Genomic DNA, 53621 nt, shown 5'->3' with positions numbered 1-53621 from the left:
CAGCAGCCTCGGCTACCGCACACCCGTCGAATACGAAGCCGCACTCGCGGCCTGACCACCACAACGACGGTGTCCGTCAAATCGGATCAAGCTCACCACAGTTCTGGGAACGCTTGGGCGGCCGCGGGCGCTGGGATGTTCACGAGTCCTGGAAACACCCGCGGCTGGCGGGCGACGTGGAGACAGGACGGGGGCGTGGCTGCGATGTCGGGGCATCGCCCTTCGGCCTGCAGTGACCCGAAGGGCCAGGGGGTGGGCACGGCTGTCGTCGGCGAGGTGGGCACGAGACGCTCGGTCACGCTGGCGCGGACAATCCGATCGCGGTGAGCTTGGCCGGGTCGATGACGATGTGGATGCGGGCGATCCGATCTCCGTGGACGCCGAAGGCGATGACGGACAACGGGGTTCCGTCGGTGCGCCAGGACATGTGGCCGGGGAGGTCGTTCACCCGTACGGCGACGACGCGCGCGGCCTTCCCGGAGAACATGCGGGCGCCGGCGGCGACCTTGGTGGCGCCGAGGGTGACGACCACACCGCCGGGGGTGTCGACCGTCAGTTTCACGTTCGGGTCCAGCACACGCAGCAGCCCCTCGAAGTCACCACCCAGCGCGGCATCGCTGAACGCCTGGATGACCTCACGGTGTTCGCGGCCCGAGCCGGTCGGCCGGTCCGTGCCGCGGACCTTCCGGCGGGCACGGCTCGCGGTCATCTTCGTGGCGTCCGCGGACTTGCCCAGGATCTGCCCGATCTCCTGGAACGAGACCCCGAACATGTCGTGCAGGACCAACGCGACCCGCTCGCCCGGGGTCAGAGAGTCGAGCACGACGAGCAGGGCGACGCCGACCGAGTCGGCCAGCGCCACCCGCTCCTCCGGCGTGGGCTCGCCGTCGGGCGTGACCACGAGGTTCGCGAACTCGTGCTCGTATGCGGTTTCGGGGTGGGCCCGCCTGGAGCGGAGGAGGTCCAGGCTGAGGCGGCCGACCACGGTGGTCAGCCACCCCGCCAGGTTGTCGATGGCCGCCTGATCCTGGCGGACGAGGCGCAGCCACGCCTCCTGGACCACGTCCTCGGCGTCCGCGTGCGATCCGAGCACGCGGTAGGCAACCGCCCGCAGCCGGTCGCGCTGGCCCTCGAACACCTCGGCCACCAGGCTGGACGGGTCGGCGGTCACGGCTGCTTGGGCTGACGCAGCGAGATCCGGTTGCCGTCCGGGTCCACCGCCTCGGCGCGGACACCGAACGGGTAGTCCACGGGCTCCGCGTCCTCGAAGGGGACACCGCGTCGACGCATGGCATCGAAGTCCGTGCGCAGGTCGTCGGATTCGAGGATCAGCGGCCCGGGCACGCCGTCCTCGCCCGGCTGTCCTGCAACGGCCGCGTTCGACCACAGGAGTATCTGCACCGGGCTGTTCGGGACGCCGACGGTGAGGAAGCGTCCCTCCGGCCCCGGGAAGTCGAGCCGCTTCTCCAGACCGAGGCCCTCGGTGTAGAACTTCAGCGCGCGGTCCTGATCGGTGACGTACACCGTCACGTACATGATGGTGCTCAGCATCCTGTCCTCGATTCACTCATGGGTGCGACGGCCACTCGTCATCGGCCGTCGCACATATGACGGACGCGGATGCGAGAAGGTAACAAGACCAGTTCGGCGCGGCTCGGCGGCACCATCAGGGCGCGAGCCCTCCGGTGGCCCGGACCTTTCCGCGGCGGCCCGGGGCTTCGCCGTGTCTCTGAAAGTCATGAACATGGGCCTCGGCGCACATCGGGGTGCACCAGAATCCGCCTCGCACCGTTGCTGGTTGTCGTGAACAAAACCACGCGTCGCGCGGCGTGGGCTCCTGCCTCCGGTCGGAGGCAGGAGCCCCACGCGGTTCCGCGCGCGCCGGTGTGCGGCGGTGGTGCGGGTTATGCGTTTTCGGGCTGTGCGGTGGTGAGGGGTACGGCGCGGCCGTTGAGGGTGATGTCGGTGGGGATGACCGGTCCGGCGTTGGAGGTCAGGCGGAAGGCGAGGGTGTCGCCGGCGGCGAGGGGCGGTCGCCGGTGATGGTCACCTCGGCGGTGTGGTCGGCGGTGCCGGTGGTCAGGCGCAGGTTCCCGTCGGCGCCGGTCAAGTCCGGCCACGGCGCGGTGGAGGATCCGGCGGATGTTCTGCGGGGTCATCCTGCGGTGCTCGCCCCCGCGGGGGTACTGGAACAGCCACGGCATCGGCGGCAGCCAGACCTTCTCGTGGGTGTCGTAGGCAGGCACCGCGGGCACCGCTCCGTCGACGTCGCGGACCCGGGCGACGATCCGGCTGAGCACGTCGGCGAGTTCCGGGATGACCAGCAGCAGGCGCTCCTCTGATCAGTCCGGTCCATACGCTCTGCGGCATCGCTGCCCCCTCGGGTGCGCGTGCCCCGAGGCCTCCATCGTCGCGCGACTCGACCGGCGCACAACCCGCCCGGTGAACGTCTGGCAAGGAGGACCGCTCAGCACCAGGTCATGTTCGATCCGAAGAGAGAGTCACCGATTTGATGGACCCCCGCCGCGCTGCTGCTCGGCCCCCGTTCGAGCACGCGACCACCCTGCGACCACCAAAGGGCGCAGCCAGAGGAGTCGGGGCGGCTGATCTCACCTTGTTCGACGGAGAGTTCCTGAACGGGGCTCAGCGGCCGGCGCCGGAATGCGACCACCCTGCGACCACCAAGCCCCCAGACACCGAAAAGGCCGTCCCCTCCGTATGGAGAGAACGGCCTCCGACCTGCGTAAACGCTGGTCGGGACGACAGGATTTGAACCTGCGACCCCTTGACCCCCAGTCAAGAACGTTTGGTATCAAGGCAGTTCTGAAACTTGCAGCCTCACGCACCGACGTTCGCTTGCATGCATTTCGCCCTAGTGTGCGCACACCGTGTGGTCCCGCCGTGGTCCCCAAGGCCAGTGACATACCGTCACATCGACTGCGCATCAGTCTGCATGGGAACCCACGGCGCGAGGCGCAATCGCCTACTGATCCAGGCTACGCGCGCCTCCCGCCGAGGTCTTCTCGTGGCGCCGGCCAGGCTGCGTCAGGTTGAGGCCACCACGCCGCGTGACAACGAGGAGGCCGCTCCCTCACAGAGAAGGTGGCCTCCAATCTGTGCGGCCCCGGTCGGGCGCGCAGGATTACCACCCGCGATCCGTCCGCGCCGGGCTGACCTTGGGTCGGACCCCGTCGACCCGGAACTCGACGAGGTCGTTGAGGACGGCGTTGACCACCGGCCAGCACATGTCCAGCGTGTCTCGGTCTGGTACGTGGGCCTCGCGGATCTCGGCACGCGGATGGACGAAGTTGCGATACTTGCGCAACTCGTGGCAAAAGCGCTCGACATCGGCCCCGATCCAGCCCGCGTCATGGCTCACCTTGATCAGCACATCCAGGGAGACCTTGTCAGGACTCGCTTTGCCCACCAGCAGTGACGGGTCGCGTTCCTGGACCACGTGGACCAGGACGCCTTCCAAGAGGCTGCCGAGCATGATGATGGCCGCAACGTGTGCTCCGTTCACGTAGCACGTGCGCGCCTCGTCCAAACGATGCTGGAGAAGTCTGGCCATTCCTGCTTCGCTGATGAGGTCTGTCATGGCTGCTCTGAGTTCGACCGGCCCGTGGCTGCCCGGATGGGTGAGGCAAGGGTCACATGGCACGAGGCGGGGGCGGCCTGCGGGATTCTCCAGGCGTACTCCCTCGTGGACGAGGAAGGCGTTGACCGCGGAGGTCACGACCGGCAACAGCTCGGGCTCGTCCAGGTATTCGCGCGCGTCAGCGAGGCGGAGTAGGACCTTCTCCAACTCCATGGCATCCTCGCGGCGCTCGGTGAGCCGCTCGAGCGTCCATTCCCTGCGGTATTCGCCGTCGTACTCCGGGACTCGCTGCCAGCCGGCGCGTTCGAAGAAGCGGGCGATCTCGAAGCCTCTGCGGTAGTAAAGGTGGTCATCGCCGCAGATGACGCGAGCGATCTCCTCAAGGGTGTTGACGTCCAGAACGCTGAGCGGGGATTGCGCGCTCATGCCGAGCCTTTCGCGCTGTCGGTGTGGTCGTCGAGACATGCGTCGGTTGCGCTGATCGCGTCGGTCGCTGCCAGGTCATCCGGGGATTCCTCCGGATCCTCGGGCGCGCCGTCATCGACTGAAAGGTCTAGTGGGGTCCACTGCGCGTCAGGCGTGGAAGAAGCCGAGGCATGCGGGCTACCGGTGGACTCGAATGTCGCCGGCTGGATTTCCAGGCGGTCGAGTTCATCCCACAGGCCGACCAAAGCCTCGTCGGGGTCGAATCGGAAGTCGCTCTCGCGAATGCGCCAGAACGTCCATCCCACCCGTTGGAGTTCGCGGTCGCGCTGCTGGTCGTACCGGATCTGGTCCAGAGTTGAGTGGAACCGGTGCCCGTCGCATTCCACCGCCAAGCGCCGACGTGCTCCGACAACCACGAGGTCGATGCGTTTGCCGCCGGCCGGGTGCTGCGGGACGACGTGATACCCGCGCTCCTTCAAGCGCAGGTAGACCCGTTGCTCGAAGAGCGATTCGAAGGGGGCTTGGAGGACGTCACTCGCCACCGCCCCCAGGTCGTCCGCAGTGGCCAACGCGGCGGGCGGGTTCTGCATGTAGCCGAGCAGGTTCTGCCGCAGGTCGTCTGTCTTGAGTCGGTCCGGCGGGACGGAGTAAAACAGCCACATCTGATCCTGGGCACGTGACGCGGCGACATTGTACGACCGCCGTTCGCTCAGGGCGCCTCCCATAATGCGCGGCGGGTCTGTGACTACCATCGACAGCAGGATCACGTGCCGTTCGTCGCCCTGGAACGACGCCGGGTTGCCCACTTGGATCTGGTGGTGTTCACGCACCGGAGCGGGAATGCGTTCGTTGATGAGTCGTTCCAGTAACTTGACCTGTCCGACCGGGCCTTGGAGAGCGATGACACCGATGGTCTTGTCCTTGTACGCCGGATCCTCGACCAGCCTGGCCACGCAGTCGACGATCGCTTCTGCCTCCCTCGGGTTGTGCAAGCGGCTGTCCCGCCCCTTGGTGACTGCTCCTTCGACGAAGCGCGTCACCAGCGGGTCGAGGCGCTCGCCGCCGTACTGGCGCAGTGGCTGCAGCCTCTTGTTGTAGAAGGTCTGGGACGACCAGCCGATGATCTCGGGCATGCAGCGAAAGTGCTCCTCCAGTCGGATCACCTTCGGGAAGAAGGTCGAGAGCAACCCGTAGAGGTTGGTGGCTGGGGTGTAGAGCTGACGAAGCATGGGAGGCATATCCGGCATATGCGAGATCAAGCGATCTTGGATCGCCTGAACGCGGCCCATACCGCTGAGCGGGGGTGCGCATTGCTTGTCGTCCCCGACGACGATCACGCGAGGAGCGAGCCACAACAGAAACAGCGCGTCCATGCCGGCCTGGCTGGCTTCATCGATGATGACCACGTCGAACGCATCGCGCCTCGGCTGCACCATTTCAGCGACTTGCGCAATGGGCATGACCCAAGCAGGCACCGCTCCTTGCGCCATCCTCATGGCGTCGTGTGCCGCGGCCCGGTAGCGGCCTGCATTACGGCCTTTGCCTTTGCCGTACGAGGCCATGTGCTCCCGGTACGCCTGAAGCGCCGAGCGCTGCTCCTGAGTCATCCGCGACAGGCAGTGCAATCGTCCGCATGTGGCCGCGAGTTCGCCGGTCACAGTTTCGAGATTCCTCTCACACTCGGCCAGCTCGCCTTCGAGTTGTCGCTCGCGCCCTGGCGCGCGCCGACCACGTACGAATGCCGAAGCCGTCGCCCAAGCCCATGCTTCGGCCAGTGAGCCCAAGCGCTCCTCCCACGCCGGGTCGCCGACGTGGAGTGTCAATTGGTCGGCGAACAGGGGGTGGGCGCGGCGTACGTTGTCCAGGAGTGCGGCGCATCGGCGCCGACGCTGCTCGCTGTAGTGGGCCGTGCGCACCCGCTCGAGTTCCTTGGCGTAGCGGTCGACGTCCTGGTCACGGATCGCCTGTGCTGCGGCCAGCGCTTCGCCTGTGCTGCGGCCAGCGCTTCGCCTGTGCTGCGGCCAGCGCTTCGCCTGTGCTGTGGGGTCCATCGACAGGTGTGCGCAGCTGTAGCTCCCAGCCAGCCAGGCGAGCCATGGCCTCGTCCGCCGCTCGCCGTTCCGAGAGGGCTGCCAGTGCGCTCGTGAAGTTCTGCCAGGCCCGCCGAGAAGTGAGGGTGACGTGCAAACCATGGTGCACAAGGCATGCGTCGATGCGCTCGCGGGCTTCGCCGAACGCATCCACGTGCTTGAGACGTGCGTACGCCTCGGCCAAGGCCGCCAGGCGAAGTTCTACCGGTCCCTCAGGTATGGGAGCACCAGCCTGATCCCACCGCTTCGCGACTGCGGCGACGACCGAGTGGGCTCGCAAGCAGACGAGGACAGTATCGAGATCTTCGATCGTGGCGGGCCTATGACCGCTCACCGTGCAGGTGTCCAGCACCTCCCGGGCGGCTTTCTGCGCCTTGGCCGCCAGGAAGCCGCCACGCGACCGCAGCTTGCCACCGGAGGCGAGATGCTCGCGCAGGGCAGAGGCGGTGTGGAGCATCGTGTCGGCATGCTCAGCGGACAGGTCTTCGGGCAGGATGACGCGCTTCGTCCCGAGGTCATCCATCTGACGGAACGCGGCGGCGAGTTGACCTTCCACCTCGGAGACACGACGCCACAGCATGCGGTTGTCACGGGCAAGACGGTCCGACAAAGCCTTGGCAGTCCACCCACCCTCATCCGCTCCCTGGTTGGGTGACAGCGCCAAGCCGATGTGATGTAGGGCTGTGTGGCCGGCAGCCGCGAGCGCAGTCAGCTCTTGGGTGACGCGCGCATCAAGCCTCGCGAGCTCGTCACGGAGACTTACAGCTTCAACAGACAGACCGGTGTCATTGACGCGGCTCGAGGCGCACGTCCGAGCCAGGTCATCCGGAGAAGGGAGGGTCTCCGGCGGTGGCACGACGCCGCCCAGCCGCGGCTCCCCTGCACCGTCCCGCAGCAGACTCAACAGTTCCATCGCTTGCGCGGGAGCCAGCGGAGGACGAGTGGACGCTTCCCCCAAATCAGGGACCATGCCAATCCACGCATGGCGTTCCTCGAGGTCGCGGACACGTTGCACAATTTCGGCGAGTGTGCCGCTGTAGCCCGGGGCGATCTCCGGGTGACGATAGACCTCCGCCTCGCGGAGCGCGATCACCTGTTCGGTGAGTGTGTTGATCCTCCCCCGGACCTCGTCGCGGCGCGCGGACAGCCGACGGATCTCGTCCCGAAGCTGCTCAGGGTCGCTCGCGGCGACCTGGTCGGTCAGGGCGCTAATCGTGCGCTCCAATTCGCTCGCCCCGTCCCGACGTGCGGAGCTCAGCAGGAGAACGCACAGGTCTCGCACGGCTGGGGGCAGTTTGTCGCGCAGCACGGTCAGGGCTTGATCACGTGCGCTCGTCACGAGGACCCGCTGGCCTTGCGCGAGTAGAGCAGAGACCAGGTTCGCGATGGTGTGCGTCTTACCGGTACCAGGTGGCCCCTGCACCACGACACCTGAATCGTTTTCCAGACGCCGCAGCACGCTGCGTTGCCGTTCATTGGTCTTACCGGGAAAGAGCGGGTCATCCCCGAAGAGGGGCGGCATGTCGCAAGGAGCCCAGTTCGCCCTCTCCTCAGCGCTCAACGGCAAAACCAGTTGGGCGAGCCCGAGAGGCGCGTAGGCCTCAGAGGCAACGGTGTCGGCGATCTTGTCGTAGACGCCCAGCAGAGCGTTGCGGTCACGCGGACGCAGCACGAACGCCGGCGCGTAGGTGAGACGTGCGCCGACCTCCGGCATTCGAGGTGGCTGCCACTCGGCGCTGAAGGCCACGGGCCGTTGAAGGACCCGCTCCTGCCATTGGGCAAGCTGGTCTAGTGCCTCCGTACCGAGCGGATGCAGCGACAACGCCGTGATCTCTTCGGAGAGTGCCGCCGAACGCTCGGGAGCCCAGCCATCGTCGGTGTCGAGGAAGGCCTGGTCCTCCAACCGAACCGCACCTTCGGCCGTGAGTCGGACCGTGAGCCGGGCGGTCTTGCGCTCCACCGAGGTTTCGACCCTATGGGTGAGCAGGTGGCGGTGGACGGTGTCACCGCGCGGGTCGGACCACGTCAAGAGACCAACGGCCAGTACAAGTTCGAGTTGATCGTCCTGCTGCGTCAGTTTCTGATGCCAGTGATAGACCTGCTCGTACAGCGCCCGAAGCGCCCGCTCCGCCCGCTCCCGCGCTGCCCAACGACGCCACCGCTCAAGCCACGGGCCGTAGGCCCGCAGCACTTCGGCTGCGTCTTCGCGGCGAACAGTCCCGTCCGCCGCCTCCTCCCATTGCTCACGACCGTCTGATGCCTGCAGGAGCTCGCGCCTTGGCCCCAAACTGGCCAAGGGCGGATCGCCGCCGTCGGCATCCTGGCACCGCTCCGCGGTCACCCAGCCGTCCAGCAGTTCCGGCAACGGCGGCGGCGCAGTTTGCGGAACGTGGTCGAGCACGAGCAACACACCGTCTACGCGGCCCGTTGGCTGCCGCACAGCGCCGGGCAGGTCAGCCAGCCACACCCGTTCTCGGGCCTTGCGATCATCACGCAGACGTTGATGGCTGCTCTTCACGACTTCCTTCAGGAAGCCGATAAGGCCGGCTGTCTGCCCGATGACCTCGGGATCGCTCGCGGCACGATGCGCCACAGTCACCTTCTTCCCTCGGTTGGTGACGAACGCTCCAGGATGAGGGTGGGAAGGAATCGCAGCAACGGCCTCACCGAGAATGACGAAAACTGCATGGTTTCCGACTGAATCAACGCGGTGTTTGGTCAGGTGCGCCAGACTAGGACCGACTCACCCCAGTGGAACTCGGTCCTCGACAACCTGGCCGCGACTACATGTGCCGCGGCTCCCGAGAACGCCTTTGCCCCCGGCAGGTCGGCACGCGCAGCTCGCAGCTCTGGTCATCGACACGTCCGCTTCTCTGCAGCGGAGTACGCGATGCGCTTCGGGCGGCAAAGCCTCTGCCTGGGTCCGCTCACCCTGTTCCACCGTGCAGCCATCGTCGACCAACCTGAGGTCACCGCCTATGCCATGGACACCGGAAGGACGTCGACCTTCCCCTGCGACTCCGGCCGGCTGGCGGCGGCTTCTTCTGCGCGGTGCTGCCCGACAAGGTCGCCGCCCCCCATCGACCGCTCACCTCGCCCCTGGGACTCCCCGGATACAGTCACTAGGACGCGGCACCCGCACCAGTCGTGTTCGCCGCTTGCTTCGTCACCGCACACGTCACTCGGCACCCCTGTTCGGTCTGTTCCAGACTCCCTGGTAGATGTGGACGTCTTCGTCGGTGAGTTCCAGGTCTCCGGTGGACGCCGCCCTCGACGAGTCCGAAGCGCAGCCAAGGTCCCGGCAGATCTCGCGGACGCCCCAAACAGATAACTTGGCCGACCGCACCCTGAACCGGCCGCAACGCAACACCCCGCTCCGACCGGCGCTGCCGCTGACAGGGCATCGTCCGCACACCGACGTCGCGGCCGACAAAATCCGCTCCTCCTCCTTGACGGCCGGGCTGCGACCGTCCTTGATCATCAGCAACAATGGTCTACTCGCGCACAGTTCGGGGGAGATCCAACAGGTGATGGCGCAGGCGGACCAGTCCAACGGGCGGCACTTCTTCATCAGCGTGACGGTTGATCGATACCGCCATCTTTCGGATGCCGACCAGCTGCAGCACGCCCGTCGCGACGGCGCAAGCATCGGCTCGCTGATGCAGGACTTTGGATACGAGTTGGCGCTCCCGGGCGCCGGCGACTATGCCTCGGCCGAGAACATCCGCACAAAACTTAGCTACTGGTCTCGCGACGTCGGCCTCGGCGAGCGGGACGTCGTCGTCTTCTACTTCGCCGGCCATGGCATGACCGAAGAACGCGACCGCCATTACTTGTTGTGCTACGACACCGACGAGGATGACCTCGCCGCCACAGCCCTCGCCACCGAGGACGTCGCCCGCATCCTCCTCGGGACAAAGCTGCAGAATCTCTTGTTGATTCTCGACACCTGCCACGGCGGAGTCGGTGCCGCCGACGCCGCCGGCTACGCGCTACGGCAGGCCACGCGCCGCCTGAGCAGCGCAAAGTCCGGCACGGGCTTGTGGTGCCTTTCCTCGTGTCGCGCCAAACAAGAAGCGGTGGACGGGACGTTCGCCGAGGTGCTGCCCCAGGCCCTCGCCGCAGTCTCGGCACGAGCCAGCCAGCGGCAGCAGTTCCTGGACCTCACGGACGTCGTCGACGTCGTCAACCAGCTCTTCCGCGCGCGACAGGCTTCGCAGACCGCCGAATTGACGGGTGGGCTGGTCACCGGCCTGGCTCCCTTCCTCCCCAACCCCCAGCACCGGAGGGTGCTCCCGCCTCAAGGGACTGACCTCGAACTCCAGCACCGGCTCGCCGAGTCCGTGCCGTACGAGAGGGACCTCTACGACCATTTCGGGCCCCGATCCCGAGGCGTGGAGTTCGAATCCGAGCAGGGGATGTACTTCAGTGGTCGGACGAACGTCCTCACGGAGCTTGTGCGGTGGATGACCGCCCCGGACGGGGACGGGCGCGGTCGTATCGTTACCGGCGGCCCCGGCTCGGGGAAGTCCGCAGTCCTGGGCAGGATCGTGGCACAGGCAAGTGGCAGCTATCGCTCCGGGCACGACGCGCAGTCCCCGCCGTCGACCATCCCTCCTGAAGGATCCGTGCACGCCGCCGTGCATGCCCGGCACAAGCGCCTCGAAGAGGTCGTCGACCGTCTGGCGCATTGTTTGGGCCACCAAGTGGAGAGCGCCGCTGGGCTGCTGCGCGAGATCAGTAGTCGCCCGCCCGACGGGCAGCCGTTGGTCGTCGTGGTGGACGCGCTCGACGAAGCGGGTTCTGGAACCGCAGCGGACACGGGTGGAAGGGGTGAACCACGCCGCATCGCACGTGAGTTGCTGCGCCCGATGTCGGAGATTCCTGGAGTCAGGCTGTTAGTTGGCACGCGCCGCGAGCTGGTCGTCAGCCTGGGGTCATCATTTACTGTCCTTGACATCGACGACTGCGATTACCGCGACGACAACGCCGTCGCCGGATACGTCACCCGCGTACTCCTCGCCGCACACGAGCCAGACATCCGCACCCCTTATCGCGACCAATCGGCGCTTGCAGCGGTGGTCGGCCAAGCAGTGGCCGACCGTGCGACCGGGGTCTTCCTGGTCGCACGCATGACGGCGCGGAGCCTGCGCACGGCCGACGAGGTCATGGACGTGTCCCAGGCTGCCTGGGAAGACGGTCTTCCGAGCGAGATCGGACAGGCCCTCGACGATTACCTCATGCGATTCGGCACCGACGAGGAGCGGGTGCGGCGCCTGTTGACCCCCCTCGCCTTCGCCGAGGGACAGGGGCTCCCGCGGGTCCAGGTATGGCGTGAGCTGGCCACGGCCCTTTCGGGAGTGCCGGTCGGTGATGACGACATCACCTGGGTTCTCAAGGCGGCCGGGGCATACATCGCCGAGGTGACGGAGCAAGGCCGTTCGGTGTACCGGTTGTACCACCAGTCGTTGACCGAGCATCTTCGGGCCGACGTGGCTGTTGACGGCGTCGCCATCCAAGAACGGATCGTTGACGCGCTGATCGGGCTGGTGGCGCTGGCCGATTCCGGGGACCGGGACTGGCTCGAGGCACCGCACTATGTGCGGGCGTACCTGGCGACTCACGCGGCGGCAGCTGCCCGACTCCCGGAACTTCTGGACGACCCGGGTTTTCTCCTCGCCGCCGATCCCGTGACGCTTTTGCGCGCGCTGGCCGACCTCGGCGACCCGCGCGCCCAAGCGGCACGGAACGCGTACGAGCAGATGTCCCACCGAATGAACGCCGCCGCCTCACTCCGGGACCGGGCCGCGTACCTGCAACTCTCCGCACGCCGTTGCGGCGCCGACACGTTGGCTGATCGTATCGACAAGCTCGGCGTCGATCTTCCGTGGTCGGCACGTTGGGCGGTGTGGTCCCAAGTCGGAGTGCACCGTCGTCTCGTCGGACACAAGCAGTCTGTCGACGCGGTGACGTTCGGCGATCTTGACGGCCGCGCGGTCGCGGTCACCGGCAGCGCTGATGGCACTGCACGTATTTGGGACCTGACCACCCAGCAGCCGATCGGTCCACCCCTGTCCGGTCATTCTGCTGTGACGGCTGTCGCCACCGGGGAATCCACGACTACTCGATCGCGGTGACGGGTGGCCAGGACGCTGCCGCCCGAGTCTGGGACCTGTCCACCGGACTGGAACTACGACCCGCACTCAGCGGGCATACGAACACCATCACCGATGTCGCCGTTGAGCGTTTCGCCGACGGCACCTACGTCGTCACGGCGAGCCGTGACGGGACCGCACGCGTTTGGGACCTTGCCACCGGGATGGTGGTGGGCAAACCCTTCGCCCAGCACCGCCGGTCGGTTCTCGCGGTCGCCGTCGGCGAACTACACGGGCGAGACATCGCGGTGACCGGAGGTGAGGACAACAGGGCACGCATCTGGGATCTGCGTACTGCCCAGCCCATTGGCGAACCACTTGCGGGCCACCGTCAACCAATCACGACTGTCGCTCTCGGTGAGCTCAGCTCGCGGCCGATTGTGGTCACCGGGTCAGCCGACGGCACGGTCGCCGTATGGGACCTGCAAACGCAGAAGCAGCTCGGCGACCCCCTGATCGTGGCGGGTGGCATGCAGCCGCAGGTCCAGTCCGTCGCGATGGGCGTCGTCGACGACGCCCCGGTGCTCCTCACCTCCGCCCTTCTGGATGCCCGGCTCTGGGACTTGCGCACCCATCGACAGATCGGTCCGCCACTGAGTGGACACTCCGACGACATCAGGGACGCGGCACTCGGGCGCGTCGGCGGCCGCTCCGTCGTCCTTACTGCCGGGCGCGACCGGACGGTCCGCGTATGGGACCTATCAGCCGACAAGCCGGAATCCGGACACTCAGGCAGTGTGCAGTCGCTCGCCGCGAATCACGGCCCAGGCCGGTCGCTATGCATTACCGGGAGCGACGACACCACCGCGCGCGTCTGGGATCTCGCTGCACCTCACAAGTTCGGCGCCGTCCTGGCCGGTCACACGGGCGCGGTGACCGCAGTGGACGTGGCGACGATCGGTGAGCGCAGCTTGGCAGTCACTGGCAGCTCTGACACGACAGTGCGGCTGTGGGACCTGTCCACCAGTCGCGAGCTCGAACGTCCGATGGTTGGTCACACCAACGAGGTCTCCGCCGTCGCCTTTGCACACACGCCTGACGATGTGCGGATCGTGAGCGGTAGCCGCGACGGCACCGTCTGTGTGTGGAGTCTCCACGGCGATCTCGCCTTCCCCGTGCTGACTGGTCACCAGGGTGACGTCATCGACCTCGCAGTGGGGCACGTGGACGGGGCGGACAGCATCGTTGTAGGCACTGAATTCTCCGCCTTCTTCTGGAAATACGATCCCGACCGTGGGCAGTACGTTCTGGATGCGACCCTGTCTGCCGCGGATATTGTCGGCCCCCGGGGCACGCTGAACGTCCATGGGGTGTTTATCGTCCGCGGACGGCCGGTCGTGCTGGTGGCACGTGGCACTAACGCGGTACAAGCCTGGGACGTTCGAACCGGCAAGCCGTACGGGAAGGCGCTGCTGGGGCACACAGAACGCGTGGCAAGCGCGACGCTCTACAGCACCTCGGATCGCACGACCGTGGCGACCGCTTCCCTCGACGATACGGTCCGATTGTGGGACCTCGACCAGGGGACGGAGATCGGTCGGCCCCTTCCTCTGTCAACGCTCTACCCTCGTCCGCTGCTCTCCATGGCACCGACAGGTCAGACGCTGGGCTTGATCGTCAGTTCAGCCAATTACATCCGTGTCTGGGATACATCGACGCTCACCCCGGTCGGCGAACCCTTGGGAGCGGGATCCAACAGCTGCGCCGCCATCGCCGTCGGCGCGCTTGAAGGCGCGGCGGTGGCAGTTACGGGCAGCTCCGATTCCGCGATTCGATTTCACGAGCTCGCGACCGGGCGCCAGACGGCGCCGCATCTGCCTCTGCGCGATCACGTCCTCAGCCTGGCCGTCACACGAGTCGACGACCAGCACCTGGTCTTGGCCGGTACGCGCAACACTCGAGGCGCCGTCCAGCTGATCCGGGCGGATACCCGGGAAATCTCCATACTTGACGGCCATACAGACTGGGCGCGTTCCGTTGTGGCCGATGACACACGAGGCGAACCCATCGCGGTGAGCGGCGGTGACGACTCAGCACTACGTGCATGGGACCTGCGATCCGGGGAACCCCTGGGCCCAGCGATGGTCGGCCACACGAACTGGATCAGGTCGGTCGCAATCGGTACCCGCTCCGCACTTCCCACGGTGGCAACCGCGGCGCAGGACGGCACCGTCCGCCTCTGGGACTTGAAGCGCGGTCAGCCCATCGGAGAGCCCTTGATACAGATCGACAGCGCGTTCACCGCCGTCGCCCTGAGCAGCACGTCGGACAGTGCACCGGACCTGGTCCTTGCCGGCGATGAAAACGGCGAACTCCGGCTGTGGGATGCCCAGACAGGCATCCGGACCGACGTCTGTCCACCAAGCCACGACGATTCCATACAGTCCCTGCTTCTGGAGCAGCACGGCGACAGCATTCTTGGATTCATCGCGGACGTTGCCGGCCTGGTCCGAGTTTGCGACCTGACCACAGGGCGGATCCTGGCCGAGATCTCCTTGGAAGCGAACACCAACGACATCGCCTTCGCGTCCTCCGGCATCCTCTGCGTCGCCACCGCTATGGGCCCTATCGCCCTGCAACTCAACCTGCCCGCCGAGTGCGCGCTGTGAGCCGCCTGGTGTTCATCCACGGTATCGGTCAGCAGCACGCCGACCCCGACACCCTTAGAAACGCCTGGGCGGCTGCGCTGCGCGAAGGCATCCGCCATGCGGGCAGAGACTTCGAGATCCGAGACCACGACATCGCCATGGTCTTCTACGGGGACGTCTTCAAGACCCGAGGCAGCCGAGGCCCGGGCACCCCGGACCTCGATGTGGACGATATCGAAGACGAGTTGGAGCGGGAACTATTGCTCCAGTGGTGGGCCACGGCGGCCACCGCGGATCCGTCCGTACCCGGGCCGGACGCCGCGACGCGGCTTCGTACCCCGCGCATGCTGCAACGTGCGCTCGACGCACTTAGCCAGTCCGAGTTCTTCGCCGGCATCGCCGAGCGCGCGCTGATCTTCAGTCTGCGTCAGGTGCGGCTCTATCTCACGCATCAGCAGACCCGGAACCGGATCCTGGAACGCGCCGGCGAAGCCATCAACGACGGCACTCGCGTCGTCGTCGCGCATTCCCTAGGCACCATCGTCGCCTACGAGTCGCTGTTCGCACAGCCGCTGTCCGCCGACGGCGCGCTCGTTACGCTGGGTTCCCCGCTCGGCATCCGGAACCTGATCTTTGATCGCCTACGCCCCGTTCCGGTGGACGGCCAGGGTGCATGGCCGCCATCTGTCACCCGGTGGACCAATCTCTCCGATCACGGCGATGTCGTGGCACTGGTCAAGGAGTTGCGCCCGTTGTTCCCGTTCCCGCTGGCCTCCGATCTCAAGAGTTCGGTACTGACCGGGGCGGGGGTCGCGGATGGTCTCGTCCACAATGGCGCCAAGGCCCACGACGTCCGGCCCTATCTGCGGGCCGCAGCGACCGGACGTGCGGTGGCCGATGCACTGGCGTGACACCACCACGCGCGTGAGCTCGGAGCGACCTGCACCGCTAGGACCCAGCCGACGACGACCCGAACGTGCTCGCGTTCCCGGCACGGCCCGACCGGATATGCCCTCGCCGAGTCCTCGGAGGGGTGCTCAACGAGTACCGACGGCCCACATGATCCGAGGCTAGAGCAGGTAGTCGAGTATTCGACCACCACAGGGACGGCGCTGGTCGTGAGGCAATGGGCGGAGGCGTGTCGGAGCGTTGCGGCATACTTCCCCGGCATGGCCGACATCCACGCGTTGCCCGGGCACGAGGTGTATTCCTGGCTTGACGGCGGCAGAGACCCAGTGCCGTACGGGAGCCTGGTTTTCGTGAAAACGCTCGCACCCGCCGAAGTGATCCGGCGTCTGGGGGCGGATCCGGCCTTGGCGCGGTTGATGAACGACGAGGAGCGCGCGAACCAGGAGGATGCCGAGGACCTGCTGAGTGTCCGCGACCTGGGCGGGGGTTGGACGTTGGCGTTCGAGCCGGGCGGCTTCGATGCGTTCGTGGAGGAGCCCGTGCGTCTGCTGTCCGCCGGCACCGAGGTGGTCATGTTCAACCGGAACATCCTGGCCCACTGCCGGTTCCGGCATTTCGTCGACGGTGTGCTGTGGACGTACTTCGACGCGGTGGCACCCGGCGACCGCGAAGGCCTGCATCCGGACCGGCTCGCCTCGGACATGCGCCGCATCGGCCTCGCCCCGGCCCCCGACGACCACGACCTGGACGACTACGACGACGAGATCGGAGACCCTGTCGTCGATGGCTGCGCACCCATTGGGCACTGGGGCTCGATGACGATGGCCCTCGTTGAAACCGTCACCGGTGTCCGCTTCCACCCGCACGTCTTCGCAGAACGCGCTCGGACCGTGGTCCGCCGCTTCTCCGGACACCTGGTCCTTTGATCGTCCCTGCTCACGGCCGTGCAGTAGCGGCATGACGTAGTTGTCACCGAAGCCCGCTCAGTGAGCTGTCATCGCGCGAGGTGGGTTCGACGTCGTATTTCTCTCCGCTCCCGACGACCAGCTGTCGCTGCGGCCGGGCGAGCGCTTCGGTGGATTGCCGCCGCTTCCTGCAAGAGCAGGACGTTGCGCCATTCTCCTGTCGAGAATGGCGCGTGTGACCCTCCGCAACTTCTTCGACGACAGCCCCTCCGACGGGTCGGCCGACAGGCCGGATCTCCTTGACCGGACGCGGTATGCCGCACATGCGGTGTCCGTCTTGAACCGAGCGCGTGAACAGACGGACTCCGCTGTCGCAGCGTTGGTGGGCCCGTGGGGGTCGGGGAAGTCGTCGGTGCTCGACATGATCCGGTCCCAGGTGCAGCAGTCCGGGACGTCCCAGCGGTCCTGGGTGGTCGCGGAGTTCAATCCATGGCTGTATCCGGACCTTGAGTCCATCGCTCACGGCCTGTTCGCAGAGATTCGAGAAGCGTTGCCGAGGAAGGAACGTTGGTCCGAAGCGCGTGAAACCCTCGCACGGTACGTGAAGGCCATCAGCCCGGTCGGCAAGGTCGTGACGGTTCTCGGTGTGGACGGCAGCGTCGTCGTGGAGAAGGCAGCCGACGTGGTCGCTGGCGACGCGAGCGCGTCCGCCCTCCAACGTCGGGCGTCGGAAGCCCTGCGCAAGGCGGACACCTCAGTCCTGGTCATCATGGACGACCTGGATCGCCTGACGCCCAGTGAACTCCTCTTGGTCTTCAAGTTGGTACGTCTCGCCGGCCGGTTGCCGAATGTTCACTACCTGCTGGGGTACGACGAACGCACCCTCTTGGATGTCCTGCGTCGGACGGACCTCGTCAGCGACGACGAGTCCCGGGCACGGGACTTCCTGGAGAAGATGGTCCAGATTCGCCTCGACCTTCCCGCGTTTCGCAGCAGGGACGTGTTGGCACTCGTCGAACAGGCCATAGATGCCCTGATCGCATCCCACGGGTTCGAGCTCAGGCCAGACCACATGGAACGACTTCGGGCGGCGTACGACGCTCAGCTGGCCGATCGCCTGGACACCCCGCGTGCCATCAAGCGGTACTTCGCGCAGGTCGACGCCGGTTTCGCGAGCGTGATGGGCAACGTGGATGTGATCGACTTTCTGCTGGTCACGTTCCTACGCACCACGGAGCCGGTCCTGTACGCCACTCTTGCTCGCTCAAGAGCCTTGCTCCTGGGTGAGCTGATCCTGCCGGCTCAGGACCCCGACGTGCAGGAACGGCTGTGGCGGTCGCTACTCGACGGGTCAGGGGTGGCGCCAGCACACTGCGATGGCGTGCTCTACCTCTTACGTCTGCTCTTTCCGGTGGTTGGAAGGACCGTGCCGCCCGTCGGAGCCTTCTCCAGCTACCCAGGACGCGGCGTCGGAACAGCCGACTACTTCGACCGGTACTTCGCGTTCGGAGTACCCGCGGACGACCTTCCTGAAGCCGTCTTCGACGAGGCACTGCAGCAACTTGCGACCGGTGCGCAAGGCGCGTCCCTGCTTCAGTTCCGCAGCCGGTTCATCGACGACACAGCCAGGATCGTCAGGCGCCTCGTGGAACGCCACCAACATGGCGACCCGCTCCCCAACAGCGAACTTCTCCTGCTGTTCGCGAACCACTACCCCGCGGTGGCTTCCACGGTCGAACCGCTTGGCTTCCTCGACCCGACCCGTGCCGTGCAGTACGGGGCTGGGGCACTCCTCGCCGCGTTGCCGATTGGCCTCCGGGAGAGCGTGCTAGTGGACATGGCGAGCACCGCGGCAGGTTTCGAACTTGCGCTTCACGCCCTCGGACGTGTCGTCGCCCCCGATCAGGGCTTCGCCACTTGGGCACTTCGGTCTGATTTGCAGACCTGGGTGACGTCCGTCCGCGCGCGGCTTGTGGATATGTTCGAACATCATGCGGCCCTGGCATCGACGCGTGCGATTCCCGAGCTGACCGACCACGAAGTCACCCTCCTTCGGCTCTGGCCCACATTCGAGCCGGCGGCTGCTCAGCCCTCGATGTGCCGAACCATCGAGAGCGGGGCATGGTCTCTGCTCGATCTCGTCGCACGCCTCATGGTCGACGCCGCGAACTTCGAGATGAGTAGCAGCTCCATGCTGATGAGCGTCGAACAACTCGTCGGCCTGGACTACACGTTCAGCCGACTGACTACGGAAATCGATGCGGCGCCGGACGCACCGCCAACCGAGAACGGCTCATGGCGACCGTCCGTAGGGCAGCGACGCGTCGGCGCCCTGACCGCGCTGCGCCGACGACGGACAGCCGGTCCAGCCGCAACATCGACTGCGGCGTCGTAGCGCAGTAGAATTCTCCCGCCCATGAATGCGATCAACATACCGCTCATGGCCTACGCTCCCCAGGCCCCAAGAAGATCGTCAGCCGCAAGCACAGCATCGTTGTCGGCACTCTCGTCCTGCTCATCCTGGTCACCGGCAACGGCATCTCCGACAACGAACATGAGCTGCGCCTGGGCCTCTGGACCCAGGTTGATGACGGTTTTGTCGGGGGTCCTCGAGGGTTTAACGCTACGTCGACGCCGACGCCGACGCCTGGGTCCTGGCATCTGCTCCGTTGGACGGGGTCGTGCGTCCCACGCGATGCCGCAATCGTTGCGGGGACTCATGCGGGCTTCGGGTGGCATGTCGGTCGCGTGTGGCGGCTCTGTACCTGCTGACAATGCCATCCGCGCAGGTCAGGTGGCAGATTGTGCCTGCCGAGAATGTCATCCGTACAGTTCAGGCAGCGCACGGTGGCGCTTCGGGAAGTCCACCTTGATCCGGCATCTCGCCGACACCGCGACGAGCGACGATGCCGCTGGACTGGCTCAGTCCCGTGTGTGCAGCACGTACGTTCGTCTGCTTAGTGAGGGCTGGTCTGAAATCATGTGCGGATGGCCAGTCTTCAGGCGTGGGTGAGGTCTACCGATGAGCAGGTGGGGAGCCACCTCCTCCGGCATATGGTCGCCACCCAGGACGGCGTCGAGGTCGGCGTGCACTGGGCTGCGGAGGCCGTCCCCGGGGCGTACGTATCGCCCAAGCGTGTCGCCGACATCCTCGAAAGCCTTGGCAAGCCGGCCGCTGCGACCTTCCTCAAAAGCAGGCTTCCCACTGGTCGAAAAGCCCGGTCCGGAGATCTCGGGGAGATCATCGGAGCGCAGATCGTCACCAGCGAGCTCGGCTACCCGACCGTGTCCCGGCTGCGATGGAAGGACCACCGCGAGATGGCGATGCGAGGAGACGACATCATCGGCGTACGTCTTCCGGATTCGGGGGCGGTGCAGTTCCTCAAGGGCGAGGCGAAGAGCATCGCCAGCCTTGACATGAGGACCGTCGAGGATGCGGACCGCGCTCTGCAGGGCGACGACGGGCGCCCATCCCCGCACGCGTTGCAGTTCGTCGCCGAACGCCTCCACGAGCAGGGGGACGACGCCCTTGGGCGCGCCGTTGACGCTGCACTGCTGGTCCACGGGATCACTGAGCAGCAGGTAGTACAGCTTCTGTTCACCTTCACTGGCGGCAACCCCTGCAACCTGCTGCGAACCAACACGAAGGCATACAGCGGGGCGATTCGCCGGTTTGTGGTGGGCCTGCAGGTCCGCGGCCACCAGGAGTTCGTCGCAGCGGTCTACGACAAGGTGGTCGCTGATGCCTGAGAGCGCCGAGGTGATCGAGGCGGCCGTTCGTGCCGCGACAGCGCCGGGGTTCCGCAACCGGCTCTTGGCCCGAGGCGAAGCGCGGGGCATGATCTGGCAGAACGGGGTGCTGCCACCGAACGCACCGGCGTTCCCTGCCATTCTCAGCTACGACCTGCTGTCCTACGGGTACTCCCTGCTCGGGCACGGGATTCGGCTCCTCGAAGCCGATGGTTCCCCGGAGTTGAGCAGGCAAGCGTTCGAGAACGCCGCGACGGCGATCGAGGCCGTCATTGCCCGCGGACCGGCCACCGCCGATCAAGGCTTCCACCGGGTTGTGGCCGCGGGCGCGTATCACCTAGGCAGGTTCTCCGCCCGGGCATTCTCGTTGCTCAACGCCGCCCAGGGCACGTCCAACCTCACCGCGAGCGAGCGCTGTCTGGTCCTCCTGATGCGCCGGGACCTCGACGGTCTGACCACTTTGGTTGCGAATCAGCAGGGTGCCGCCTCCGACGCCGATCTCGTGCAGACGTTGGCGGCCGCGTTCGAGCCCTCGGACTCCGACGCGGGCGATGACGAGGCGGGGCCGGATGTGACGGATGTGGTTGATCTGGCGCTGACCGATGCTTTCGTCCGAGCAGTCAGTGTGGCGATGCTGGCCTTCGAACGCGGCGAGGCTGCGCTGTTGGATGATGCGCTCGGCAGGCTGCAGGTCGGCCTGGATGCCGCTGGCGAGCTGGACATGGTTCCCCAGTGGTGGTGCCACCGCCTGGCCATTCACCTGCTTCGCGGGCTGTGGGGATCCAGCTTCCACACCGTTCTCCCCACTGGCCCCGCCAGCGGCGGGGAGTGGGATCGGCTGCGCACCATGTTCATCGCCTCGCTGTTCCGCCGCAGCCGATCCGAGATCGATCTGTGGCCGTCCCAGCTTGAAGCGGCAACACGCGTGCTGGACACTCGCGACAACCTCGTACTGTCGCTGCCCACCAGTGCCGGCAAGACTCGCATCGCCGAGATGTGCATCCTGGCGTGCCTGGCCGAAGGCCGGCGGGTGGTGTTCGTGACCCCGTTGCGAGCGTTGTCCGCCCAGACCGAGTGGGCGCTCGAGCGCACCTTCGTCCCGCTGGGCAAGACTGTCTCCACGCTCTACGGCACCACGGGCGCCAGCGGTCTGGACGAAGACCTGCTGCGCGAGCGGGACATCATCGTGGCCACACCGGAGAAGCTCGACTTCGCGCTCCGCAACGACCCCAGTCTGCTGAACGACGTCGGACTGGTGGTCCTCGACGAGGGCCACATGATCGGCGAGGGCGAGCGGGAGGTGCGTTACGAGGTCCAAGTGCAGCGGCTCCTGCGCCGCCCTGACGCCGACGGTCGACGCATCATCTGCCTGTCAGCCATCCTCCCCACTGGCGAGCAGATCCAGGACTTTGTCGGCTGGCTGACCGACGACCGCCCGGACGGGCTGATCGCGAGCCCTTGGCGGCCGACGAAGCTCCGCTTCGGCGAGGTGACCTGGCGTGGCGACCACGCCCGACTTAGTGTCACGGTCGGTGACGAAGAGCCGTTCGTACCCCGATTCCTCGAAGCGAGGGTGCCGTCTGGGCGCAGGGCTTCCTTCCCGAAGAATCAGCAGGAACTGACGCTGGCAACCGCGTGGCAACTCGTCGACGATGGCCAGACGGTGCTCATCTTCTGCCCGCAGAAAGTGTCGGTCACCGCGTTCGCCAAGGCCATCGTCACCCTGCATCGTCAGAGCGCGCTTCGAGGCGTTTTCGACGGTGACCCCGATCTGCTGAGCACGGCGCTGGCGATTGGCGATGAGTGGTTCGGGCCGGGTCATCCCATCCTCGCCTGCCTGCGACTCGGCGTGGCTATCCACCACGGATCACTGCCCACGCCGTATCGGAAGGAGGTGGAGCGGCTCCTGCAGCAGGGAACGCTGAAGATCACCGTGTCCTCGCCGACACTCGCTCAAGGCCTGAACCTGTCAGCCAGCGCGTTGGTGGTCCACAGCATCTGGCGCAACAAGAAGGTGATCGAACCCTCCGAGTTCCGCAACATCATCGGCCGGGCCGGGAGGGCCTTCGTCGACTCGGCGGGGATCGTGCTCCACCCGATGTACGAGAACGTCCCCAAGGCCAGGAAGGCATGGACGCGTCTGATTGCGAACACCGCGCTGCGGGATATGCAGAGTGGGCTGATGCAGCTCGTGATACGGCTGTTGAGCAAGATGCAGGACAGGCTCGGCACCAAAGACCTCGACGCCCTGATTGAGTACGTGGCCGGCAACGCCGCGTGGGTTTTCCCCGACGTGTCCCACGGCGTGCAGGAAGCCACGGAATCGGATCGCCAGGCATGGCGGGCCCAGATCGCAAGCCTGGACTGCGCCTTGCTGAGTCTGCTCGGCGAGGCAGACCTCACCGAGAACGGCATCGAAGCGGCGCTCGATACTGCGCTGGCATCCTCGCTGTGGGCACGCAGCATCGCCCGGCGGCAGGACCCGGCGCAACGCGCACTGCGAGCAGGTCTTGCGGCTCGCGCCCGCGTCCTGTGGAACCAGACCACCCCGGCGCAGCGCCGCGGCTACTACCTCGCCGGCGTGGGGCTGGAAACCGGGCTCCAGCTCGACGCGCACGCCGAGGCGCTGAACCGGCACCTGGACGATGCGAACCTCGGCATTCTCACCGGCGACGACGAAGCCGCGATCGAGGCCGTGACCCGGTTTGCTGCCATCGCCCTCGACATCCACCCCTTCGCGCCGAGAGTGCGTCCTACAGGCTGGGAGGCAATCCTGGCCGGATGGATGCAGGGCATGCCGGTGGCGGAGATCAACGCCACCAACGCGGACGAACGAATGGAGTTCATCGAAGACACGCTCGCCTATCGGCTGCCGTGGGCCCTTGAGGCAGTCCGGGTTCGCGCAGCCGCGCACGACAGTGCCAACCCCGACCCATGGGCGTCAACCGACCCAGCCCAGGGGCTTGCGGTCGCAGCCGTGGAGGCCGGGACGCTCAACAGATCGGCCGCGCTGCTCATGCGGGCCGGCTTCCCGACACGATCCGGCGCGCTTGCTGCCGTGCAGTCCGCGAACGGGCACTTCGAAACACTGACGCAGCTCCACCAGTGGCTGAACTCCAAGCACGTACGCCTGCGCACCAACAACCCCGCCTGGCCCACCCCGTCCACCCACGAACTGTGGAACGCCTTCGTCAACCGAACCGCGACAACCCTCGTCAAGACGTGGATCCACACCGTCGAGTTCGCCACCGTGACCTGGCTCGGACCGCATACCCCAGAAAGCGGGGCGCCCTACCGGGCGGTCTCGCCACCAGACGTCGAGTTCGTCACCGTCCTGGAGACAGCGGATGCCCGGCGCGTCGGCGTACTCGACATGCCGCTCAACCCTGGTCGCCGCGGACTGCTCACCGTCACCGGAACCGCGACGCGAAACACCGTCGAGCTCAGCTACTGGGGACCGTCCGACCTCAAACACCCTGTCTGATTTATTGGTCGACCGCCGCATTGTGGCAGGCACTGGCCAGGGCGACGATGATCGAGTCGACGGCTGGGCTGTCGGTGAAGAAGTAGTCGGCCATAGTGTTGTGCGCGTCCACGTCGGCTTGGGGACGTGAGGCCGAGGCTCACTCAGGCGGACCGGGCCTGGCACGCGGCACTGCTTCACCCGTTGCCGCGCGAGGCGCTGCGCGGCATGCGGCTGACCATTCGGCCGGGCACTGTCCTGTGCTGGCGCCGGGACATGGTTCGTCGCCGCCACGCGGCCTCCTTCCGCCCGAAATACTCCGGACGACCACACTGGGTCACTCAAGTGGCCCGGAACCTGGTCATGGAGCTGCAAGACATTGGCGTCACAGGGAAGTTCCTCATCCACGACCGGGCCGCCGAGGTCCCCGCCCCGTTCGACGAGATCCTCGCCGACGCCGCCATCCGCACCGTCTTCACCGCAGTGCGAACACTGTGGGTGCCGAGAGCTCCGTCCGCGCAGGTGGCAGCCGGTGAGGTGAGCGTGGTTGGCTCGGTGATCACGGCTGCGGCAGCATGATCGTCCGTGCTGCTCCGATTCGCCTACCTCGCCGTGACGAACGCGTTCGCCGTGCTGCGGATGGTGCCGATGAGCGACCGCGACAAGGACATCGAGATCCTGGCCCTGCGCCACCAGATCACCGTCCTCGAACGGCAACTCGGCAACCGGCGAACGCGGTTCACGGTGCCGGACCGGGCTCTGCGCGCGGCGCTGGTGCACTCGCTGCCGCGCGGCGTGCTGCGCCGATTGCGGTTGACCGTGCATCCGGACACGGTACTGCGCTGGCACCGCGACCTCGTCCGCGGACGCCACGCGGCGATATCCCGTCCGAAGCGACCCGGACGCCCGCCGACGGTCCGCTCGATCCGCGTCCTCGTGCTGCGTCTGGCCCGAGAGAATCCGGCCTGGGGCTACCGCCGCATCCATGGCGAGCTGGCCATGATCGGGATCCGCGTCGCCGCGTCCACCGTCTGGGAGGTCCTCAGGGGCGCAGGGAGCGACCGGGCCCCCGAACGTGGAAGGGCGACATGGGTCGACTTCCTGCGCTCGCAAGCCGACGCGCTCCTCGCGTGCGACTTCCTTGAGACGGCCACGCTGAACGGTTGACGCCAGTACATCCTCGCGGTCGTCGACCATGCCACCCGGCGCATCCGCGTCCTCGGCGCCACACCGCACCCGACCGCAGCATGGGTAGCCCAAGCCGCCCGGAACCTGGTCGCGGACCTCGAAGAGGAGGGCGCCAGGGACACGTTCCTGATCCGCGACCGGGACACCAGGTTCCCTGCGCCGTTCGACGAGATCCTCGCCGACGCCGGTATTCGCACCGTCCTGACCGCCGTGCGCACCCCTCGGATGAACGCGGTCATGGAGCGTTGGGTCCGCACCTGCCGCCACGAACTCCTCGATCGCACCCTCATCTGGAACCAGCGCCACCTGCTCCACGCACTCCGCCAGTTCGAGCAGTACTACAACCGACACCGACGCATCGCGTGCTTCACCAGGCGGCGCCGCTACGCGCGGTGCCCGAACCGATCACCGACCCCGACGAACTCCAGCGGCTGCGCATACGCCGGCACGACCGACTCGGCGGCACCATCCATGAATACCGACGTGCCGCTTTACCTGCACGGATGGAATTCTCGGCACCCACGGCGTTGCGATTCTCGGTCGTCCCGAAGGGCGACCGCCGCGGGCCCGACATCGGTGACGACGGCCAGGAGCACGCCGTTGCAACCCTCGGCCGCCCCGAACGGCGACCTCCACACGTGATCGTGTGGGACGGGGCGGACTGGCGGACGTTGCGATTCTCGGTTGCCCCGCAGGGCGACCGCCACGATTGCCCGCGCCGGGGACTGGCGTGTGTGGGCGTTGCGATCCTCGGTCGCCCCGGAAGGCAACCGCCGCCACGCGGGGCACTGTCGTGGAGACCGCATGCCCAGTAGTTGCGATCCTTGGTCGTCCCGAAGGGCGATCGCGCCTGGCCAGCACCGGGTTTGCGTCCTGGGTCTCGTCGTTGCGAACGTCGACCGCCACACGGCCTGCTCCGGCGCGCCTTCGTACCGGATCGTGTTGCGATCCTCGGCCACCCCGAAGTGCGACCGCCACGGTGCGCGGCGTCGAATCGGACTCACCCGCCGTCATGTTGCGATCCTCGGTCGCCCGGAAGGGCGACCGCCACCACGGCCCTTGGTGTGGACACACAAGCGCTCGATGTTGCGATCCTTGGTCGCACCGAAGGGCGACCGCCATGGTCGGCCAGCATGAGCAGCTGCTCGACGGAGGGGTTGCGATTCTCGGTCGCCCCGACGGGCGACCTCCGCACCGGCGACACCACGACCGCCGGCAAGGACCAGGAGTTGCGATCCTCGATCGCCCCGAAGGGTGACCGCCGCCAGCGGGATGCCATTGTGCACGATGACCGGGCGGCCGTTGCGATCCTCGGTTGCCGCCAAGGGCGACCGCCACGTCGTTCCAGTCGATTGCGTCGGCGGCCGGACGCACGTTGCGATCCTCGGCTGGCCCGAACGGCGACCGCCACGTGCGCGGAGCGAAGCCAGGACTGGCCGTCCTGGTTGCGATCCCCGGTCGCCCGGCAGGGCGACCGCCAGGCGGGGGTTGAGGACGGTCATGCCGACCATCTCGTCATTGCGATCCTCGGTCGTGCGACCGCCACTCCCGCTCGACCGGGACCGGGCGTATGCCGTCGTGTTGCGACCCTCGGTCGCCCCGAAGAGCGACTGCCACTGGGACGCTTTCAACGAATATCCGACGCAATTTCGGTTGCGATCCTCGCTCGCCTGCTAGGGCGACCGCCACGGGAAGTCGACCCCCACGAAGAAGCTCTTGAGACCGTTGCGATCCTCGGTCGCCCTGCAGGGCGACCGCCACCATAGTTCCCGAGCTGGGCAGGCTCGAACTGACCGTTGCGATCCTCGGTCGTCTCGAAGGGCGACCGCCACACCGTGCGGTTCCCGCGCATGGGCAACATGCTGCGGTTGCGATCCTCGGCCGCTCCGAAGGGCGACCGCCACATGAGTGCGCTGCGCCCGCCCACCCGGGCCGGGAAGTTGCGATCCTCGGCCGCTCCGAAAGGCGACCGCCACCTGATTGTGCAGGGCAAACCGCGTTGGCCCCAACTTCCGGCCGCATCGGTTCAATCCGCAATAACGGACAACTTCGGCATTCAGCTTCGGTGCGACCCGCGTGTCGTATGTGTGCTTCAGGTTCCGCAGGAAGCCCCTGGTGGCGAGTTGCTCGGTTTCGCTTCGGGGTGGCGTTGTGTCGGCTTAGGGTCGCTGTCGGTGACCCCTCGCGGCAGTTGGTGTCGTTTGAGGGCGCATCCGGTTTGCGATCATGAGCTCTTCTTGGGAGGTTCCCGTGCTGGTGTGGGCGCACAGCGCCAACGACTCGGGCGTTCGCCACCGGCTGGACGACCATTCGCGCGGGACTGCGGCCCGGAGCGGGGCCTTTGGCGCAGGCTTCGGGTGTGAGGCGCCTGCGGCTTTCCTGGGGTTGGTTCACGATGTCGGGAAGGCCGACTGTGCCTGGCAGCGTCGACTCCTGGTAGCGGAGGCCTTCGGTAGGGGGCGTGTCGGCGGCGATCACAAGTTGGCCGGCGCATGGCTGGTGAGCCAGGCGCTCCCGATGACGTTCGCGAGGATCGTGCTCGGACACCATGGAGGCCTGACCGGTGACGAGGAGTTCAGGGACGAACTCGACGAGGCCAAGCACAGGCTGGATGCGCTGCAGGTGTCGATCGACAGCGCGGCTGCTCTGGTCCCCGAGATCCTCGCGACGCCTCCTGTAGCGCTCCCGCCCTGGTTGGAGGGATGCTCGCGCGATGAACTCCCTCTGACGCTGGACCTGTTGATCCGCATGCTCTTCAGTTGCGTCGTAGACGCCGATTACCTCGACACGCAGCTCCACTTCGCCCCGGACACGCCGCAAGGCACGGCGCCTCCGATGGCTGAGCTCGTCGGACGATTCGAGCGTGGTCGCGCCCAAGCCCTCGCAGGCCGGCGGGGGAGTCCGGTGGGAAGCCTGCGCGAGGAGGTGTATGCGGCGAGTGTCGCCGCGGCTCGGACGCCCCCGGGCATCCACCGTCTCGCGGTGCCCACCGGCGGCGGGAAGACGTTCGCCGCAGGCGGGTTCGGGCTGCATCATGCCGCTGCGTGGGGCATGCGTCGGGTCGTGGTTGCGGTGCCGTTCATTTCAATCACGGAGCAAAACGCTTCCGTTTACCGCCAGTTGATCGCGGAGGAAGGGGACGCTGCGCCAGTGCTCCTGGAGCATCACAGCTCGGTCGATCTGCACGGCCCCTCGGCGCCCCTCGGCGCGAAGCTCGCCGCGGAGAACTGGGATGCCTCGTTCATCATGACGACGACGGTCCGGCTGTTCGAGTCGCTGTTGTCGCGCAAGCCCGCCGCGATGCGCAGGCTCCATCGTCTCGCTGGCGCCGTAATCGTGCTGGATGAGGTCCAGGCGCTTCCGGACCGGTTGCTGATGCCGATCCTGTCGGTGCTGCAGGGCCTATGTGACCACTACGGGACGACCGTCCTGCTGGCGTCGGCGACGCAGCCCGCTTTCATGGCCGTGTCAGGCTTCGAGTCCGTCCCCGTCCGTGACGTGATCCCGGATCCGGCGCCGTTGTACGCGTCGCTGCGGCGCGTCCGTTACGAGTGGCGGCTCGATCCGCAGCCCTCCCTGACCGAGATCGCGACCGAAGCCGCCGCCGAGTGCCAGTCGCTGGTCATCGTGAACACCACAGCGAACGCCGCAACCGTCCACCGAGTCCTGGAGATCGAACTTGCCTGCCCGGAAGATGCGTTCCACCTGTCGACGCGGATGGCCCCGCAGCACCGCCGCGAGGTCTTGACGGAAGTCCGGTCCCGCCTCACCGCCGGACTCCCGGTCTGTCTGGTCGCCACACCGCTCATTGAGGCCGGCGTCGATGTGGATTTCCCCCTTGTCTTCCGTGCTTTCGCGCCCGCAGAGTCCTTGCAGCAGGCCGCAGGGCGAGGCAATCGCGAGGGCCTACTGCCGGGGCTGGGCCGCGTCATCGTCTTCGACCCCCGGGACGGCGGGCGCCCCCTGGGGGAGGCCTACAAGCAGGCCATCGCCGCCACCCTGCTCCACTTCGGGCCAGGCCGAGCCGATCCCGACGACCTTGCCGCACTCACCGCCTACTACGCACTGCGATACGGCCGACTCGGCAAGGACGGCCTGGGCCAACGAATCCAAGACTTGCGCGCCGACCTGGACTACCCCTCCGTAGAGCGGGAGTTCCGCATGATCGATAACGCAGCCAGTCGTCCAATCATCGCCCTGCGCGACGACCAAGCCGAGCAGGACCTCGTACTGGAAGCGGTCCGTGAACTCCGGTCGCCGTACCCGTCCGGCCCGGAGCCGCTGCGCATCCTGCAGCCCTACACTGCGTCGCTGCCTCGTCGAGCAGCCGACCTCGCTGAGAAGCGAGGCCTCGCTGACCCGGTCATCGGCGACCTGCTGCTGTGGCGAGGCGCCTACCATCCCGCACGCGGCATCGACATTGAAGAGCCCGAAAGCACAGAGGAGTTCATGTGGTGACCGCGCGCCATCGCCATCCCCACCCACCCATGACGATCGAGGTGTCAGGGCCGCTGGCCTGCTTCACCCGCCCCGAGCTGAAGGTCGAACGGGTCAGCTACCCGGTGATGACCCCCTCCGCGGCTCGCGGAGTACTGGAGGCGATCTTCTGGAAGCCGGAGTTCCGCTACGACGTCACTCGCATCGACGTCCTCGCCCCTATCCGGTGGTTCACCGTACGCCGGAACGAGGTCAAATCCGTCATCACTCAACCCCGGATCCGGGAATTGCGCCGCGACCCGACCCGGCGTTACGACGTCGAAGAGGACCGCGACCAGCGCAACACCGTGGCTCTACGCGACGTCGCGTACCGGATCCATGCGCACGTCGAACTCCTGCCGCACGCCACAGCCCCCGAGGCGAAGTACCGCGAGCTGCTGCGCCGACGCGTTGAGCGCGGTGCGAGCTTTACTCAACCCTTCCTGGGCTGCCGCGAGTTCGCCGCGACGTTCGGTCCCGCTACCGAACGGCGCCCGATCGACCGGGACGAGGAACTCGGCGTGATGCTGCACTCCATCGCCTATGCCGATCTCGGCGAGGAGTACCACTGGTTCCGCGCCCGCCTCGAACGAGGTGTGCTCACCGTCCCCGAGGAACCCCTGGACGGGTCCGATGTGTCCATGCCGACACACGGCCTCGGCGGACGACGCACGGCCAGGCGGTGACCCGATGCTGCTGCAACGCCTCGTCGAACACGCTGCCACCCGCCCAGACATGCCACCCCTGTACTACGTACCCAAGACGTTGCGCTGGTTCGTCCCCGTCACCGCCGACGGCACACTCGCACCCGGCGGCTTGGTCGACCTGCGGCCCTCACAAGGCACGAAGGTCCCGAACGGCAAGCTCATCCCGGCCCCGGACGCCTACCGGTCCGGAGCCCTGCCGCCCCCGTTGCTGCTGTGTGACACAGCCGAATACGTGCTCGGGGTCGCCCGCGACGAGACCCCCAAAGCCGACACACAGGCCGACCGTCGCGCCGGCGAGTTCGCCGCACTCGCGCAACGCTGGGTCGCGGCGTCCCCCGACGACCCTGTCGCGACGGCCATCGGGAAGCTCCTCGATGCAGACGGACTGGCCGGCATCCCGATCCCCGACGACCTGGTCGCCGGCGACTGGGTCGGCATCATGGTCGACGCGGACTGGGCCCATCTGCGTCTATCCGCGCAGAACCTGTGGCGCGAGATTGTCGCCGAACGCAAGGGCGGCGGCAGGGTTGGGTTATGCCTGGTCTGCGGCACCGAGGGGACCTTGCTAAGCACGCTCCCCGAGAGCGTCAAAGCCGGCGCGATCCCCACCTCGGGCCAGGTCCGCAAGACCCAGCTCATCAGCGTGAACGCCTCCGCACACGGTCGCGACGACACACTGCAACTCGCCAAGACCCCTGTCTGCGACACATGCGGCTCCACCGGTATGGCCGCCCTCAACACCCTGCTCGCCGACGAGAGACACCGGCACCGGGGAACGTCATCGGCCTTCGTGTGGTGGACACGCGACTGCACCGACGCCGATCCACTGGGCACCTTGGACGATCCCAAACCCGAGCAAGTCCGCGCACTCATCGGCTCGATCCACGACGCAGCCCACAATCGTGCGACCCGCTCCCGCCTCGATCCGGACCGATTCTACGCACTGACACTGGGCACCAACAGCTCGCGCGTCGTCGTCAAGGACTGGCTCGACGTGCCGCTCCCCGACGTCCGCGACAACCAAGGCGCGTGGTTCGTCGACCACGAGACCTGGGACGGCTGGAACCGCGCCCAGCGCTGGTACCCGCTGTGGCGCCTGGCCCAGGCAGCCGGCCGCTGGGACAGGACAACTTCCCGCTACACCGGGCAACTGGTCCCGCACGGTCTGGACCACGCTCTGCTGCACAGCGCCCTGCACCGCACACCGCCGCCTGCTTCTCTGCTTCCCCACCTGCTGGGACGTGTCCGTGCCGACTGCCACATCGACGGTCCCAGAACCGCTCTGCTCCGGCTAATCCTCGCCCGCTCACCCCACGAAGGAGTTTGCATGCCCGGTCTCGACGCGGACGCCACTGACGCCGCCTATCTGTGTGGACGCCTGTTCGCCACGTACGAAAGCGCCCAGCATCTGGCGCTGCGTACTGTCGGCCAAGACGGCCGGCGGCGCGGTCCCAACGCCACAGTCGCCGACAAGTTCTTCGGGACAGCGATGACCGCCCCGCGGTACGTCCTCCTAAACCTCGAACGCGGCTCGAAAGGGCACCTCAAGCGCTTGCGCCGCGACCAGCCCGCCGCGGCTGTCGCGCTGGACAAGCAGATCGCCGCGATCTGGGGCCTCTTCGGCACCGGAGCCGAGAACGACGTCTTGCCTGCGGTGCTGTCACCGCGCCAACAGGCGCGATTTGTCCTGGGCTACCACCAACAGCGCCAAGCGGCGTTTCAGGCGGCCGCCGAACGCGCCGAAGCCAACGCCGCGGCCGCTGCACTCGACTGACCCTTCACTCGACCGGAGTAAGCGATGACCTCACCGCACCTGGACCCCACCCGCAAGCACGACTACGTCTTTCTCCTCGACGTCCGTGACGGAAACCCCAATGGAGACCCCGACAGCGGCGGCATGCCGCGCCTCGACCCTCTTACCAGCCAAGGGCTGATTACCGACGTCGCCGTCAAACGTAAGCTCCGCAACACCATCGCTCTGCTCAACCAAGGCCGCCCAGGCTACGACATCTACGTCGAAGCCGGTGTCGCCCTCAACACGCAGCACGAACGCGCTTACACCGCGCTCGGCGACAAGACCACGCCCGCAGAAGCCCAGAAATGGATGTGCGAAACCTTCTACGACATCCGCATGTTCGGTGCCGTCATGACCACCGGCACCAAGCACGCCGGACGCGTCCAAGGCCCCATGCAGCTGACGTTCGCCCGCTCCGTCGACGAGGTCCTTCCCCTCGAAGTCGCCATCACCCGCGTCACCCAGACCCGGCAGGCCGACATCGACAAGAACGAGACCACCGAGATGGGATCCAAACACATCGTCCCCTACGGCCTGTACGTAGGCGAAGGTCACTTCAGCGCACCGCTCGCCGCCCGTACCGGCGTCACCAGCGACGACCTCGATGCCTACTGGCGCGCCTTCCAGTTCATGCTCGACCATGACCGCGCCTCCACCCGCGGCTCTATGAGCCTGCGCGGCCTCCACATCTTCACCCACGACGACGCCTACGGGCGGGCCCCCGCCCGCCAACTCCTCGACCGCGTCCGCATCGAGCCCCTCGGCACCGGCCCCGCGCGCGGCTTCGGTGACTACAAGGTCGAGATTCTCGACAGTGCCCTGCCCGACGGCGTCACCCTCACCCGCATCGTGGGATGACAGCGCCCGCCACCACGCCCCACGGGGCAGGCGAGCCGGTCCAGATCGCGATCTCGGCGCTGGAGCACTACGAATACTGCGCCCGCCAAGCCGGACTGATTCTCCTCGAAGACACCTTCGTCCACGACGCCGCCACCACCCGCGGCGCCATCCTCCATGACCGCGTCCACACTGCCGGCAACGAGACTCGTCCCGGCGTGAGAACGCTGCGCGCCCTGCCGGTGTGGCATGACAGCCTCGGTCTCACCGGCATCTGCGACGTCGTCGAGATCCGCCACGGCGCAGTGACCCCCGTCGAACACAAATCCGGCTGCTATCAGCCCGGTGGACCCGGCGATGTCCAAGTCGCCGCGCAAGCCATGTGCCTGGAAGCGATGTTCGGTGTCGAGATCCCCACCGCGGTCATCTGGTCCGCCACCGACCGCAAACGCCACCCTGTCGCCGTCGACACGGACCTGCGCAACCAGGTCATCGTCACCACCGACGCCGTCCGCGCGATGCTGGCCGGCAACGTTCTTCCTCCGCCGCGAGCTGACCAACGCTGCCGACGTTGCTCCCTCCTCGACGCATGCACGCCAGGCGTCCTCGCCAACACGCGCCGCTACCAGCACGCCCTCGACGACCTGTACCGCGTCGACGTGCGTCGACCCGGCCCACCGACATGACCCGAAGGACGCGGCTTGCCGACGGAAATCCTCAACATCCTCTACGTGCAGACCCAAGGCGCCAGCCTGCATTTGGACGAGGACAGCGTCCGCGTTGTCCTGCCCGACACACCCGGACGTAAGACCCTCCCGCTGCGCCGCATCGACTCGATCGTCGTCTACGGCCACATCAACCTTTCGACCGAACTCATCACCCGGTGCGCCGACGACGCCCGCCCAATTATCTGGATGACCCAAGGCGGACGCTTCACCGCCCGTCTGCACGGCCCCACCTCGGGCAACATCCTCCTACGCCACGCCCAACACCAACTCCACAACGACCCCGCCGCGAGCCTGAACATCGCTCGCGCCTGCGTCGCCGGAAAGATCCGCAACAGCCGTCGCGTCCTGCTCCGCGCTGGCCGCGACGCCACGGGCCCTGCACAAGCCGACCTCCGCGCAGCCGCACAACAGCTTGCCGAGGCCATCCCCAGACTTCCCAACGCCGACCGCCTCGACAAACTCTTGATGCTGGAAAGGCAGGCAGCCGACGGCTACTTCGCCGCCCTCCCCGCGGCCCTGCGCCCCAACCCCGAATTCCCGCCGTTCACAGGACGCACCCGACGCCCCGCCACCGATCCGACGAACGCCCTGTTCTCCTTCCTCTACGGGCTCTTGCGCAGCTTGGCCCTCGGCGCTGCCGAACAGGTCGGCCTCGACCCTCACCTCGGGTACCTCCACGGCATGCGCCCAGGACAGCCAGGCCTTGTCCTCGACTTCATGGAAGAGTTCCGCCCCGTGCTCGCCGACCGGCTCGCCCTGACACTCCTCAACCGCCGCGAACTCCGCATGCGCCACTTCACCGAACTGCTGGGCGGAACCTGGGAACTGACCGACGACGGACGCAAAATCGTCTTCGAAGGATGGCAAGACCTCCGACGCCAGGAATGGGAGCATCACATCGCCGGCCAGCCCGTCAGCGGCGGACTCCTACCTGTGCTGCAGGCCCGCATCCTGGCCCGGCACCTGCGCGGCGAACTCCCTGCCTACCTCCCCTGGACACCCGCGTGATGGACCTCCTGCTGACCTACGACGTCGACACCACAAGCCCCGAAGGCCGACGACGCCTGCGCAAGATGGCCAAGCTCTGCGAAGGCCATGGAACGCGCGTTCAGCAATCCGTCTTCGAGATCGCCACCGACGCCAAAGGTCTCGTTGAACTCCTCGCCGAGGTCGACCGGCTCATCGACTCGGGCAAGGACAACGTGCGGGTGTATCGCCTGCCGAAGAACGGCTTCCAGACTCTCAAGACCCTAGGCGTCGCCAACGTCGTCCCCCACCGCGACGACATCGTCCTATGATGCGTCTGCAGCGCACGATCCGCCGTCCGTCACGCCCTCGGTCGACCGGTCGACCGAGGGCGTGCGCCCGCTCCCTTAACCAGACGCCGTACCACCCAGCTGCTGCGATCCTCGGTGTCCCGCAGGGGGCAGCCGCTGCTAACACGTTTCCACAGCTTCCATCACCACGAGCCGACCAGCCGGTCGGCCGTGAGCCCGCACGCGGGTTCGGCGGGGACGACTCGGGATGGCCTTCGGGTGCCGCAGGCGTGCCTGACGAACGTCTCTCGCAGCGCACGTGCACGAATTCGCGCGATCGCGAGCGTCCGCCGCCGACACCTCCGACGATTGACTCCCTGACAATCGCGAGCGCTGCTTGCCCCATGCGATGCCAGAGCTTCGGGACTCGGCCCATGTCTAGCCCGGTGTTGAATACTGTCTCTGCGTCCCCTGGCGTTGGCGGGCCGGAGTATGCGGGGAGTCGGCTGTCCCCAGCATTGGTACGGGTTCAGAGGCGGCCACCCGCTGCCCTGGAGTTGGGAACCGCAAGTGCTCATCTGTTGTGCTGGTGCAGCAGAAGCAATTGGTTCGTGTCGTGGCAGTTTGCTCCAGCCAGATGCGGGTCGAGTGTGGACCTGTGGCGGATCCCTGCATTTGGATCAGCGTGGCGGGTGGCCTCCGGGCCATTCGAGGACCGCAACGTTGGACATGAACGGGAGCGTACGACGCGCCCATCGTGGCGGGTGGCCTCCGGGCCACCCGAGGATCGCAACCACCGGTTGTGCCATGCGACCTCGCCAGGATACGGGTGGCGGGTGGCCTCCCGGTCACCCGAGGATCGCAACCCGAGATACAGCGGGTCTACGTCCGTCAACCGCACGGCGGCGGATGCCCTCCGGGCCACCCGAGGATCGCAACGTATCGAGCGGCTTGTTCGTGAACAGATGGATCTTGTGGCGGGCGGCTTTCGGGCCACCCGAGGATCGCAAGACCACCGCCGGCGACCAGTGCCGCCCGGGTCCACACGTGGTCCAACACCTGCCGACGGTGTACGGGAGCCATCCGGGTCGACAGGTGGAACACCTGGTCTGCGTCGCCGTGCCATCTGTCTTCCAGCTCGCGATGGATTTCGGCGCTGTTCTTGGTCGTGTTCACCACGATCAGAACGTGGTCATACTCGGCTGCGTCCCGGGCGATGTCCGCCAACTTCGGCTTGGGCTCCATCCGCCATTCGTAGGAGACACGGCGCAGTTGCTCGTAGAACGGGGCCGGGTCGGCGATCACCTCATGCTGCGCGACACCGGCGTACGACGAGACCGATGTGAACTCCGGCTGGGTGGCCGACGCCAAGAGGACGGTCGTGCCGTAGTTCTCACACAGATCACGCAGTACTGACAAGATCGGGACCAGCAGGCGGTCCGGCAGCGACTGGACCTCGTCGAGCACCACAACGGAGCCGGCGAGTCGATGCAGACGCCGGGCAGCCGCGGGTCGGTTCGCGAACAAGGACTCGAACAGCCGAACTGTCGTCGTGACGATGAACGGGGCGTCCCAGTTCTCGGCAGCCAGCCGGTGCCATCCCGAGGCAACGCACTTCGCGGGCCGCCGTCGGCAAGAGCCCTGTCGCTTCGGACCCCCCAGTCCCCACACGACACGCCACCCGCACCGAAGCAGAATGCCGGATCTGCGGAAACTATCCTGTCGGGGGTTGGGGGATCGAGGGTTTGCCGAATCGTTACCTGGCGGGGTGGGTGGCCTCAACACCCCTCGTGTTGAGGCCGATCTCGGTGCGGCCGAGGTGAGGAGCGGCAGATCGACGCGCGGGCTAGGTTGGTCGAGCGGTTGCCCGGCGATGGACGCACGGCCGTGGCTGGTGACTTGAGGGGAGGCGCGTCCAGGTTGCGGCCGGGGCTGCCGGCTTCGGAACTTCAAACGCTAAGTGGATAGCCGGTGTCACGGCGGAAATTGGTCCAACTTCTGGTGAATTGATGCAGTGGACTGCTGGCTGCCGTCTGGTCGCTGGTCGTATACGTGCCGTTGAATCAGCATGGCGGTCGGTCTTCGGGTTGGCCGAGGATCGCAACCTGCTCACCGTGGACAGCGACACCGGGACAGAGACGTGGCGGTCGGCCTTCGGGTCGGCCGAGGATCGCAACCAGGACTCGGTCGCGAAGCTGCGGGACTCCATCGAGGTAGCGGTCGGTCTTCGGGTCGGCCGACGATCGCAACAGCCAGTCGCTGGAGCGGCCGCAGGTCCGGCGCGGTGGCGGTGGCCCTTCGGGCGGCCGAGGATCGCAACGGCAGGGCCCGCAGCGCCGCCTCAAGGCGCGTACGCGTGGCGGTCGCCCTTCAGGGCGGCCGAGGATCGCAACACCGCCGCGCTGGTCAAAGACGCGGTGGAAACCCTGTGGCGGTCGTCTTTCGGGGAGGCCGAGAATCGCAACCTCGCGCTCGCTGCCGACGAGCGCGACCTCGCCAAGGGCGGTCGTCCTTCGGGGAGGCCGAGGACCGCAACAGTTGTTCGGCGTCGCCGAGCCAGCCAGCCTGGATGTGGCTGTCTCCCTTCGGGGCGGCCGAGGATCGCAACTAAACGGTGTCGACGACGAACCGTACTGGCGCCTGTGGCGGTCGTCCTTCGGGGCGGCCGAAGATCACAACCGGATCTACGTCATGCAGAAGGACGACGAGCCCCGATGGCGGTTGCCCCTTGGGGTGGCCGAGGATCGCAACAAGCAGAACCCGAACGCGGCGAAGGCCACGTACTCGTGTGGCGGTCGCTGTTCAGGGCGGCCGAGGATCGCAACCCCCGCGAACGCACCGCCGAGCAGCGCGCGCGCCAGTGGCGGTCGCTCTTTGGGGCGGCCGAGGATCGCAACCGCTACGCATACGGCGCGCTGGCCGCGTCCTTCGCGGTGGTGGTCGCCCTTCGGGGGCGGCCGAGGATCGCAACAACATGGTCATCGCGTCCGCGGCAACCTCCACGGCGTGGCGGTCGCCCTGCGGGGCGACCGAGGATCGGAACACGTTGTGGCCGAACTCGGCCAGCGTTTCGTCCTGGTGACGATCGCCCTCTGGGACAGCCGAGTATCGCAATGTCATCGAGCGCGCCTCCTGGCGGGCGGTGCCCGGTGTGGCGGTCGTCCGTTGGGGGAGGCCGAGGATCGCAACGCGCCGGTGTCGATGATCGTCCAGCCGCCGTTGGGTGGCGGTCGGCCTTCGGGGCGGCCGAGGATCGCAACGGTGCGCTGGTCGCGTCCGGAGGCAGGTCGACAGGGTGGCGGTTGCCCTTTGGGGCAGCCGAGGTTCGCAACACCCACGCGCCAAGCCACGGATACTCCGACCACCGGCGGCGTTCGCCCCTTTGGGGCGGCTGAGGATCGCAACAGCGTCTCCTGCGACTCCGCGAACCCATGCAGGTGGTGGCGTTCGCCTTCTAGGGTGGCCGAGGATCGGAACCAGGCGCACGAGCAGCCCGGTGCGTGGTTCGACAGCGGCTGTCACCCTTTGGGACGGCCGAGGATCGCAACCGCACCCGGACCCGGCCCATGTCCCGCGCGTGGTAGTGGCGGTCGCTCTTTGGGGTGGCCGAGGGTCACAACGGGTTTCTGCCGCCTGGATCTCCCGCTCCGTCACGTGGCAGTTGCCCGTTGGGGCGGCTGAGGATCGCAACGGCGTCAGCTTCTCCATCGCGGTGTCGACCTTGGAGTGGCGGTCGTCCTTTGGGGGGGCGGTCGAGGATCGCAACGACTTCACGTGCTCGTGGTCGACGACGGGCATCTCGTGGCGGTCGCCCTTGGTGGCGGCCGAGGATCGCAACACGATGGCGCCCGCGGACGGGGCCGCCCACACAAAAGTGGCGGTCGCCCTTTTGGGACGGCCGAGGATTGCAACGTCGGGCAGTTGAGCACGGTGTCGGCGGTGAAGAGTGGCGGTCGCCCTTTGGGGCGGCTGAGGATCGTAACCGCTCGGCCGGGTCCGTGGTCGCGCGGAGTTGGTCGTGGCGGTCGCCCTGGGAAGCGGCCGAGAATCGCAACGAGATGACCTCGGACAGGCCCTGCAGGATCAGCACCAGTGGCGGGCGCCCTTCGGGGCGGTCGAGGGTCGCAACCCCTTCCGGACCGGGCCGCGGACCGGTTCGGCCCAGTGGCGGTCGCCTTTTGGGGTGATCGGGGATCGCAACATCGAGACTACGCAGGTCTGCCAGGGCGATTTGACGTGGCGGTTGCCTTTCGGGGGCGACCAAGGATCGCAACAGCGGTGCGACGCCACCATCGCATGACCGTCCCGGTGGCGGTCGCCCTTCGGAGCGGCCGAGGGTCGCAACGCCACCGTGCGCGCGTTGACGCCGTGCGACACCGCCGTCGCGGTCGCCCTTCGGGGTGGCCGAGGATCGCAACATGGCCAGTATCGAGCAGGTGCTGCTCGGCAAGCCGGTGGCGGTCGCTCATTGGGGTGGCTGTGGATCGCAACCGCCCGGTGCGGCCGGTGCGGCCTTGCGGGTGCAGTGGCGGTCGCTCTTCGGGGGCGGCCGAGGATCGCAACATTCGCGACGCGGTGACGTGTTTCGACTGTGGCGAAGTGACGGTCGCCCTTTGGGGCAGCCGAGGATCGCAACGCCGTGATGACCCCGTTCGTCCTGGGCGGTGTCGGGTGGCGGTCGCCCTGTGGGACGGCCGAGGATCGGAACACGTCCATGCTGGCCACGGCCGCGTTCGGAGTCGGATGGCGGGCGCCTTTTGGGACGGCGGAGGATTGCAGCGCCCCGACGGCCCACACGTTCCTGGCGGCACCGGCGGTGGCGGTCGCCCTTCGGGGCGGGCCGAGGATCGCATCGTCACGGACGTATTCCATCGGTCGTGATGCCTTGTGGCGGTCGCCCTTTGGGCAGGCCACGGATCGCAACGGCTACCCCAGATACGCCTTCCAGTCGATTCGCGGTGGCGGTCGCCCTTCGGGGGGCCGAGGATCGCAACAGGCATTCGAACTCACGGTCGCTGAGGCCGCCGCTGGGGGCGGTCGTCCATTGGGGCGGCTGTGGATCGCAACTCCGATGACGAGACTGTGGCCCTCGTCGTGGAACTGGTGGCGGTCGCCGTTTGGGGGCGGCCGAGGATCGCAACTCCGGAACGTGGGCGTGCGCGTACCAGCCGGCCTGGTGGCGGTTGCCCGGCGGGGCGACCGCGGATCGCAAAGCGAGCGTTCGCGCTGTATCCCTACTGCGCTGATGCCGTCGGGTGTGTCGAAGTGGCTGGCTTGTCGCAAGGGCGCTCCGGTGGGCTTTCAGCGTCGGACCACGCGTTCGACCCACCCGACGCGGATACCCCTGGTCCCGGCGGCAGAGTCGCCCCGGAACCCGGACCCGTGTGGCGGGCCGAGGGATTGTGCATGCTCCCGCCCGACGCGTTCGACCCGTCCGCTGCGAACACCTGCGTCGGCGGCGGCGCGGTTGCGGGCACCCGGGCCTGCCACAGCCCCACGAGCAGCGCGCCGACTCCGGCCACACCGCTCGCGACGCCCCACCCCTTGGCGGAGCCCTCGGGATGCGCGGTGGTCAGCCACACCACCATCGTGACCGCCGTACCGGTCCCCAGGAATGCCAGCCCCCACCAACACGCGCGCAACCAACCCGCCATAGCGCCATCATGCCCACTGATGATCAAGTCTGCCGGTCCCGTATGTTGGCGGCACCGCGCGCCCCACGGACACACCCGCCCGGGACCGCACGTCGCCGGCGACGACCGCCCCCCCGCCTATGAAACGCGGTCGGCGGCGTCCGCCGGAGTGCGGGGGCGGGGCACTTGTGAGCCCCAGGTCGAGATGCTCGTTCATGTCCAGACGGAACGTGCCGTACGGGTTGACGTTTGACCAGAACAGCGCAGTCAGGCCGCGTCGGTCCTCGTCGCTGAGCTTCTTGCCCCAGGCCGGTTCGGCCAGGACTTGCTGCACGAGCAGGGTGTTGACGTGCACGAGCGCGGACTGGAGCAAGTGCAGGGTAAGCATCACGGCCGCGCTTCACACCCTTGCCGAACTGCGGGAGGAGGCTGGGGGCCGGGACGGTGCGGAACGGCTGTATCGGCAAGCTGCCGACAGTGGAGACCCTGCCGCGTTGAGTGTTCTGGCCCGCATCACAGTTACGGAGCAGTTGCCCGCGACCGAGATCTTGCAGCGCGGGTGGGAACCGGACGGCGCCATCTCCCCGCCGCGGTAGAATGCGTCGTCACAACAACACCTGGTAGCGGCTGCGGCGGTGACCAAGGGCACTTGACGCCATGACAAGGGGAGAGGCGCACACCAGGGGGCGCGCCCTGGGGGTGGTGGTCGCACCGTACGCCTGATAGGCGGAGACTGGTGATGCCCGGGGATCTTGCTCCACCGGAGGCGATCATCATGCGTTCCTCCACTCGCGGCCGTGTCTACCGGCGTTGTGGCTGCCGTGACAGCGACCGCCGTCAGCTTGGCGCCCGCTGCCCCCGATTGGCCGCTGACCCCGCACACGGGACCTGGGCGTTCGCCGTCGATGTCCCCGCACCTCGCGGTGTTCGCACCACCGTCCGGCGCAGTGGCTTCGACAGCAACACCTCCGCGCACGCGGCGCTGCGGCGCCTTCTCGACGGTGAAGCGTGCGGCTTCGACGCGGACCCGAACCAGACCGTCGCCGAATACCTCGAAGACTGGCTCGCCGAGAAGGAGTTCGTCCTCAAGCCGACGACGTACGCCCGCTATCGGGACTACGTCCGCAACGACCTCATCCCCGGGCTCGGCGCGCTGCGCCTGGACGACCTCGGGCACCGACAGATCCTCGCGTTCGTCCGCCGCGAGCTCGCCGCAGAACGTGGGCGCACGACGATCTACCGGTGCATGGCCACCCTTTCCAGTGCGTTGGGCGACGCCGTGCGCCATCACCGGCTGGCGTCGAACCCGGCGAGTCCGCCCGTGATGCGTCGGCCACCGAGCCCCGAGCGGGTGGTGTGGACTGCCGACGAGGCGGCCCGGTTCCTCGAGTACGCCCACGTGCACGACCAGTTGCTGGCGGATCTGTGCGAGGTGCTGATCGGGACCGGGATGCGCAAGGGCGAGGTGCTGGGCCTGCATTGGGACGACGTGCACGTGGACGCGGGGGTGCTCTACGTGCGCTACACCCTGTCGTGCGTGGACAACAATCGCCTGGTCATCACGTCCCCGAAGACCCGGAACAGCCGCAACTGGGTGGCCATTTCGCGCCGTGTCGGCGAGGCGCTGCGGCGCCGCGCGGTCCAGCAGCGCCGCGAAGGCGCGGATTCGCGGACCGGGCCGTTCGCCGGCCTGGTGTTCACCCGCCCGGACGGCCGTCCGCTGCGGCCGCAGACCTTGCTGGACCGGTTCCGGCGGCTGTCCGCAGAAGCGGGTTTGCCGCGGATCACGATGCACGACCTGCGGCACCTGGCCGCGACCCTGACCATCGCCGCGGGGGTTCCGTTGGTGGTGGTGTCGAAGACGCTGCGGCACTCGACCCTGTCGACGACGGCGAACATCTACGCGCACCTGACGAGGCCGGCCGCGCGCGCCGCGGTCGTCACCATCCAGCGGGTTCTCGCGCAGGCCGAGGAGCACCTTACGACCGGCGGTCTGCTGTCGAGTGCGCGTGGGGCGATGCCGCCGGAGCCTCGCGGTTGGCTACAGCAAGTCACCGAGTTGTTGGATCCCCGCCGCGCTGCTGCACGGTCGTGGTCCGAGCAGGCGACCACCCTGCGACCACCAAAAGACGCAGGCAGGGGAGTCGGAGCCGCGGATCTCTCCTTGCATGACGGTGAGTTCGTGAACGGGTCTCGTCGGCCGGCGCGGGACGGCGACCACCCTGCGACCACCACGCCTCGAGATACCGGAAAGGCCGCCCCCTCCTCGTAGAGAGAACGGCCTCCGACCTGCGTAAACGCTGGTCGGGACGACAGGATTTGAACCTGCGACCCCTTGACCCCCAGTCAAGTGCGCTACCAAGCTGCGCCACGTCCCGGTGCCCGGCTGGCCGAGCACGTGAACCATACCGCACCTGGGGGGTGGGTTCGCCACTTGGTTGTCCGATATGGGGTGAGTGAAGTGATTGGGGTGGGTTATGGAATCGGTGGGACGGGGGTGATGGAGGGTAGGGAAGGGGCGGTGGGGATTGGCGGTGATCGCCGGGGTCCGCGAGCGCGCTGCAGCCGTCGGGCTCGGTCGAAAGGTTGCTGGGACGGATCTGGCGGGGCAGGCCTTCTCGGACATGAGGATGAGGTCGGCGACGTTACGTCGGCCGGCCGCTGGCGCCCGGTACTGGCTCGCCCCCGCCGATCGCGCTCGCGGGATGCCGGGCGTCTCGCGGTCGGCCCGTCGGCGAGTCCCCGTGAGAGCATCCGTGTGCAGAATCCGCCGACATCCGTGAAGGGCAGGGGGCGTTCCATGGACAGGGCAGGGCCCGTGGAAGCCCGCATCGAGGATGCGGGCAACATTCTGGTGGCGCCTTTGGCGTTGCATGGCGAGGACGTGGTCAAGGACTTCTTCGGGTCCACGATCACGCCGGAGGAGTTGGTCTCCGGTTCGCTCCCTCTCGATCTCGCGCGGAAGACGGTCTCCCTGTGCGGCGACGTGTCCGGCATCAGCGACCGCAACCTGCGTACGGCAGCACGGGTGTTCGTGGTCCGGGAGCTGGCGCACGGTTACCGCGAGGAAGCAGGCAGGTCCTGGACCGTCGTCGGCGTTGGTCGTGTTCCCATCCGGGTCCACGGCGCCGGCGTGTATTACCGCCGCTTCTTCGACCCGGACGCCGACTACTTCGGACGGATCGTCGCGGAACACGCGTTCCAATCCCTGACCGAATCGACCAAGCCGGGGACGGCCCGCCGCAGGGGAATCTATCTGACGCCCGTCACGCGGAACGGTGACGGACTGCATTTCCGCTTGCTTCGGTGTTCCACGAATCTCTCGGGGCCGACCGAGGGCTTCCGTCCGACCGACACCCACATCGTCGAGGCGCTGAACAGCGAGGCGGCCGCGGTCTTCCGGGATCATGCACCGCTCAATCACGTCCTTGCGCAGATCTACCACAACACCCCTGCCGCGGCCGAAGGCAACCGGGGCATGGGTGGGAATGAGGCCAGGGAGGCCAGGGAGGGGGAGGCCAAGGAGGCCAAGGAAGCCACGCAAACCAAGCAGTCCAAGGCGAAAATCTCGGCTCATGCGGATAAGACCAAGGACATGCCGGGCAACGGCATCATGGCCTTCTGTACGTTCTACGACCGGCTCGACTCCCCGCAGCCGTCGGCCGGAGATGCCTTCGACTACGGGGTGAAGGGTGCCGGCGGGCTTACGCGGCTCCGGTTTCGCCTCAAGGGGTCGGTTGGCGAAGGCGACGCTTGCGCGTTCCCCGCGCAGTTCACGTTGACGCTCTATCCCGGCTCGGTGTTCTTCATGCCGTTGTCCACCAACCGCCTGTACACGCACGAGATCCGGCCCCCGGCGGCGGCCGCCGAGTTGCTCCCGACTCGCCTGGGTTATGTGGTGCGCTGTTCGAGTACCGAGGCCGTGCATCGGGACGGCCGGACGTTCCTCAAGCAGGTCGGGGGTCTGGTGGAGCTGGAGCCGCCCACGCCTACCGGCATGGAGGCGCTGCGCGGGCGGTATGCCGAGGAGAACAGAACCGCGTCCTTCGTCGATTACGGCGATGAATTCCTGTTCAGCATGAATGCGGGAGATTACCTTGCCCCCCGGCCCTAGCATCTCGGACGAGATCATCTCGTGTGCTTTGGCGTCCGAGGAGGATCCGTTCGCGGAGCTGTCCGCCTCGGTTCGCTGGGAAGACCTGGGGAAAGGTCGGCGGGGCGCGGTGCTCACCAGGGTCGAGCAAGACGGTGGTGTGCCTCTCGTGCGTACGACCACGCGCTACGGCGGCCCGGCCCAGCGGTTCCGGGCGGTGCACGAGCGGCTGGCGCATCGGGTCCGGAAATGCGCGGGGCTACCGGTCGGCTTCAACAACGCCCTCATCGAGAGCTACACGAGCGCCTACCGGACCATGGGCAGCCATTCCGACCAAGCCCTCGATCTGGCCGACGAGTCGTTCATCGCCGTCTACTCCTGCTACCGCCATCCCGAGGCGGTCCCGTCGCGGAAGCTGGTCTTCGAAGCCAAAGGGTCCGCTGCCGAGAAGTTCGAGATCCCTCTCGCGCAGAACGGCATCGTCGTATTCTCGGTCGCATCCAATCGGCGGCTCAGGCACAAGATCGTCGGGGATGCGGCGGCGTCGACGGCGGACAACCCTTGGCTCGGCGTGACCTTGCGAACGTCGAAGACCTGCATGCGCTATCGCGACGGACATGCGTACCTCCCGCACGGTGCACGCCTCGTGGTGGCCGACGACGAGCAGAGCCGCGAGTTCTACCGGCTACGGCGCCGCGAGAACCAGGAGACGGACTTCGGCTATCCCGCGCTGACGTACACCGTCAGTGAAAGCGATCTGCTGCCGCCCGTCTGACCTCGCCGGGTGGGGGACTCGAGCCCACCGCGCTACGGGCCATCAGCCGAGCACGTCCCGGATCCGATGCGAACCGCCGTCGGCGCGGGGCGGTTGCGTGGCAGGCGCGGCCGACGCCGACGACCGCGGCGCCGTAGGCGCGGCGGTCTCCTGGCCCGGGAAGCACGGCGACGAGACGCCGAATTCGAGCGTCATGTGGTTGTTCACGCTCACCGACATCAAGTAGCCATCCGGCGCACTGCGGGCGAACAACGCGGGCTCGGGCGCGGCCGAGGTTCCGCCCGTCCACCCCTGGGTGGCTATGTGCCCGGCGTCCACCCACGCCTTGAGGACCTTGTTCGCGGCCTCGGAGGCCGTGGCGAAGCTGGTGTACTGCACCTCCAGGCCATAGCCGACGGAGACGTATCCGTGCCGTTGCTTGTTCACGTCCGCGTCCTCGACGCACGGGCCGCCGACGGACCGCATACCGGAGTCGTCCCGGACGCCAAGCGCGTTCAATGCAAGGCCCATCAGGTCGTACGCCCGTGCCCGTGCCGCGGGTTCCGTCATGCGCATGCGCTCTCCTCCCGTGTGTTCCGTGTCCGTGCATGAAGTCGCCGCCACGACGGCCAGGAGGACCGCCGCGACGCGGCACCCGCGCCGCCGGGTCCGCCTCATTGGGGAGGCATCTTTCCGGCGGTGATCAGACCCATGGCCTTCAGCGAACTGCTGCGCGCATCCCAGTACTGACTGTGCGCAGGAATGGTGATCGGGCTGCTCGGCATGTCCCCGCGGTCGGTCGGCAGGGTGTTGGCGCCGAACTTCTCCGACGTGGGGTCGGCCCCGAATCTGACGCTGCTGTCGTCGAACCATTTCGACGGGTTCACCGGAATCGCCTCGTCGGGGACGAGGTCGGCCGCGGCGGTCCCCGCCCACACGTGGTCCGCCGGCATGTGCAGGTCGGTGGCGTGCTCCGGCCCGGTTCCGACGCCGCCGACGACGACCAGGTTGTCGAGGGTCATGCCGTTGCGTTCCAACGCACGTCCCGCCACCAGGCTCGCGTAGCTGTGCGCGATCAGCGTCGTGTTCGCGGGCGGTCCCTCGTGTGCGGCCGTCAGTCCGGCCGAGAACTGCGCCAGTTTCGGTGCCCCGTGGTCGGCGTAGATGGTCCGCGAGGACTCGGTCAGCGCCTGCTGGGGGGCGTCGTAGCCGAGCCACATGATCGCCGCGATGCCGCCGTGCAAGTCGGCTGCCCCGCCCCGCATGGCGTCGTTGGTGCGTGTGGCGTACTCGATGTCCTGGGTCGTGGCGCCGGCCCCGAAGGTCACCTCCTGGTAGGTGACTTCGCCGCCGGCCGTGACGAAGAAGCGTCCGGCCGCGTCGTCGAGCAGTTTGCGGAGCTTCGCCTGCTGCGCGGCGAAGACGCCGTGCGCGGCGTCGACGGCCGTGAAGACCAGGCGGCATTCCTGGGCTGCGTGGCGGAGGTCGCCGTCGAGCCGGTCGAGGTTGCGGTAGGCGGCGTCCGCGGCGGGTCCCGTCCAGTGGGAGCCGCGGAGGTTCCATCCGACGTTGTTCGCCGCGTTGCTTTCGGCCTTGTCGAGGGCTTCCGCGAGTTGCCGCCAGCGCAGGGCGGCCGCACCGAGGGCGCCGAGATCGGCGTCCCGGAGCTGATAGACGTCGACCATGTCAGATCCACCCGGGGCTGCCGTCCGGGGCGTGCTCCAACGGTGGTTGCTGCCAGACCGTCCGGTTCGTGGACTCGGTGGCGTCGTAGGCGGCGGCGTTGTTCGTCAGGTCGGTTCCGGCTTGTTCGTAGCCGGTGCAGATGTATTCGATCTGGGCGCCCCACGCCATCGCGATTGCGGTGAACGCCCGGACGCCCGCGAAGCCGGGCATCCGGTCCCCTGCGGTGAGTGTCGCCGGGCCCATGGCGTCGGCAACCGGGCGAAGGTCGTGGCCGACCATGGTCGCGTGGGTCGACGCCGCCCTGAGGTTCACGGTGTCGACTTTCATATCTGGAGCCATTGTTCCCCCGAATCCATGGCTTTCGCGGCACGGGCTGCGTGCCAGTGCGGCAGCCTAGGCCGACGGTGGCGGGCGGACAAGTGGTTGGAAGGGGAGTGAGGAAGAGCGGTTGTGGCACGGGGGAGCGAGGCGGGGGAGGGGGATGTCGGGCGGCGCGGATACGTTGGGGCGTATGAGCCTTGCGTTGTCGCTGTATCTCGTCGATCCCGAACTTCCGCGCGCTGTCATCGGATCCGGTGATGTCAGAGTGCGTCGCGCCATCGGCGGCCGGTTCAAGGGCGAGATGGCGCAGGATGACGAGTACTTCGCCGATCAGATCGAGGGCGGTGCGCCGACGCGGTATGAGGCGCTGACCGCGGTCGTGGAAGGCGGGCCGTTCGACGCGAACCACGGGTTCCAGTACGGATATGCGTATCAGATGATTTGCGCCTTCCATGGGCGCCGTTTGTGGAGCAACAGCTTCTCGCCGTTCAAGTACGCGTGGTTGGGCTATGTGGATGAGGCTCTGAAGGGCCTTGGGATCACTGCCGTCACCGTGTCGGAGCTGGGCTACGGCCTGCCGTCGCCGCTACCGCACACCGATCTGCCCGGACACGGTGTCTGGACACCGGAGGCGTGCGCCACTGCTCTCACCCAGTACGAGGCCGTGACCGAGGAACAGTTCGCCGGCTTGGACGGCGAGGTGCGGGAGGCGGTCCAGGATATCGGCGAGTGGCTTCAGGCGACCCGTACGCATGCGGGTCGCGGAATCGTGGGCTTCCTGGCGTAACGCCGACGCGTGCGGGTCCGCCGAGGTGTATGGCCCGGCTGCGTCTCGCGATCGCTGTTGGCGGTTGCCGCCCGCGCTCACTCCTCCGTCGCCGCCGGGCCCGGGCCCTCGGCGGGGGAGTATTGCTGACGGAGGTGCCGCAGGTACTCGGCAGGGCCGGCGAAGGCACGGTCCTGGGCGCCCCGCCGGTGGATTTCCATGCGCCCGTCCGGGTGCAGCCGCACCGTCGTCGTGGCCTGCCGGCCGCGCGGGTCGTGGCGGTCGTCGGGGTCTTCGGCGGCGGCCAAGGCGACGACGGGGACGGTGTCGGGGAACATGGCCAGGGCCTCGGCCGTGGTGGCGGCGGGCGGGTGGCCGGTGCGGTTGGCGCTGCTGACGTAGAGCACGGGGTGGTCGTCGAGCAGGGGCCGGAGCGGTTGCCGGCGGGCGCCGAAGAGGAGCATCCATCCGTCCTTGGCGGCCGGGAGGGCCCAGGCGGGCACGGCGGTTCCGCGGACGGGGACCAGGACGGTGAGGTGTTCTTCGGCCAGCAGGCGGCGTGCCATCGTGCTCCGGCCGTCGTCCAGGTGCCAGATGTCCGCCAAGGCGCCCAGGGTGTCGGGGTGGTGGGCCCAGAGGGCGACCGGCTGGTCGGCGCGGCGGGCCTTGGCCTCGTTGACGGTTCCGGGGCGCCGGGCGGTGACGAGACGGGTCAGCGGGGCCGAATTGGGGAGTACGACGGCTGCTCCGTCGTGCAGCGCTTGGCGGGCCTCGTCCAGGGTGGCCGGTGCCCGGCCGGGCCGTGTCATCTCTCCACCCTAAACTCGCCGGATGCCTGTGACTGTTGAGGATCTGGTGGGGTACGTCGAGCGCGACCTGGACGGGGATCTGGCGCGCTGGTTCGCCGATGCGCCCCGGGTGGAGATACCGGAGGAGACGCGGCCGGTGGGTGCGTTCCTGGCGAAGCTGCCCGCGGAAGCGGCCGCGGCTCTGGAGGCCTTCGACCGGCGGGTGCGGTCGGGCGAAATGGCGCGGTTCCTCGAACTGGAGGAGTGGACTTACGGGTTCGACTTCGCGGCCAACGAGTGCGAGGTCCTCGACACCGACTACGAGACACCGATTCCGGACGAGGACCTCTGGGCGATCGGCGGGGACGGCGGCGGCAACCTGTTCGTCGTGCTCACCACCGGGCGGGTCGCCGTCTGGTTCCACGAGGAGCAGGTGATCGAGGCCCATACGGACTACGACAGCGTCGACGCGTTCGTGTGGTCGCTCGTGCGCTATCAGGCGGTACGGGACGGCGCGCTCGATCTGCCGTCCGTCGAAGCCGAGTTCCGGGAGCTGGGGCAGCCTGGCGCGCTGGCGCCGGAGGTCGGGTTGCTCGCCTACCTGGCGTGACTACCCGTAGGCTCGCCGGGCCTTGAACATGCGTGCGCGGGAGTGTCGTGAGCAATCAGCCGAAGTGGGCCTGGTGGGTGGTCGGAATTGTGATCCCGCTGATCGGCATCGTGGTGTCGATCCAGCTGGCCACGAAGTCGGACTCGGGCGGTTCCGCGGGCGGTTCTTCGGACCCCTCCTCGGACGGGAAAGGCTCCGCCCAGTCGGCGAACCCGGCCGCCCCACAAGCCGCCGGCACCCCCGGGTCCGGAAGCAACCCCACCGCACCGGCCGCCGGTCAGCCCGCCAAGGTACTGGCCGGGCCGACGAAGTTCACGCTCAGCTCCGGGAGCAACTACGTCGACCTGGACAGCTCGTCACCGGTCCCGCGGCCCGCGGGCAAGGGGGCCGACGCGACGGTCGGCTTCAACGTCCCGCCGCCCGCGCTCGACGTGCCCGGGTCGAGCAACGTGCTGGCGCTCGTCGCCGACCAGGGCGCCGAGCCGACCCGGGACGAATGCAGCCGCGCCATCGGCAAGAACGGCACGTACACGAGCGGCGAGATGAAGGTCGGCACCCGCTACTGCCTGCAGACGGACGAAGGCCACATCGCCTATCTGCGGGTCGCGACGGTGCCGACCTACACCTCCGTGACGTTCGACGTCACGGTGTGGGAGTAAAGGGACCCGAACGAGCCCGACCAAGCCCGACCAAACCCGACCAAGCCCGAAAACCCGGATAACCCCCAACGCCTCACACCACGTCGTACACCAGATGCGTGGCTGTCGATGTCGCCATGACGCTGCGCCGTACCAGCTCGCGCCGCGGGCCCTCGCGGAACAGCGGCGTTCCGGAGCCCAGCACGACCGGAGCCAGGTGGACCGAGAGCCGGTCCACCAGCCCCGCTGCCAGCGCCGAGCCGACGGTGGCGCCGCCGCCCATCAGCACGACGTCGAGGTCCATGCCGCGGGCCGCGGACGCCGCCTCGGCGCGTTCGCGTGCCGCGGCGACCGCGTCGGCGATGCCGGTGGTGACGAACGTCCAGTCCAGGTCAGTGAGGCGTACCGACGGCGGTGCGGCGCTGGTGACGACGACGAATGCCGGCTTGCCGACTTCGCCCGCGCCGTAGCCGGTCTCGTCGTCCCAGCCGTGCGGGCCGTCGACGATGTCGAAGAGGCGGCGGCCGAGGACCACGGCGCCCGAGCGGGCCGTCGCGTCGCGGAGGATGCGGCGGTCGTCGGGGTCCTCGGAGAACGCCCAGGTGTGCAGGGCTTCGCCACCCGTGCCGAGGCCGCGGTCCGGGCCGGGGTCGGGGCCGGTGACGAAGCCGTCGAGGGAAACCGAAATGTCGGCGATGATGCGTGTCATATCAGGACAGACCCTAGACGGGCGTGGAACTCATCGGTGAAAGCGACACGCGTACCGGATCCGGATCAGTCGGATTCCGTCGCATTGCCACCGGAATGGCGCAGTGAATTTGGCCGTCCGTATACCCGGCCGTGATTGGTCCATTGACTTCGGACAAGCAGCCTGTCAGGTTGGTTGGATCATGCCGGAATTCTCGGGATTCCCCGGAAAACCGGATACGACCCATGATGATTCCGGGTGTCTCCCGGAATGCCGTGAACCTTGACAATCACGACTAGGAGCGCCATCGGATGGCACTTCCCAACATGACGACAATACCCCGGAAAGCCGCGGCGGCCGCCGCGGTTCTGGCGCTCGGCGGCGCGGGCGTGGTGGCCCTGGCGCCGACGGCGGGCGCGGCCACGGTGTCGCTGACCATGGTCTGCCGTAATCCGTTCGCCCCGGAGGTGACGCTCACTCAGGACGTCGCCGTCGCTTTCACACCGGAGACCGTGCAGCCCGGGGGCACGGTCAATCTCGCGGTCACCCTCGGCGCGGTGAATTATCCCTTTCCGATCGAGGTGCAGAATCTCGCCGCCCGGGCGTCGCTCAGCCTCTTCGCGCGCAGTCGCAACGAGGGGCCCGGGCCGGTGACGGTGGTCGGGCCCGGCACTGTCAGCGCGCACCGAGACGGGCCGATATCCGTCAGCCCGTTTACGGCGTCATTTGCGATGCCCACCGACCGCGTCGGCCAAGTCGACTTCAACGTCACCGGGTTCAAGCTCGAAAGTGACGTCGGACCGATCGTGGACTGCACCACCACGGAAGGTTTGAACCAGACCGTCGGGTCGGTGACCGTGGACGAGGCGAACCAGCCGGCCGTCCTCTCCGTCGGGACTTCGACCGTGCGTCCCGGCGGATCCGCCGCGGTGTCCGGCGCGCGCTTCACCCCCTTCACCACACCCGCCGCGCAACTCTGCCTTGCCGACGAGTCGATCTGCCTGCCGCTGACCAGTTCGTTGTCCGTGGACGGCGACGGTGCCCTGTCCGGCTCGGTCTCGATCGGCGCGGATGTCCCGGACGGCTTCTACGTGCTCCGGGTCGCGGACAGTGCCAAGAGCGCGAGCGCGCCGCTCGAGGTCAAGGCTTCGGTGGGGCCGCCGAGGCTCATATCGGTGTACGACTCGGGCTCGGTGGGCTCCCGAATCATGCTGTACGGCACCCAGTTCAATCCTGGCAAGCACGTCACGTTGCAGGCCGTGAACGCAGGTGGAGAAGGTGTCGGTCATGCGGCGGACGTCGTCTCCGACGGCGGTGGGACCTTCTTCGTCCAGGACTTCCGCATCGACGACGCCACGACCGTGGGCATCCGGGCCACCGAGCAGGACGACCCGTCCCGCACCGTGACCATCCCGTTCCGCGTGACCGGCGGCGCAAGTACGTCGGCCGTCCAGTCCGTGTCCGTAGGCCTCACCAGCGGCGGACTGTCGCTGAGCCAGTCCGGCACCGGTGTCTCCTTCGGCAACGTGCCGATCACCGGTGAAGTGCAGACGCTTACCGGCGCACTCAACCCGCTGACGGTGCTGGACAAGCGCGGCGGCCACATGGGCTGGTCGCTGACCGCGACGGTGACCGACCTGTCCTCGACCACCGCGTCGAACACGATCCCGGCCGCGAACCTGTCGTGGACGCCGAACTGCACGGCCTCCGCGGACAGCCTCAGCACGGTCGCCAACGGTTCCGCGGCCCCACTGGGCGGCGGCCCGGCGCTGCTGTGCTCGCAGGCGGCCGATCCGATCGGCGCCACCGGCGGCAAGTTCACCGCCAACGCGGCGCTGTCGCTGCGGATTCCCTCGTTCGCCGCGTCGGGCGACTACACCGGGACGATGCTGCTCACGCTCATCTGACCCGATTCCGACCCCCGGCCCGGTCGGCACGGCACCTGCCTGGCCGACCGGGCGCCCGGGGACGAGGCGAAGTGCGGGAAGCGGGGAAGCACGGGAAGCGCGGGAAGCGGGCGAAGCACGGGGAAGCGCGGGAAGCGGGCGAAACCGCGGGACGGCGCGGGAAAACGCGGCGAAGATCACGAGAACGCGCCGCAAAGCACGGCAGCGCGGCGGATTCGCCGAATCGACCGCGGAAATTGGACAGGATTTCCGGCGTGCTCGGCGCCTGTGTTTCGCTGGCCACTCCCAATGTCGGGGGAGAGGAAAGAATCGTGAAGAAAGCCTTCCGTATCGGGTCCGTGCTGACCGCGCTTACCGCGACCGGACTGCTGATCAGCGGGACGACCGAGGCAAGTGCCGCGACGGCGGACGGCAGCGAGGCGCAGGCCAGCTGCTACGTCAAGGTGTACCAACTGACGAATTTCGGCGGAAAGTCGGCCTGTATCACCGGGGATATGAAGGACCTCGCGTCATACAGCTGGCCGGCCGGCGGGAAAATCGACAACAGCATCAGCTCGATGAAGCTCGACAAGATCTGCACGGTCGACCTGTACCAGTACGCGAATTACACGGGCGCGCACTCGCACTGGACGCACAGCAAGCCGCTGCCGGGTTATTGGACCAACGACACGACGCTGGCCAACAACAACGTCGGCGACAACCGCACCAGCTCGATCAAGATCAACTGCTTCGCCGAGGTGTGACGGCAGGCCGTCGGGGGGGGGGGGGGGGGGGGCCCCCCCCCCCCCCCCCCCCCCACCCCGCCCCCCCCCCCCCCCCCGCCGCCCCCCCCCCCCCCCCCCCCGGGCGGCAGGGTGATTATAACA

36 protein-coding genes, 2 tRNA genes and 1 pseudogene are annotated in these 53621 nt (G+C 67.6%); 24 read left to right on the top strand and 15 right to left on the bottom strand.

Going from position 1 to position 53621, the window contains the following annotated elements:
* Positions 1-295: 295 nt before the first annotated feature.
* The 7 genes from ACPA54_RS34785 to ACPA54_RS34755 form a co-directional block, all read right to left on the bottom strand.
* Positions 296-1171, bottom strand: a complete 876-nt coding sequence (locus ACPA54_RS34785) for a sigma-70 family RNA polymerase sigma factor (protein WP_423535888.1) — start codon at positions 1169-1171, stop codon at positions 296-298.
* Positions 1168-1551 (bottom strand): VOC family protein, encoded by a 384-nt coding sequence (locus ACPA54_RS34780; protein ID WP_423535887.1) that lies wholly within the window; start codon positions 1549-1551, stop codon positions 1168-1170. The genes ACPA54_RS34785 and ACPA54_RS34780 overlap by 4 nt, the downstream gene beginning before the upstream one ends.
* A 353-nt stretch (positions 1552-1904) precedes the next feature.
* A complete protein-coding gene (locus ACPA54_RS34775; protein ID WP_423535885.1) occupies positions 1905-2300 on the bottom strand; it encodes a hypothetical protein in 396 nt (131 codons plus the stop codon).
* 451 nt (positions 2301-2751) lie between these two features.
* A tRNA-Pro gene (locus ACPA54_RS34770) sits at positions 2752-2848 on the bottom strand.
* A 294-nt stretch (positions 2849-3142) separates the two neighbouring features.
* Positions 3143-4024 carry a hypothetical protein gene (locus ACPA54_RS34765; protein ID WP_423535883.1) on the bottom strand — a complete coding sequence of 294 codons (882 nt, stop codon included), beginning with the start codon at positions 4022-4024 and terminating at the stop codon, positions 3143-3145.
* A complete protein-coding gene (locus ACPA54_RS34760; RefSeq protein WP_423535881.1) occupies positions 4021-6075 on the bottom strand; it encodes an AAA domain-containing protein in 2055 nt (684 codons plus the stop codon). The genes ACPA54_RS34765 and ACPA54_RS34760 overlap by 4 nt, the downstream gene beginning before the upstream one ends.
* Positions 5978-8707, bottom strand: coding sequence for an AAA domain-containing protein (locus ACPA54_RS34755; RefSeq protein ID WP_423535880.1), 2730 nt, complete (start codon positions 8705-8707; stop codon positions 5978-5980). Before ACPA54_RS34755 ends, ACPA54_RS34760 begins: the two co-directional genes overlap by 98 nt.
* Before the next feature lie 739 nt (positions 8708-9446).
* Between ACPA54_RS34755 and ACPA54_RS34750 the strand changes: the two genes are divergently transcribed.
* The 16 genes and pseudogenes from ACPA54_RS34750 (at position 9447) to cas2 (ending at position 34913) form a co-directional block, all read left to right on the top strand.
* The gene (locus tag ACPA54_RS34750) at positions 9447-12251 is read left to right on the top strand and encodes a caspase family protein (RefSeq protein WP_423535878.1); all 2805 of its coding nucleotides are present in this window, start codon (positions 9447-9449) and stop codon (positions 12249-12251) included.
* Positions 12248-14878 (top strand): WD40 repeat domain-containing protein, encoded by a 2631-nt coding sequence (locus ACPA54_RS34745; RefSeq protein WP_423535876.1) that lies wholly within the window; start codon positions 12248-12250, stop codon positions 14876-14878. The genes ACPA54_RS34750 and ACPA54_RS34745 overlap by 4 nt, the downstream gene beginning before the upstream one ends.
* Positions 14875-15768, top strand: coding sequence for a hypothetical protein (locus ACPA54_RS34740; protein WP_423535874.1), 894 nt, complete (start codon positions 14875-14877; stop codon positions 15766-15768). Before ACPA54_RS34745 ends, ACPA54_RS34740 begins: the two co-directional genes overlap by 4 nt.
* Positions 15769-16116: 348 nt before the next feature.
* Complete coding sequence (locus tag ACPA54_RS34735) at positions 16117-16692, top strand: DUF6461 domain-containing protein (protein WP_423535873.1); 576 nt, start codon at positions 16117-16119, stop codon at positions 16690-16692.
* 214 nt (positions 16693-16906) lie between these two features.
* Positions 16907-19066, top strand: a complete 2160-nt coding sequence (locus ACPA54_RS34730) for a KAP family P-loop NTPase fold protein (RefSeq protein WP_423535871.1) — start codon at positions 16907-16909, stop codon at positions 19064-19066.
* Positions 19067-19659: 593 nt separating this feature from the next.
* Entirely contained in the window at positions 19660-20421 is a 762-nt protein-coding gene (locus ACPA54_RS34725; RefSeq protein WP_423535869.1) for a Hachiman antiphage defense system protein HamA, read from the top strand.
* Positions 20414-23905, top strand: coding sequence for a DEAD/DEAH box helicase (locus ACPA54_RS34720; RefSeq protein ID WP_423535867.1), 3492 nt, complete (start codon positions 20414-20416; stop codon positions 23903-23905). The genes ACPA54_RS34725 and ACPA54_RS34720 overlap by 8 nt, the downstream gene beginning before the upstream one ends.
* A gap of 342 nt (positions 23906-24247) precedes the next feature.
* Positions 24248-24463: a hypothetical protein gene (locus ACPA54_RS34715; RefSeq protein WP_423535865.1), complete on the top strand. Its 216-nt coding sequence runs from the start codon at positions 24248-24250 to the stop codon at positions 24461-24463.
* Positions 24464-24469: 6 nt separating this feature from the next.
* Positions 24470-25563, top strand: a pseudogene (locus ACPA54_RS34710) (integrase core domain-containing protein); the annotation flags it as partial.
* Positions 25564-27322: 1759 nt separating this feature from the next.
* Positions 27323-29530 carry a CRISPR-associated endonuclease Cas3'' gene (locus tag ACPA54_RS34705; RefSeq protein WP_423535864.1) on the top strand — a complete coding sequence of 736 codons (2208 nt, stop codon included), beginning with the start codon at positions 27323-27325 and terminating at the stop codon, positions 29528-29530.
* Between the two features lie 29 nt (positions 29531-29559).
* A complete protein-coding gene (gene cas5c, locus ACPA54_RS34700; protein ID WP_423535862.1) occupies positions 29560-30234 on the top strand; it encodes a type I-C CRISPR-associated protein Cas5c in 675 nt (224 codons plus the stop codon).
* 4 nt (positions 30235-30238) lie between these two features.
* The gene (gene cas8c, locus ACPA54_RS34695) at positions 30239-32029 is read left to right on the top strand and encodes a type I-C CRISPR-associated protein Cas8c/Csd1 (RefSeq protein ID WP_423535859.1); all 1791 of its coding nucleotides are present in this window, start codon (positions 30239-30241) and stop codon (positions 32027-32029) included.
* 24 nt (positions 32030-32053) lie between these two features.
* Entirely contained in the window at positions 32054-32908 is an 855-nt protein-coding gene (gene cas7c, locus ACPA54_RS34690; protein WP_423535857.1) for a type I-C CRISPR-associated protein Cas7/Csd2, read from the top strand.
* Positions 32905-33573 (top strand): CRISPR-associated protein Cas4, encoded by a 669-nt coding sequence (cas4, locus tag ACPA54_RS34685; protein WP_423535855.1) that lies wholly within the window; start codon positions 32905-32907, stop codon positions 33571-33573. The genes cas7c and cas4 overlap by 4 nt, the downstream gene beginning before the upstream one ends.
* Positions 33574-33588: 15 nt before the next feature.
* Positions 33589-34623, top strand: coding sequence for a type I-C CRISPR-associated endonuclease Cas1c (gene cas1c / locus ACPA54_RS34680; RefSeq protein ID WP_423535853.1), 1035 nt, complete (start codon positions 33589-33591; stop codon positions 34621-34623).
* Positions 34623-34913 carry a CRISPR-associated endonuclease Cas2 gene (gene cas2 / locus ACPA54_RS34675; RefSeq protein WP_423535851.1) on the top strand — a complete coding sequence of 97 codons (291 nt, stop codon included), beginning with the start codon at positions 34623-34625 and terminating at the stop codon, positions 34911-34913. Before cas1c ends, cas2 begins: the two co-directional genes overlap by 1 nt.
* Positions 34914-35762: 849 nt before the next feature.
* Here cas2 and ACPA54_RS34670 read toward each other — a convergent pair.
* Together ACPA54_RS34670 and ACPA54_RS34665 are read right to left on the bottom strand one after the other, a co-directional pair.
* Complete coding sequence (locus ACPA54_RS34670; protein ID WP_423535849.1) at positions 35763-36341, bottom strand: hypothetical protein; 579 nt, start codon at positions 36339-36341, stop codon at positions 35763-35765.
* A gap of 4191 nt (positions 36342-40532) precedes the next feature.
* Entirely contained in the window at positions 40533-40892 is a 360-nt protein-coding gene (locus tag ACPA54_RS34665) for a Tn3 family transposase (RefSeq protein ID WP_423535896.1), read from the bottom strand.
* Positions 40893-41243: 351 nt separating this feature from the next.
* Between ACPA54_RS34665 and ACPA54_RS34660 the strand changes: the two genes are divergently transcribed.
* Positions 41244-42776, top strand: a complete 1533-nt coding sequence (locus ACPA54_RS34660; protein WP_423535894.1) for a tyrosine-type recombinase/integrase — start codon at positions 41244-41246, stop codon at positions 42774-42776.
* Between the two features lie 29 nt (positions 42777-42805).
* Here the strand turns inward: ACPA54_RS34660 and ACPA54_RS34655 are convergent.
* Positions 42806-42882: transfer RNA gene (locus tag ACPA54_RS34655), tRNA-Pro, on the bottom strand.
* 422 nt (positions 42883-43304) lie between these two features.
* On the opposite strand from ACPA54_RS34655, the gene ACPA54_RS34650 reads away from it, so the two are divergent.
* Positions 43305-44618 (top strand): hypothetical protein, encoded by a 1314-nt coding sequence (locus ACPA54_RS34650; protein ID WP_423535847.1) that lies wholly within the window; start codon positions 43305-43307, stop codon positions 44616-44618.
* On the top strand, positions 44602-45372 hold the full coding sequence (locus ACPA54_RS34645) for a hypothetical protein (RefSeq protein WP_423535892.1): 771 nt from the start codon (positions 44602-44604) through the stop codon (positions 45370-45372). The genes ACPA54_RS34650 and ACPA54_RS34645 overlap by 17 nt, the downstream gene beginning before the upstream one ends.
* 42 nt (positions 45373-45414) lie before the next feature.
* Here ACPA54_RS34645 and ACPA54_RS34640 read toward each other — a convergent pair whose 3' ends face one another.
* The 3 genes from ACPA54_RS34640 to ACPA54_RS34630 all read right to left on the bottom strand — a co-directional run bounded on the left by ACPA54_RS34640 (position 45415) and on the right by ACPA54_RS34630 (position 47364).
* Positions 45415-45927, bottom strand: coding sequence for a hypothetical protein (locus ACPA54_RS34640; RefSeq protein ID WP_423535846.1), 513 nt, complete (start codon positions 45925-45927; stop codon positions 45415-45417).
* A gap of 98 nt (positions 45928-46025) precedes the next feature.
* Positions 46026-47036 carry an alpha/beta hydrolase gene (locus ACPA54_RS34635; RefSeq protein ID WP_423535844.1) on the bottom strand — a complete coding sequence of 337 codons (1011 nt, stop codon included), beginning with the start codon at positions 47034-47036 and terminating at the stop codon, positions 46026-46028.
* Position 47037: 1 nt separating this feature from the next.
* A complete protein-coding gene (locus tag ACPA54_RS34630; protein ID WP_423535843.1) occupies positions 47038-47364 on the bottom strand; it encodes a hypothetical protein in 327 nt (108 codons plus the stop codon).
* Between the two features lie 184 nt (positions 47365-47548).
* Here ACPA54_RS34630 and ACPA54_RS34625 point away from each other — a divergent pair, with 184 nt between their 5' ends.
* On the top strand, positions 47549-48145 hold the full coding sequence (locus tag ACPA54_RS34625; protein ID WP_423535841.1) for a DUF7691 family protein: 597 nt from the start codon (positions 47549-47551) through the stop codon (positions 48143-48145).
* Positions 48146-48222: 77 nt separating this feature from the next.
* On the opposite strand, the gene ACPA54_RS34620 is transcribed toward ACPA54_RS34625, so the two are convergent.
* Positions 48223-48933, bottom strand: a complete 711-nt coding sequence (locus tag ACPA54_RS34620) for a Sua5/YciO/YrdC/YwlC family protein (RefSeq protein WP_423535839.1) — start codon at positions 48931-48933, stop codon at positions 48223-48225.
* 22 nt (positions 48934-48955) lie between these two features.
* Between ACPA54_RS34620 and ACPA54_RS34615 the strand changes: the two genes are divergently transcribed.
* Both ACPA54_RS34615 and ACPA54_RS34610 read left to right on the top strand, forming a co-directional pair.
* Positions 48956-49522 carry a hypothetical protein gene (locus ACPA54_RS34615; RefSeq protein WP_423535837.1) on the top strand — a complete coding sequence of 189 codons (567 nt, stop codon included), beginning with the start codon at positions 48956-48958 and terminating at the stop codon, positions 49520-49522.
* Positions 49523-49569: 47 nt separating this feature from the next.
* Complete coding sequence (locus tag ACPA54_RS34610; RefSeq protein ID WP_423535835.1) at positions 49570-50181, top strand: hypothetical protein; 612 nt, start codon at positions 49570-49572, stop codon at positions 50179-50181.
* Between the two features lie 73 nt (positions 50182-50254).
* On the opposite strand, the gene ACPA54_RS34605 is transcribed toward ACPA54_RS34610, so the two are convergent.
* Complete coding sequence (locus ACPA54_RS34605) at positions 50255-50869, bottom strand: dihydrofolate reductase family protein (RefSeq protein ID WP_423535833.1); 615 nt, start codon at positions 50867-50869, stop codon at positions 50255-50257.
* A gap of 290 nt (positions 50870-51159) precedes the next feature.
* On the opposite strand from ACPA54_RS34605, the gene ACPA54_RS34600 reads away from it, so the two are divergent.
* Both ACPA54_RS34600 and ACPA54_RS34595 read left to right on the top strand, forming a co-directional pair.
* Positions 51160-52755, top strand: coding sequence for a hypothetical protein (locus ACPA54_RS34600; protein ID WP_423535831.1), 1596 nt, complete (start codon positions 51160-51162; stop codon positions 52753-52755).
* A gap of 311 nt (positions 52756-53066) precedes the next feature.
* A complete protein-coding gene (locus tag ACPA54_RS34595) occupies positions 53067-53498 on the top strand; it encodes a peptidase inhibitor family I36 protein (RefSeq protein WP_423535829.1) in 432 nt (143 codons plus the stop codon).
* Positions 53499-53621 lie beyond the last annotated feature (123 nt).

The sequence above is a fragment of the Uniformispora flossi genome (genome assembly GCF_049534875.1).
Classification (GTDB): domain Bacteria; phylum Actinomycetota; class Actinomycetes; order Streptomycetales; family Streptomycetaceae; genus Yinghuangia; species Yinghuangia aomiensis.
The sequence above is the reverse complement of the archived record's forward strand: the minus strand, read 5'-3'. Positions and strand labels throughout refer to the sequence as shown.

Bases quoted from the DNA above. Each gene is read 5' to 3' on its own strand.
- ACPA54_RS34760 (WP_423535881.1), bottom strand. From the start codon at position 6,075: ATGGACCCCACAGCACAGGCGAAGCGCTGGCCGCAGCACAGGCGAAGC.
- ACPA54_RS34620 (WP_423535839.1), bottom strand. From the start codon at position 48,933: ATGACACGGCCCGGCCGGGCACCGGCCACCCTGGACGAGGCCCGCCAA.
- ACPA54_RS34725 (WP_423535869.1), top strand. From the start codon at position 19,660: ATGGCCAGTCTTCAGGCGTGGGTGAGGTCTACCGATGAGCAGGTGGGG.
- cas5c (WP_423535862.1), top strand. From the start codon at position 29,560: ATGACGATCGAGGTGTCAGGGCCGCTGGCCTGCTTCACCCGCCCCGAG.
- ACPA54_RS34635 (WP_423535844.1), bottom strand. From the start codon at position 47,036: ATGGTCGACGTCTATCAGCTCCGGGACGCCGATCTCGGCGCCCTCGGT.
- ACPA54_RS34625 (WP_423535841.1), top strand. From the start codon at position 47,549: ATGAGCCTTGCGTTGTCGCTGTATCTCGTCGATCCCGAACTTCCGCGC.
- ACPA54_RS34630 (WP_423535843.1), bottom strand. From the start codon at position 47,364: ATGAAAGTCGACACCGTGAACCTCAGGGCGGCGTCGACCCACGCGACC.
- ACPA54_RS34600 (WP_423535831.1), top strand. From the start codon at position 51,160: ATGGCACTTCCCAACATGACGACAATACCCCGGAAAGCCGCGGCGGCC.
- ACPA54_RS34780 (WP_423535887.1), bottom strand. From the start codon at position 1,551: ATGCTGAGCACCATCATGTACGTGACGGTGTACGTCACCGATCAGGAC.
- ACPA54_RS34715 (WP_423535865.1), top strand. From the start codon at position 24,248: ATGGAGCTGCAAGACATTGGCGTCACAGGGAAGTTCCTCATCCACGAC.
- ACPA54_RS34615 (WP_423535837.1), top strand. From the start codon at position 48,956: ATGCCTGTGACTGTTGAGGATCTGGTGGGGTACGTCGAGCGCGACCTG.
- ACPA54_RS34765 (WP_423535883.1), bottom strand. From the start codon at position 4,024: ATGAGCGCGCAATCCCCGCTCAGCGTTCTGGACGTCAACACCCTTGAG.
- ACPA54_RS34650 (WP_423535847.1), top strand. From the start codon at position 43,305: ATGGACAGGGCAGGGCCCGTGGAAGCCCGCATCGAGGATGCGGGCAAC.
- ACPA54_RS34665 (WP_423535896.1), bottom strand. From the start codon at position 40,892: ATGCTTACCCTGCACTTGCTCCAGTCCGCGCTCGTGCACGTCAACACC.
- cas8c (WP_423535859.1), top strand. From the start codon at position 30,239: ATGCTGCTGCAACGCCTCGTCGAACACGCTGCCACCCGCCCAGACATG.
- ACPA54_RS34720 (WP_423535867.1), top strand. From the start codon at position 20,414: ATGCCTGAGAGCGCCGAGGTGATCGAGGCGGCCGTTCGTGCCGCGACA.
- ACPA54_RS34640 (WP_423535846.1), bottom strand. From the start codon at position 45,927: ATGCGCATGACGGAACCCGCGGCACGGGCACGGGCGTACGACCTGATG.
- ACPA54_RS34605 (WP_423535833.1), bottom strand. From the start codon at position 50,869: ATGACACGCATCATCGCCGACATTTCGGTTTCCCTCGACGGCTTCGTC.
- cas7c (WP_423535857.1), top strand. From the start codon at position 32,054: ATGACCTCACCGCACCTGGACCCCACCCGCAAGCACGACTACGTCTTT.
- ACPA54_RS34660 (WP_423535894.1), top strand. From the start codon at position 41,244: ATGCCCGGGGATCTTGCTCCACCGGAGGCGATCATCATGCGTTCCTCC.
- cas2 (WP_423535851.1), top strand. From the start codon at position 34,623: ATGGACCTCCTGCTGACCTACGACGTCGACACCACAAGCCCCGAAGGC.
- cas4 (WP_423535855.1), top strand. From the start codon at position 32,905: ATGACAGCGCCCGCCACCACGCCCCACGGGGCAGGCGAGCCGGTCCAG.